Source organism: Aliivibrio sp. SR45-2, from assembly GCF_963890165.1.
Classification (GTDB): Bacteria; Pseudomonadota; Gammaproteobacteria; order Enterobacterales; family Vibrionaceae; genus Aliivibrio; species Aliivibrio salmonicida.
In genome coordinates, this window is record NZ_CAWPRC010000146.1 from 1 (window position 1) to 57,617 (window position 57,617).

Genomic DNA, 57,617 nt, shown 5'->3' on the forward strand with positions numbered 1-57,617 from the left:
TAATTTAGCGAAGAGTACCCAGTACAAAAATCATCCAGAGAAATACCAAACCCTTGCGCTCGCAATCTTTGTAAAACGGGCGATACGGTGGTGAGATCGTCAATAAATATATTCTCTGTAATTTCTAATGTCACCCTCTTAATATCAATCCCAGAATTATGCACAATCAACATAATTCGCTTTTCAAAATCCATACGAGCCAATTGCTTTGGTGAAATATTAATAGACACCCCAATCGCATTGTTGCCATTTGGCATTAACGCGACTGTGTCACGACACGCCAAATAAAAGACGTAATCCCCAATGTCATGAATAACGCCAATCCGCTCAGCAACCGGAATAAACTCAAGAGGTGACACGGAGCCTAACTCTGAATTATCCCACCGGCAAAGGGCTTCAACCGACTCAATACGCTGTGTTTCAGTATTAATTTGTGGCTGATAAACCACACTGATTTCACTTTTTTGCAATGCTCGATTCAGTTGTTTTTCAAGCAGACTGTTATATTGAACTTGCTCGTTAATGTCTGCGTTGTAAAACATCACCTCGCCTTTGTGTCGCTCTTTTGATTTATATAAAACAATGTCGGCTTTTGAGATAAGATCTTCAGAATTAGAACCATGATCGGGGAATATAGATACACCAATAGAACATTTTACTGTCACTGCCACACCGCTTAATAAAAAAGGCTGTAAAAATAACGCTTGAATGATTCGAACTTTAGACTCTGCAACGGCAATATTATCAAGCAAAGAAAAACAAAAGATAAACTCATCACCACCAAAGCGAGAAACACAATCCCCTTCTTCTAAAATATGCTCGAAACGTCGGCCAATTTGTTGTAATAATTGATCACCCGAGGTGTGCCCGTATTGATCATTAATGTATTTAAAATCGTCTAAATCAACAAACACCACCGCCGCTTTCTTATTCTCTAATTTTGATAACGCGATCAAGTTTTCAATATTTTCGGTCAATTGCATTCGATTAGGCAAATCCGTCAATTGATCGTATTTCGCCATGTAACGCATTTCATTTCGACTTAATTTCAACCGTTCAAAGTCATCAATAACCTGACCTTCTAACATCACAAAGTGTCGGTACACTCGACGACCAACGATCACAGTTAAGAGCGTTAAAATGAGACTAAAAGGCAATGTTAATCCAAGCAGTTTTAATAAATCATCATCCCCTTGCGCCACTAGAATTTTTTCTTTTTCTTTAATGAATGTTAAGACACGGTTGGTATGAAAACCGGTTCCAATGACCCAATCCCAGCCATCGATAACTCGGAAATAACTGATTTTAGGCCCGAGTAAATTCGCGCCTTCAACTAATTTATTGTTATAAAGCAGGAAACCTTTTTTATCAGTCGCATTAAATAACAGCTTACCAAGTTCATCATTTACTTTAAAAACATCGATAGAATGGTCTGTAATTACTTTTTGATTAATTAGCTTTGCATCACCTTCTAAATCAAACACAAAGACATAACCATCATCGTCCATATTGATACTAGAGAGCATTGCTAATACTTGCTGCTGAATACTTTCTTCAATATCTAGAACATATTCACCAGAGCCGATATACCAATTAAATGCGCCTAACTTACGATCAAAGCTAACCTTAGCAAACTCCTCTTCTCCCTTGTCTGGTTTGATATACCAATAATGACTAAACGCTTCACCTTTATTATTTAATTCTTCTTTTTTGTGTTGAATATAATAATTACCACGAGAATCTATACGATTAAGTATCGAGGTATTTTCTAAATCGGAAGTGATAGGATGCATCACACTCATCCCATCTAATGTCGAAATGTAAAAGTATCCACGTCCATCATCAAAGCGAATAGGGCGTAATGCATCAATGATAAGTTGTTTCACTTCTTCCATCGGTTTATCTTGGTTTTCAAGCAGCAATCCATTGGCGATGCTAATTGCGGTATCAACACGAAAGCGAAGTTTTTCTCTAGCAACTTGCTCTACCAACTTCTTTTCATGATTTATTTGTTGGTATAACTGCTCAATGTTCGATTTTATTTTTTGTTTTTGAGTACCAATCACATCTGCCCGTACCGACTCCACCAAAATATCTACTTTGATATTGTTATCTTTCACAATAAAAAAGTTCAGCACTACGGTAAATACAAGAATGATCGCAATAGGGAGATATTGCAGCACTCTTAATAATTTTCGGTCACTCAATAATCTCATGGCAGAAAAACTCAATATGGATAAAAAAACATCAAGATTCTGCCTTAAAAATTACAGAACATCAAACCGTAAATTAAAATGACGATGCTTTTACCTACAAAGAGTTAAATAAACTGGCTATCAAGGTCTCTTGTAAGATCATTTTATTTACTGATTACCCTTTCATTGATCTACATTAAGTCTTTAATGATGTGTTTTTAACATCACCTGATACTCTAGCTTCTCAGCTTTCTATTGGTGTATCACGATGAACCCTTCTATCGAAAAAGTCTTATTGCAAATCGCATTGGATCTTAGCTCTAACTTATCCAGTGATCTGCACTACCAACGCTTAATCTCTTCGATTCATCAAGTGTTTCCTTGTGATGCCAGTGCTTTGTTTGTATTAGACCATGATGGCTGCTTAAAACCTGTCGCCGTTCAAGGGCTGTCCACCGCCGTATTAGGTCGCTGTTTCCCACCCAAAGTGCATCCCCGGTTACAAGCCATTTTAGAGAGCAAACACCCTGTTCGCTTTGAATCTAATTCGGACTTACCAGACCCTTTTGATGGCTTATTGTTGGTGGATGAACACATCAGTATTGAGGTGCATGACTGCTTGGGGTGCAGCTTATATGTGGAAGACACCTTAGTTGGCGTATTAACTTTAGACGCTTTAGAGGTGGGGGCGTTTAAAAAGATAGATAATATCACCATCGAAACCTTTGCCGCCTTGGCCGCCGCCACCTTGCATAATAAGGCACTAATAGAAACGCTAAAAAACAGTAACCAGCAACAGAAATCCATCAATCAAGCGTTAATTCAACAAGCCCGAAATCAAAAAGGTGAATTGATTGGGATTAGCCCACAAATCGACCGATTACGTAATAATATCAAGATGGTAGCCTCTTCTGATTACGCAGTACTCATCAGTGGTGAAACCGGATCAGGCAAAGAGTTGGTCGCTCATTCTGTTCACGAGCAATCTCTGCGTAATGAGCAAGCGATGATCTATGTAAACTGTGCAGCCTTGCCTGAGTCCTTAGCTGAAAGTGAGCTATTTGGTCACGTTAAAGGCGCATTTACTGGCGCAAATAACCATCGAGCCGGTAAGTTTGAATTGGCGGATAACGGCACCATATTTTTGGATGAAATTGGCGAGTTACCGCTACTAATTCAAGCCAAATTATTACGTGTGATTCAACAAGGTGAAGTGCAGCGTGTCGGCTCAGATAAAAACGTCATGGTAAACGTACGCATCATCGCAGCCACCAATCGAAACTTAGCGCACGAAGTAGAAACAGGACGCTTTAGAGCTGACTTATTTCACCGTTTAAATGTATTCCCAATTAACGTTCCCCCACTGCGCGATCGTGAGGGTGATATTTCAGTATTGGCAGGGTATTTATTAGACAAAGTTCGCACTCAATTTAACGTTCCGAATCTTCATATTCATCCACGAACCTTAACGCATTTAGAAAACAGTCCATGGTTAGGAAATGTACGAGAACTTGAACATACGTTAATGCGTGCAGGGCTTCGAGCGATACAAGACAGCGACACGAGCATTACTCTTGCACACTTTCTAGGAGACGTTGAACACACCGACGATGTAAAAATAACAACAGCCTTTCTACCTAAAGAAAGTAAACCTATGCGAGAGCTAGTCGAAAGCTACCAAAAACAATTAATTGAGCACGTTTTATCCGAATCGAATGGAACATGGTCACAAGCTGCTGAATTTTTGCAAATGGACAGAGGAAATTTGTACCGCATGGGTAAGAAATTTGGTTTATAAAACAACCTTATTTAACCTGATGATGTATTTATCACAACAAGCACGATGTAATAAACACATCAAAACGTAAAGAAAAGAAAATAAAAACACTGTAAATCAACAACTTAAACATGGCACGCCCTGTGCAATAGAGAACCCATCAATGTAGAGTCAAGTCTCGATTAGTTCAGCAATTTGCTCAAGGTAGCAAAACGCACTGACCTAACAGGATTTGAACAATATGTATTCAATGACTGGAGTTCCAACTATGTTCTGTATCCAATGTGAGCAAACAATTCAAACACCAACAACGAAAGGCTGTTCTTTTGCACAAGGTATGTGTGGTAAAACAGCAGAAGTATCTGACTTACAAGATATTCTAGTTTACACACTACAAGGTGTTTCTTTCTGGGCAGAACAAGGTCGTAAAGTAAATGTAGTGATTGATGAGATCGATCATTGGGCACCAAAAGCCTTCTTCGCAACACTAACAAACGTTAACTTTGATCCAGAGCGTGTTATCGAATTCGCACTGCAAGCACACGCTTACAAAAAACAACTTGAAGAACAAGTTCGTGCAGCGGCATTGCTATCAAACACTGAATTATCTGAGCTTTCTCCTGCAGCACTATTTGATTTACCAACCAACGTAGAAGAATTAATCGCATTGGCTCCACAAGCAGCCGTTAACCGTGGTCACGATTCAGAACATGAAGATGTGATTGGTCTACGTCTACTTTGTCTTTACGGCTTAAAAGGCGCAGCCGCTTACATGGAGCACGCACGTGTTCTTGGTCAAACTGATGACGCTGTTTTTGCTGAATACCACCAAATTATGGCATGGTTAGGTACTGACCCGACTGAATTAAACGCATTACTAGACTGCTCTATGCAAATCGGTTTAATGAACTACCGCATCATGGAAATGCTAGATTTAGGCGAGACGGATACCTTTGGTCACCCAGAGCCATCACAAGTAAATGTTAAAACCATCGAAGGTAAATGTATTCTTGTTTCTGGTCACGATTTACATGACTTAGAAAAAATCCTTCAACAAACCGAAGGTAAAGGCATCAACGTTTACACGAACGGTGAAATGCTGCCTGCTCACTCTTACCCTGAGCTAAAAAAATACCCTCACCTAGTGGGTAACTACGGCAGTGCATGGCAGAACCAGCAAAAAGAATTTGCTAACTTCCCTGGCGCAATCGTAATGACGTCTAACTGCCTATTAAACCCAAATGTGGGTCTATACGCCGATCGCCTATTCACACGTAGCATTGTTGGCTGGCCTGGCGTTGCTCACCTAGAAGGTGACGATTTCACCGCCGTTGTTGATTGTGCATTAGCGCAAGAAGGCTTCAAACATAACGAGATCGAACAAATGATCACTGTTGGGTTTGGTCGTAACGCATTAATGGCAGCAGCACCTGCCGTTATTGAGCAAGTAAAAGAAGGCAACATCAGTCACTTCTTCCTTGTTGGCGGTTGTGATGGTGACAAAGCGGAACGTAGCTACTTCACAGACTTTACCGCTCAAGCACCTGAAGATTCAGTTATCTTGACGCTTGCTTGTGGTAAATACCGTTTCAACAAAAACCAATTCGGCGATATTAATGGTATTCCGCGCTTATTGGATGTTGGTCAATGTAATGATGCTTACTCAGCGATTCAACTCGCACTTGCACTAGCAAAAGAGTTTGATTGTGGCATTAACGAACTTCCATTAACGCTGGTACTTTCTTGGTTCGAACAAAAAGCGATTGTTATTCTATTAACTCTATTCGCTCTTGGCGTAAAAGGCATTTACACAGGCCCGACAGCCCCTGCGTTCTTAACCGATAACCTACTTGCTATCATGCAAGAGAAATTCGACATGCGTAGCATTAGCAACGTAGAAGACGATTTAAAAACGATTTTAGCTGCATAATCGCTGCTTTTCGCACTTAATGAATGTATGCCTCAGTTATCTGGGGCATTTTTCGCTAATACAAATCTTAGCAATAAACTGAATAGAGAAAACCATGACACAATTTATTTGGCCGACAACCGCCGCTCAACTTCGCTGTGATAAAAAATGGCTAGAGACCGATGATACTATCAGCCTTCAACTTTCTTCAGACAATAACAACACGTTTGATTTTAAGCCGGGGCAATTCATTAGCGTTGGCGTTGAATTAAACGGTAAAATGGAATACCGCGCTTATTCTATTAGCTCTGTTCCACAACAAGACTTTCTACAACTCACGATTAAACGAGTTGAAGGCGGCAAAGTGTCTAATTACCTGATTGATGAATTTAATGAAGGTGATAGCCTCTCTGTATTAGCACCGACAGGACCATTCAATTCTGTTGATTGTTCCGCTAAACCTAAAATTGCATTATTGAGTGCAGGTTGTGGTATTACTCCAGTCATGTCGATGGCACGAACTTGGTTAGCAAATAAAACCAACGTAGACATCACGTTTATTCATATGGCGAGATCACCAGAACACACGATTTATTTTGATGAATTGCAATATCTAAACCAACACCATGACAATTTTTCTCTACAACTTCTTTTGAAAGAGCCCCAATACACCGATTTCCCTCAAGGCCGATTAGATCAAAAATGGTTAACCACACTGTGCCCAGACCTAACAGAAAGAACCGTCTTTTTGTGTGGCCCAATGAATTTTATGCAAGACATGAAAACCTATGTTGAAGCGATTGGATTGGACATGGCGCATTTCTTTCAAGAAAGCTTTACGCCTATAGAACCAGAAACCAACGACAGTGCCGATGCATCAGGCGTGGTTCAGTTTGAAGTACCCGCTTTTGGCGTTTCAAAAGAAATCGATAAAGGCGCAACACTAGCAGACGTATTAGAAGACAGTGGCGTACCTATTATTATTGCGTGTCGTAGCGGCATCTGTGGTTCATGCAAGTGTAAAGTCACAAAAGGCGAAGTAAGCCGAACCAGTACAGAAACGCTAACCGAAGAAGAACTAGCACAAGGCTATACACTCGCTTGCTCAAGCCAAGTGCAATCGGATGTTGAAGTCAGTTTAGTGTAAGTTACTCGATCTACAACAAATCTAAAAAAGCCGATGAATAACTACTTTTATAAGGTAAATCAATCATCGGCTTTTTGTTTACTTGTTTCTTATTCTGAGAGTAGACAACACTAATCAAAATCACCATATAACGTTAACGGATCAATTGGCATTGCTATTGGCTGCCAACGATCCGTAAAGGTGTATTTCGCGTAAAACAATAGATGGTTTGGTTCATAAAAATCGGAACGCTGAACATCAACTGAAGCCCCTAAATACCAACGTTTACTGATACGCTGCTCTGCGGCGGCTTGTAAGGAAAATCCAAAACCACCACCTTGAGTTGAATCAGCCGTTGATAATCCGTATGGCGCATCTTCTGTTGTCCAAGAATTAGACACTGAACCACTGACGAGATACGAGAACCCATCATTTAAACGCTCATAATAGTTCACCGGAATTGAGGCTGAGAAGTATTGTTGCGGACTATAGTAACCTCCGTTTCCATAAGCATATTCACTCAGGTTCTTATCATAATTCAGATACATTAAGTTCAAACCAAGACTTAATCGTCGATTCTCTTCATTAATAATTTTCCAATAAGTCCCTCCCAGTAAACCGACACGAGTGTTGTCTTCAACCCCATCTCCCGTCATTTTATGCAATTGTGCACTTGCCCAATAACCAACAGAACCCCCGAGATCGTAACTTCCACCAAGGTTAATACCGGTTTTCATCACACCACCCCATTCTTTACCCTGAGGATCGTTCACTCCATTAGGCACTGTCATTCCGGCATAAGAAAGGGTACTGCTGGTTTCTGCACGTCGAGATAACGTTGCTTTCCAACCCACATCACCAAGATCACCAGATAAATTGAGACCGCCAACGATATTTTTCTGATCAAATCCGATAGGTGTGGTTCCAATATCCGCACTCCACGAATCGGCAAGCCAACCAATGCCAAAAGCGGTCCCCGTTGCTTTATCATCCATTGTTGCCGTGGCGTCATAATAATCAATATCCCCAGAATCAAGATGCACAACATCAGCGCGAAGTTGCAAATGCCCATCGTATTCAGGCATTGGGATAATCGCTTCAATCGGCACTTGTACTGATTTATTTTGACCATCTCGCGCACTGTAATCGACGCCAAAAGACACGTAGCCTTGATCACGTCCATAGACACGATCAAGATCAGATTTTACGTTTCGAGTAAGCCAGTTATCATCTGCATTATAATATAGCTCACGCAAGCTCTCTTCTTTCGGAGCCTCGTTTGGTTTCGGTTCAATACCCAGTGCATCGTCGTCTGTAAATTCAGCGATGGTTGAATCATTTTGAGGATTAATCGCGTCTTCAATTAACGCATAATGCGCCATGTGTTTAGCAAGCGTCCAATTCTTCTCTTTCATCGCTATCGCCATGCCATCGCGATAATCAATGGCATCACTGTCTTGTTTTTCTTTCAGATCATTAACCAAGATAATCGATTCAGATTCGTAACCGTACTCCGTTAATATAACCGCTAACTCCATGCTTTGTCGGCTGCTAAGCTCTTGCTTTTCAGTGAATAAATACAACGCCAACTGTTGGGCTTGTTTGTCTTTACCCAGCGCTTGTTGTGTTCTTAACAAACCAAGTAACGCACCGTATTGATATTGTGTATTTAACTGACTTGCCGATGAGTAATACGCTTCTGCCTCTTCATACTCTTCACTTCTAAACGCATATTCAGCAAACAACACATCACGACGAATCTTTTGATCAATGGAGAGACCCGTATTCGCGTGCTTCTCTTCTAAATGCGATTTCCACTCTTTAAACTGTTCATTTTCTTCAAGCTCAAACAACAATCCGCCATAGCGTAATTGTGTCTCCATATTCCATTCTTCTGTTGGCGTAATGTGCTGTAATTCAGCTCTGGCGTGATCAATAAATCCAAGTTGAAATTGAACGTCAATGAGTGACAGCATCGCATCAGGGTTTGAAGCGTATTTGGTTTTTAAACGATCAATCTCTTTTTCTGCGGCAATAGGATCACGCTTCGCAAGAATATACAGCGCACCAAATGTTTGGTTTTGCTCTAATCTATTCAGGTTTGAAACCATGGCATCACTGCGGTTACTTTCCGATATTGCAGTTAACTGCGCAATCGCGTCTGATGTTTTGCCATATCGAGCCAAATATAACGCATACGCGAATGACATCTCTGCCGTCGCCTCTTTTGACCACGTTAGCATCTGCTTATCTGCACGTTCTGTTTGCCCAGTTAAGCGTAAAGAATCCGCCACTTCACTTCGCTGCCAAGGTGATGCTGGAGGATCAGACACTAGCTGTTCTAAAATCACGTTTGCTTGATCAATATCACCGTTATTCATTGCGATGGTTAATGTTGACATTAGCAATGAGATTTCAATTTCATGAAAGCGTTCAGCAAGTACTCTCTGAGCACCAGAAGATAATTGATGCCCTTTCTCTACTGCTTTTTCTTCTCCATAGGACGATATTTGCAGGTTAAACCACCCTCTTAATGCCGTTTCATCTACTCTATTTTTACTCAGTGCGATGTTGTAATAACGTAATGCTTGCGTTTCATCTTTTTGAACCAAAGCCAATTCCGCCAAATAATTGTACGCATACGGATCATCTGGTTCATGCTTTATGGCTTGATGGTACTTTCGGTTTGCCCCATCAAAATCGCCTCTTTTCATCATCTTCTCACCGCGATCTAAATAAGACCAATAGCTTGAGGAGTTAATGTAGCCATTCCATTTATCGACATTTCGCAGATCTCTGTCGTATTTTTTTGCTTTTTTAAAATACGATAACGCGACTTCTTGTTGCCCTAATCGTAAATACACCAAGCCTAATCCACCAAGAATTTCAGGATCATTAGGACGTGCTTTTAATGCGATAAGTAATTGTTGTTGAGCCGTAAGAATATGACCAGATTCGAATTCTTTTAACCCGTTCAACTTAGCGAGGTATTTAGGATCTTTTCGTAGTTCTTGTTCTTTCTCAAAACGTTTATTTGCATCTAATAACGCTTTTCGATATGTCATGTTTGATGGGTAATAACTCGAAAGCACCGCGTATTGCTGTACAACGTTTTTAGTTATATACGTCTCATTTAAACGAGAAAGCCACAATGACGCTGCACTGCCACTCACTGATGGCTCTAAAGAAAGACGTTGTAATAATCGCATTGCCGTTGGGTTGGATGGATCGCCTTTTGAAATATGCTCTGCATAAGCCAATTGGAAATCAGGCACGCCAGGATGCTCAGCATTCAGTTTTTTGAGTCCAATCAATACTCGTCTTTCATGCCCTTTAACGCCAGATTCGATATTTAAATACGTAAGCTGTAGCTCTGGGGTTGGCATTCCATTGGGGAACAATTTTTTGAACGCTTGTAAGGCTTCTTTATTACGACCAGAACGGGATAACAAAATAATTTTCTGGTAGGCCGCTTTATTTTCACCATAAACAGACAATGCGCCTTTAAGCTGCTTTGTTGTTTTAGAATTAGGCTGGGTAGTTTCTAGTTGTTTCAAAATTCCCATCGCTTGGTCAACTTGCCCTAACTTCGCTAGGTACTGAGCTTGAAAACTCAATCCTTCGGCATTGTTTGGATCAACGGCAAACAAACGCTTTAACGTGGTTTCAGTAATATCAGGACGATGAAGTAACTGTGCATACGTAAGTTGCTTTACTAGCCACTCGGTAGATTGCACATTTGATACATCACGCTGAAACACCATTGGTTTAATGATGTCCAATTCTGATTTTGGGCTAGCGGCAATCACTGTCGATGAAAAAAAAGCCCCCATTATCGCAATGGGGAGTAAACGAGTTACCTTATTAAAAGAAAAGCGTTCTATTGACATACGTGAGTCCAGCTAGGCGTAACACTGCCATCAGTATCAAATTGATAAAGCCCTTCATACCAACCTAATCCAAATAAGGTCAACACACTGTTGTAATAACTGTCACTCTCAATGCTTGGTAGAGATGCTTCAATATCTTCAGCGTATTCGTCAGCGGTTTTAATGGAATCCACCGCACTCAATAATGGAAGAATCGCGGCATTAATGCCTATACCGCCACGATTTTTCGCTCTCCCTGTGCGTGTATTTATCATTTCAGGCATCCCTTTGCCTTTTTCTAACTCAAGCACAACGGGCTGCATTTTATTTAAAATAGTCGCTTTATTTTCATCACTGTTTGGCAGCATCCCAGCCCATAGATAGGTACGAATGGCGTTATAGCTTCCCATTGCTTTTGTTTGCTTGTCGTTTTGAAATGTAGTCTTGTTCCATTCAACCCAATCAGGGCTAGAGCCTTTAGGCATCGTGTCTTTAATCACTCGCGCACTTGATTGATACAGTTCTTCCCACTGGTATTCAGGGAATAACGTATCCATACGAGTAAGCAGCTGTAATGGAACATAACTTGGGTTCAAACGGACATGATTGTCACCTAAAACAAACCCCTGCTTACCCGGAAGCAACACAGTACCAAGCCCTGATACTGTAATGGTTTCTTCGCGAAGAATGCGGCTCGCAAGTAAGTGTCCTAACGACTGATAATAGAAATTGTCCCATAATCGGCCCGCTTCCATTAAGCTATAAGCTATCCACAGATCAGAATCCGAGGCAGAGTTTGAATCCAATATCCCTTGATTCCCGTTAGGCAGCGTTCCCCATAACCACGCAGGAAGTTGACCCGTCAGATCCCCATCCGCTAAGTTCTTTTCTGTCCAATGCAATAACGCGTTAAACGTCGGTTCATCGTTCGCAATTAAAGCAAAAAATAACCCATAAGATTGGCCTTCTGATGTTGTGATTGAGCGAGGATCGCTATTATCAATCACTCTGCCATTCTTAATGTAATTCTGTTTAAAACTCTGCCACATTGGCCATTGGCACTGGTTATGTTTTGTCATCACGACTTGAGAAGCCACACGAGGCGATATATTCACCTTTTGAGCCATAACGGCTGAAGAACACAACAATGAACCAACCAATATACTGACTAACGTTAGTTGCGTTTTCATAGGTCATCCTCTTCTGGGTTTAAACGGCGCTGTGCAATATGACGAAGCACTCGGAATAAAATAATTGTCATCATTACCACGAGTAACGTAGCAAAAAAGGCAATAAGCAGTGGGTATTTAGAGAAGTGATACCAAATCAATTGCGATATCGGTAACTCTCCCACGTAGTAATGCTTACCGACATTAAAGCTCGCCACTTCACCATCACGTAGCGTAATCACTGAGCCAAACATAGCAGACACTTTACCGCTGTCATTTAAGGCTTTATTAATTAACGCGAACGACTCTGGGGTTTCAGCCAATAAGCTCACCATGGTGCGTTGTGAAGAATAAGGCGATTCAACACTGGTGATGGCGGCAAAATCCCCCGTTGTACTAATACTGATAGCGTCGGCAACGTTTTGGTTATCACTGCCCGGGTCAACCCAATTTTTTCCGCGTTGCGCTTCGTTTTTACTTGGTAAATTAAGCACACGATCAGACGACATTAATTGGATATGCTCGATGTCTTTCTTATCGACAGAAGCCAACTCTGGCATCACACCAATGGTAAGAATGTCTTTATCTTCCAGTGTTTCTTTGTCCCACTCGTCCGTTAACGTAACATTCAATACTGGGTAACCCGAGTTCGCACCAAACACTCCCATCATGTTAACGAAGGTTTGGATCTCTTCATTTGATGGATCCGTCGGAATAACCACCACCGTCTCAGATAAATCGGCCATTCTTGTGAATGGGTAACCTGAGTTAGCAAACGCACGCATGTTTGGCATTTCAATGTAATGAGAAAAACCTGAGAAATCGATGGTCGAGTTCTCACCAATCACCGCGTAGTTTTTACTTGGTTGCATGGTTTGGCATTGGTCTTTTCCACCAACTGATGACGCAAAACCAAACTCAAATTTGACTTCATTATTACTGCCCACTTGGAAAGCAGGAATACGAACCACATCGCCGCCGCCCAGTAAGTCATCATCTAATAATGGCAAGCGCAGACGCGTATTGTTATTCGACTCACCAGTGGTGTTTAAATTGAACGCTTTGACGAATTGGTTGTTCACGCTCAAGCTCATGCGAGAGCCAGAGTTATCCATCAACGGTGGCGTATAACGATAATTCAAATCAAATGGAATACCGCGACTTTGCCAAGTAAACAAATCAGGTGGCAAACGGAAGTGCACAGAAATCGGCGGTGGATTCTGTCCCTCTACTTGCAACGACGCGCCTTCCTTCAACAAATCAGATAAAGCGACAGCTCTGTCTGTGTTTATCCAGTTTGGTGCATCATAAGGTTTGCGAGGAACAAGTTGCTCGGCGTTATTGATTTTGGCTGATGGTCCCGTAAATAAGTGTTGCCCTAACGACAATCCTTTTACTGCGGTCACAAGATCGTTACTATCACGACCAATCACAAGCAACAGTTTTACGTACGGATCCGTTGGGTGAGAGATCATTTGAATGCGAGGTCCATCGGCATCCGGGAAATCACGCAGAAAATCAGGTTTGCTGTCGTTCGTAATAAAGACAATGGCATCACGAGTAGGCAGTTGATTATCAACAACCGGAAAGTTTGAACCACGCCATTCTGACAATGCACCAAAATACGATGAGGCAATACCTGCGGCTTTTATTTCATTGATATCGAGATCATCACCAAAGACCATTGGTAATGTTAAATCACTCATGTCTCTTGAATCAAAAAACGGCGCGGGTAATAAACTTAAATCATTATTGATCTTCGTTTTTTGTGTCGACATCGTAATCGAACTTTGTGAGCTAATTTCTGCCCAAATACTGCTGTCATTAGGGTTGCTGCATGACATCGATGCATTACCCACTAACTCAAATTTAAGTTGGTTATAATCGGTAAATAAACGAGGGTCTAAGTTCAAATCAATCGCTGACGATTTTCCCTGCATCCCATTATTGATGGCAACAACACCAGCCAGCTCGTTGTTAAAATACACCTTAATATGAGAAACCAACGACAATAATGCCGGCGATGGGGTTAATTCAAAATGCAGTGATGCCTGTGAAACCACTTCATCTAAACGAGAACCAAAGCCAATATAAGCGGTACTTTCGCTGCCTTGTAATTGAATCGATTGCCCATAACCAAGATCGCTAAAACTGAATGTCTTCTTGGTAATGGTTGGCGATACCATTGCGGTCACCATTTCGCCATTCATTGCTTGTGCCGAACGGTTCTCGTTTGCCATAGAAGGCGTCGCCGCACTCGTATTCAAACTGACCAAGCCTATCGCCATTGCTATGACGTTTATTTTAGTTTTCATCCACATAACTTTGCACTCTGAAGGTTGACTTTTTTTGGTTTAAACGTGAGCAAAAACTCACTTATTATTGTTATAAATTGAGCGATAACTCTCACCCCTTTTGGGCTGTAAGCGATTGTATTTCTGTAGCCTTTTGCACCAATTTTAAATACGCTAAGCATACTCATTAAAGGCTTGTCGCTTTGGTAACTGTTTTGCCATTTCGTCCATACATCGGCACGTGCAAACGTACATTGCACGTAGTCAATATTCTGTTGTTTTGTAAATGGTTCGAGTTGCAAACCTAATGCCTTACCTCTGCTGTAAGTCACTTTTGCAGGGAAAACAAAATGATGTTCTCCTCGTTGTAAAATAATGTCTAACTTGTGCCCATAGAACAGCTCAACGGACGTTGGCAACTCCACTCTTAAACCACCCAATGAGAAATCTTTAATATCACAACGTACTTTGTGTCCTGACGGTAAATGAATCGACATGGGTATGTTCACCACCACACGATGATCCTTTCTCACTTGTTTTGATTCTTCAGCCACCGCGACCGCACCGCCAAGAATAAGTAAGTTGTAAAATACCCACAGTAAATTCACGACCACACTGCCGAGTTCATCGTCTGGCCCCCATCCTAAACGGTACAAACCAAAACCAATGCCAAGAACATTGAGAATAACCAATAGCCAATAAGGCTTAGAGATCGTCCAATCGTAATGAGTATCTTCAATTAGTCCCCCTTTTGCAGTCACGTTAAATGTCCCTTTATGAGGAGCAAATAAAGCCACCGTAGTGGGTCTTGCGATATACCAAGACAATACGGTTTCATACACTTCGCCCCAGAATGAATAACGATATTCTCCCTGCATACGGGAGTTCGTCATACTGGCGTGAACCATGTGGGGCAATACATACAAAATAATCGCAAGGGCAGGCGCATAGATGATGTAAGTATGTAAAAGCAAAAATACGAGAGGAGAAAGCAAGAAGATGATCCGAGGGATCCCCGATAAAAAGTGCAACATCGCATTGGCATAACATAAGCGTTGTTGCCATTTTAACCCTTTACCTAATAATGGATTATCCACACGAAATATTTGAGCCATGCCTCGGGCCCAACGAATACGTTGACCGATATGAGCCGATAACGTTTCGGTTGCAAGCCCCGCAGACAATGGCTTTCTTAAATACGCAGAACGATAACCTAAACGGTGCATTCTTAACGACGTATGTGCATCTTCTGTTACCGTTTCAACCGCGATACCACCGACTTCTTCTAATGGTTCACGACGTAATACGGCACACGACCCACAGAAAAATGACGCATCCCATAAATCATTACCGTCTTGAATTAAGCCATAAAACAAACTGCCTTCATTCGGTACATCCCCAAAATTAGATAAGTTTCTCTCAAATGGATCCGGAGAGAAAAAGTGGTGAGGCGTTTGAATTAACCCCAATTTTTCATCGTTTAAAAACCAGCCCATCGTCATTTGGAAAAAAGCACGAGTTGGTATGTGGTCACAATCAAAAATGGCAACGTATTCACTTGAAGTCTGTTTTAATGCGTAATTAATATTACCGGCTTTCGCGTGTTCATTGGTTGGTCGACGGATATACCCCACCCCAATTTCTTCAGCAAATTCTTTAAATGACTCTCTTTTACCATCATCTAAAATGAAGATATTCAGTTTTTCTTTCGGCCAATCAATGCCTAATGCCGAATAAACCGTGGCTCTAACCACATCAAGGTCTTCGTTATATGTTGGGATCATCATATCAATCGTTGGCCACGTTGATTGGTCCGTAGGCAATGACACTGGCTGACGATTTAACGGCCAAATATTTTGAAAATACCCAAGAATAAGAACGATCCACGCGTAGGTTTCAGCCATTAACAGCACACAGCCTAAAAACAGAGCAAAGGGATCATCCCAGTTTAAAGAAGACGTATAGCGCCACCATATATAACGACAAGACACGGTTACCGATAAGGTAATTAATAAGATGGTAGGAAAACGACCTGGCATGCGTCTAAACATCATACCCAGTGACCATAAGGCAACCAGAAAGAACGCTTGAGCCGTTAAGCTAAAAGGAATGGTGAAACACAATATCGCAAGAACACAAACAACAAAACCAATAGCGACATTTAAAACACGAGTTGATAACGACGGCTTTTTTAATCTCTTTTCTTTAGAGACAATCGCATGGCGGCTTGAATAACTCTCTAACCAACTCACAACAAACGTCAATCCTTTGAGCGGTAAATAGAAGAGACGTCCTATTTGTTTCCACACCATACCGATCCCTTGTGTAAGAGAAATGGTTCCCGTCAATTTTTTAGGTTGTACGATTAAAAACCACACCGTCTGAATCGACATACGCAAAGGATCAAAAAGTTTGATGTGTGAAAAATCAATTTGCGGGTATAAAAAGTGAGGTAGCTTCCAGCTGTCTATTCCTGCTATTTTCGATTTTAAAAAGCAAAAACACACAACAAACCACACAGACAGAATAAACTGACTCGCATAAGAAGGCGCTTTATCTTGAGTATAGAAATGCAACTGTTTACGAAATTGAATCATAAATATAGGTTGGAAAAACAGAGATAGCCAGCCAAACATAGTGTTATATACCTTCCATGGTTTTCGCGGAAAAATGAGTTAGAAGCCAAAACGCAAGTTCATTAAACCCCTGAGATATCTGACTGTGTGGCGCATAATCAATCACATTACTTAATTGCGAACAGGCATCTGGAATGGATGTATCGTGATGCAATAACATGGGTAAACACTGCTCAGCAAGTTCTTGTTTAAATACTAAAGAAAGATCAACACTGTTCTCACTAAGCGGCTGATAACCATTAATTAAGAAGTAAGGGTGATGACGTTGATTGAAGCATTGGAAAAAAGCACTTTGCTGAGAGTAAGTATAATTTTGAATATCGGCATTAATCACACACAGCACCATATCGGCACTATCAAGCAACGCGGTATAGCGATGGTGAAGCTCATTAACACTTGGCAATAAAATCAATTGCCATTCATCCGCAACCTCTGGTTGACTCGGAAAAACATCAAGCAAGCCATGAGGTAACTCAGTCAATCTTTGTGTCACGCTATCAATTTCATCCACCGTTAATGCCCCATAAGGAACAAAAGGCAGTTCACCACGACTTATATAAGCCGCATTTTTCCATGACTCTCCAGAAAGCCATCTCTTCGCCCATCCATCAGTGGTCGATAAATCTAACGCAAAATGCAGACGCATTAAATTTTCAGGACGCATATCAATCACATGAGCACATTGTTCAAGTGCCACTACCGATTGAATTAAATTTGCCGCGACGGTTGTTGCACCAACACCACCACGTAGACCCGTGATAATTATTCTTTTCATTACGCTGACACTTTGTTATGAATAGAATTATCATTAAAATCGGGGGTTAAATAATTTTTATTGTTTTGAATTTTATTATTTTTTCCAATATGACTCTTGGACAGTAACTCTAATGCATTCCATGATTTTTTTATTTCTCTATAACGTTCTTCTTCACTTAACTCATTGTATGAACGCTCTTTTGTATCAAAGGCTGAAAATAAAACCGTTATATCCTGACTAAAGGGCTTAGCCATAAAGTAGTATCCTTGATTAGTGATGTAATAGCATTTAACGAACAATTAATTCTATTACATTAACGTACGAATATAATACTCACTAAACGTCTCGTATATGAGATTTGAATATAAATAGATAGACTTATAAATTTAAGATTAAATACATATTAAAAAAAAGAATATAAACTAATTTTCTCAACACAAGATATGACATTATATTAGTACAATATTGTATTTATTTTGTTATAAAATCATCTTAACGGTATATTATACTACGATTGTAATCTGAGTGAGAAATCATGATAACAAACAGCTATCCACTTGAAAATAAAGATAAAAAACTAAAATCAAGTGTCTATACAACTACATTTAGCACTAGGGCTCCTATCTTAAATCATGTATCAACGTTAATAAAAAAAGAAAATACTCATACGTTTATATGTGCATCCTCACTCAATTCATTCACTAGCTCATTAAAAGAGTCTGACGTATTCACTTTTAAACATAATTTAAATACAGATTGTAAAAACATATTTTTCAATAAGAATAAAGGCTCTAATTCACTGAATCATGTATATAACGATATAAAAGAATTACATATAAAAAAGAACACATCAGTAATAATCATTATCCCTGATAGCATGTTGGCAACAAATTTGAAACATAAGGCCGTTGTATTTTTTGAACAACTGAAACAATTCGCTATAGACAACAAGCTCACTATCAATTTATTAATATATGGCCGAGACATTCATTTAATAAAAAAACTACTCAGTCAACGCCCTGATTTATGTGTCGGTTATTCAACCTTACAAAACATAGATAAAAACACCTATTTGTATCACGTTTATTATTGGGGATTGGACTCCGGAATGAAAAGCGAGAGTGAAACTTACCTTACCCTCAGTAATGAAAATTCACTCGTTGTACAGTCAAAAATAAATACAGATCAACCAACAACACTTCTTAATATAGATGATGAGAGTGCCATTTATATTTCAAAAACAGCCATTGAGAACAATCAAAAAATAGTCGACACCATGATATGTTCTCCAACAAATGAAGAGTTGGATCGACACTTAAGTGGCGTGTCTCGAGCAACCATCGTATTTAGCTGCTCAAAACAAGACGAAGTTCGCCAGTTAGGTGTCAGGATCTATCTGTTACGTAAACGCTTTGGCCAAAATATAAAAATTATCGTAAGAGAAATGCATTCCTGCTTACGCTATTCCGATGAGATGTACTTACTGCAATCTGGCATCAACCTTATTGTTCACTTTGGGACTCGATTCTCAAGCATGCTTAGCTCCATTGAGATCTTACGCGGCCAAGTATTGACTCGCCCACTTCCAAGTACCACAGAAGAGCTGCTTAATTTCAGTTTTCAAACCACAGAAATAAAAGGCTACATTAACAATGACGCTTTTATAAACTATACCAGAGAGCTTCTTAAGCACTTCGATGTGGCTCAAACTGAATTTGCATTGATTAAATTAGAGATCCTTCCCAATATTAAACCTCACTCTTATTTGAGCATGTGCAACATACAAAGAGAGGGAGATGTAATGACCTTATGCCACGATGCCATTTATCTTTTCTTGCAAGGGGTGCGCATGAGTGATCTCCCTATCGCATTGCATAATATTTTTACATTGCCAATTCGAGATATTTTCTCAAGCCAAACCAGTTTTACCACATCAGGAAGAGTGGAGCATGAATTGCCGAATATACTTGAACACCGCGTCAGTATTGATGATGAGTTAACTCCCACCGATAACGCCCCTTACACCTCGTCGGCTTCATCAGCACAACTTATTCTTGCGCAGCATAAACCGTTGGAGTTTTAACACGATGAATATTGAAGACTTTATACTCACCGCTCTGTTCAGCGGTCTTTCTGGTTTACTTATTGGCTATTTTTTACGAGATATCGCGACAGCAGTATGGCGCTTATATACCACGTACATCCGAAAGCCAAAACACTTAGTTAAATATCACTTTGAAGATAATGGAAGTTCAGATAAATGAAAACAAACGCATCGCAACACCCTCTTTATGGCCTTGGCTGGTGGAATATTTATTTCATCATTAAGATAGGCTTGTTTTCACAAGACATTATCAGCTTTCACCCGCTAGAGAACTTCGCACTCGTTGCCTTTTTACTTATTCCATTAACCCCTAAAGCACTAAAGGTAATGCGCCAATGCATCGCGATTCCTGCTGGATTATGGTTACTGCACTTTGACTCTTTTCTCCCCCCTTTAGACCGCTTATGGAGCCAGATGGGGCAGCTATTGCAGTTTAACCTTAGCTATCTTATCGAGTTATCAGGTCGTTTTATCTCTACACAGGCATTACTTGGTTTCTTTGTATTACTCTTTGCGTACTACTTTTTAAATCAAGTGTTCCGCATCTCTGTCTTTGTGGTTCTTGCTCTAATTTATATGAGTCTGCCTCAACATTTTTTTGCTGATCAACAAGAAATCCCCCTTGCCGCCCAGCAACCGGTCATTACACAAGTAACGACACCTTCGCTATCCAACAACGATGAAAGTGGTCCTGTGAATGACGCCGTATTAAACCAAGCCAAAGAGCGGTTCTTTAAAAATGAAGCACAACGTAAAGTGACGTTTCCAACCACTGCACCCTCCGCTAAGTTTGATCTTCTTTTCTTAAGTATTTGTTCTGTCGCTTGGGATGACATTGAAATTGCCGGATTAGAGAATCACCCTTTGTTTAAAGAGTTTGATGTGATGTTTGATAATTTCAGTGCTGCAACCTCTTACAGTGGCCCTGCCGTTATTCGTTTATTGAGAGCCAGTTGTGGACAAGAAACACACCAAGAGCTATTTTCTCCGCCATCCTCTAAACAATGTTTCTTATTTGATGATCTTGCAAAACTAGGTTACCAAGAAAACCTATTGTTAAACCACGATGGTAAATTTGATGACTTCTTAGGGTTGCTTGAAGAAGATGGCGATTTAAAAGCCCCATTAATGTCACAAGCAGGATTAGTTCAATATCAATCCGCGTTCGATGGCTCACCAATATACCGAGACAAAGATGTCCTTAATCGCTGGTTAGGAGAACGAGAAAACGCAGAAGGTGGATCGACTGTCGCGCTTTATAACACCATTTCATTGCATGATGGCAATCGTATTATTAAGGCAAGTGGCAAAGTTGGATTAGTGAGCTACAAACTTCGATTGAAAAACCTACTTGATGATTTATACGGTTTCTTCCAAACACTTAAAGCCTCAAAACGAAATGTAGTTGTTATGCTTGTACCAGAACATGGCGCAGGGATGCGTGGTGATAAAATGCAAATAGCGGGTATGCGTGAAATTCCATCATCAACGATTGTTCACACCCCAGTAGGAATGAAGATCTTTGGCGAGAACATTACTCGCACAGGAGAGACGGTTCACATTAATGCCACATCGAGTTATCTCGCCGTATCAACATTGGTGAGTCGAATTTTAGAGCAGGATATTTACAGCAAGACAACGTTTGATCCAAAAGCCTTAACTCAGGGGCTACCAAAAACAAAAATGGTGGCACAGAACTCTGGCACAACAGTAATGGAATACAACAACAAACCTTACGTGTCTCTTGATGGCACAACATGGTCTGAATACCCAACAAGGTAAACCATTAAAAAGCCCATGCTCTCAATACTTTTCAGTGGAGACATGGGCTTTTTTTATTGATGTTTTTTAATGTTATTAATTACACCAACAGCGCGCTATTTACTTTAATGATCAGCTTCTTCACTGCCGCTGGCTTATCGTCAACCGCGACTAATGGGCGATGTGGTTGTTTAGGGTTAAAGATAATAAACTCTCCCGCCTCTAACGTTACAAATTGCTCATCTTTCACATCATTACTAAAAGCAATATCTTTCTCTTTTAAGAAGTCATCTTCAATCGACAATAATGGATGTTCGCTGTAGCCAAAGGTTTCAGATCCTTCCAATATCAACTGCACATCAAGGTACTTATGGTGGATTTCTGATCGACGATTTTCTTTCAGCTCTGTTTTATCATTCACAATAAAATACACAGATTCATCATAAGGCAATGGATAATTACCTGTTTCAACCTTCTCTGCCGTCTTCGCTTTCACGTATTGAATAATTTCAATAATAACAGGATGCAACGCTGTACCTTGAATATCGTCATTCCACTTTCCTTTAAACACGGTAACCCCTTAATATACTGAAAAATAAATAATTTATCTGCCTCAATGTTGTCTACATTTTGCTACTCTCTTCCTTTAATGTCTATGATCTATTCCATTTATCCCTCACTTACCTACCCATAATTTCTCATCTCACACGGCATTCTTACCCTTGATTAATATTAAGATGCCCATTCATCACCAATCCATTTGTTATACATTCACCATTAAGAAATAAACGCAAGATAACATTAATTATTCATATGGATGTGTTTAGCTGATAAAAGGGTTAACCATGAAATCAAGCAAACTGACATTCTTAGATAGAAAAATAATTACGTTACTTCAGGCAAGGGGTTTTATTAAAAACGAAGCGCTCAATTTATTGTCTTGTGAAGTCTATAATTTAAGCTACCGAGATCGCTCACAGATCCGAGAAGAACGTAAGCATTTTGGCGAGAAACACATGGATAAAACCATCCACAATATCATTGATATAAAAAGAGAAAATTACCTTTTAGCCTTGCTGAAACAAACCAATAATGTCATTGCAGGACAAACAGTAAATGAATGGCTTGCTTGTTAATTCATTTACTCCAAGAATTTAGGGTATTAATTAATTTTTAATAACTACTCAACTAGCCCAAGATGAGCCCTAAATATTAGGCCTATTTTTAATTAAATAGGCTTTTTTCATAGTAAAAAAAGAGAACCCCCTTCTAAATCAGTCTTTGATCATTCATCAACTCCAATCCCCTCTAGTTTCAAGCTTAATCCTTCTTTATAATCCTCTTTATTTGTTCGAGAAATAAGACAGTTATGGCAAAACAAAACGCAATTTACCTCGTTCGAGTGCATACAGCAAAAATGCTGATTGACCACGCGATGAAGCATTATGGCTTAGCCGTCACTGATTTTAATATGCCACCGAGTTTATTTAACTACGAACTGAAATTAATGCCACTTCGAGATCTTGAAACCTTACTGTGTAAGATAGAAAATTTAACTCAAGATCCGACCTACACCGCTAAATTAACTCAGTCAAACAGCCTGAAACAGTTTGGTCCTTTTGTGCAATTATTAGCAAGCTCAACCAATTTAGGTATGGCAATAAAACGCATGAACACCATTCATAATGCACTGCAATCGGGAGTTCAAGTAAACATGCTGTTGAGCGGTTCGATCGTTAAATGGCGAATATTAACACCGACTCTTCTCCCTCAAGCTCGCATCCATGAAAGCATTTTGGCGGCAGGCTCTTTCTTACGTTTACTCAAACTGTTTCATGGAGACGATTACCAACCTATTGCTATTCATCTAGCAGGAACCCCAATAGGAAAACACGGTGAAATTGAAGCCATTTTTAATTGCCCTATCACATGGAACAGCCCAAATACTCAAGTTTGGTTTCCAGTAAAAGACATTACTTGTCCACGACGTTTCACACTACCAACACCACAAGTAAAAGCCTTTACGGTAGAACAAGCAATGAGTTATATGCTTATTCCTCAACCTCAAGACCTTATAAAAGTGGTTTTTGAGCTCACAAAATACGCTCTTTTCTTTGGTTACCCAACACTTGAGTTCGTTGCCGATAAAGTCGGTATGAAACCACTCACTCTACAACGTCGATTACAAGAGCAAAGCATTTCGTTTACCAATGTTGTTCAGCACAGCGTATGCGATGAAGCCATTACATTAATGACCTCGCCACTTAGCATGGAAGAAATATCACAACGGGTTGGTTATAAAAATGTTGCTTCATTTTCAGTCGCGTTTAAACGACTCTATGGAGTCACTCCTCAGCATTACCGCAAAGAAAACCTTTAACGGTTAAGTTCAATAAAAATTTCAATACATCATTTATAATCAATTATTGATATAAACAAACACAAACCATCGTGTCTTCACATAATAAAACACATGCTGTGCGTTCATTATTATTTGAGGTTAGTCATTTATGAGTTTAGTCAGTATGCCTTTTGTTGGATCAGGTCAGGATCTGGGGCTACATGTTATTGCAAGCGTCGTCATGCTAGGAAGCATCATCGCTCTCGCTTATGGTTTCTGGAAACTTCATGAATTACCAATCAATAAAGCACACAGTAAACAACATCAACAAATAGGGTTAATTACCGCTCTCACCTGGATAGGTTTTGTCTGGCATTGGGTCTGGGTATTAGCCGTAATTTGTGCGTTTGTTGATGCAGAAAAAGCCTTAATCAAAATCCGAGATATTTGGCGTCAACCAACAACACCCGCGACTAAAAATGCCGAGACTCAACCTACTCAAGAGGAGAGCCATAATGCTTGAGGGATTAGCCGTATGGGCACTGTTTATTTATTTGCTTCGAATGATAGGTATGCCTTGGAATAAATTTACTCAAAGTTTTGCTTATATTGGTGGCGGCTCATGGTTGTTATTTGTATGGGCTGGTTTATTAAACTATACACCAATGGATTTATCTGGTGGTTCCGTCGTCCAATCTCCTCACATTCAATTACGACCGGCAAGTACCCAGATTAAAGGCACAGTCAAAACCATTTATATCAAACCAAATCAAGAAGTAAAGAAAGGCCAATTGGTGTATGAACTGGATGACAAGCTTTATCAAATTGCGCTTAATAAGGCGAATGTGTCACAAGAAGCGAGTGAAGTCGGTCTTGATGTCGCCAAACAAAATGTAAAACTCGCACACCAAGCAATTTCAGCATCTGAGAGTGACATTGTCGTAAGTCAAAAACAAATCGAATCTAAAAACCAAGATTTAAAATACAAACAAATCACGCTAAAACGCTACGTAGACCAAAATCGTAAAGTAAAAAATACGATTACACAAAGCGCATTAGATGAACAAGGCACGTTAGTTTCTATCGGTGAAATCGATGTTGCCAGTGCCGTTGCTCAATTAGACAAAGCAAAATTAGCAAACGAAAAAGCGATTTTGGATTTAGACAATGCAAAATTCGGTGTAAAAGCCAAAGAAAGTGAATTGGCTAATGCGAAAGAAAACGTCACTCAAGCACAATGGAATTTAGACAATACGAAGATCTACGCGCCTGCTGATGGCTATGTGACCAACTTCATTCTTCGTGAAGGTCAATATGTCGGCACTGTGCCTCGTATGCAAATGTACACCAATGAAAAATATGTATTAATGCGAGTTAACCACCAAGCTATTCGTAATGTCAAAGTGGGTCGCCCTGCTGAATTTTCAAGTGCGGTTTACCCTGGTAAAGTATTCATCGCGGAAGTAGAAGGTATTGTCGAAGCGACAGGAGAAGCACAAGCAAACCTGTTAGGTAGAGAAACCAATGTTCGTCAAACCACAGGATTAAACGTCAATAACAAGCACCATTTTGTTCGTTTGAAACTTGAAGAAGGCGAAGGTTATGATATTCCTGTTGGATCGGTTGGCTTAGCGTGGATCTCTGGAGAGAAGCCCGTTGGATTTATGGCTTTCTTAGATGTTATTCGAGGCATTATTATTCGAATGAAATCACAAATTTACTTCTTTTATTCATTGTAGACTTCTCCCCTTTATGCCTTGTGGTTTATCTCTCTAAAATCACGAGGCTTTTTATTCTTAATAAAAGGCCAACCGGCTAAAAATGACGGTTGGCCTTTTTTATTTTATGTCACTAATTAACCGTTGTTGTGACTGGTTCTTCAATCTTATCGTCCACCGCTTTCACAAGCAGTAAGCCAACAGAGAAGACAATTAAACCACAGAATACAAACACCATACGGCCCCATAGTGGGTTTGGTAATGTAAACATAGCCATCACCCCCACACCAGCGACTGCGATTAATGAACCAAGCATGCGACGTTGTTTATTATCTAATATTTTCTGCTCTGCACTCTCTGAAACCAATGGTGTAGCTAGGTTTTCAAAGAACTTATCTACGTCTTTTTCGCGATGAGCCGCTAACGGCTTATAGAACAGTGTTGATAGTAAGAAGAACCCACCAGTAAATATCATATGAGCAATAAGACCGATTGCCACTTTAAGATCCGCCCACTCACGGCTAGTCAATTCGTTTAATCCAAACCAATTCTGTATCATATCTGCGGTAATAACAAAACCAACAAAGTACGATACAAAAGCACCAACGACTAATGTTCCCCAACCAGCCCAATCAGGCGTTTTGCGGATAAAGAAGCCAAGGAAAGCAGGAATGGTCATAGGGAAACCAATCAATGCACCTACATACATCATCGTATCAAACAAACTTAGCTCTTTTAATGAGTTAATAAATAACGCAACTAGAATAATCACTAAGCCAAATACAGTTGATGATATTTTTGAAACTAATACCAACTCCTTCTCAGACGCTTGAGGTCTAAGAATGATTTCATAAAAGTTCTTAACAAAAATGCCAGAGTTACGATTAAGACCTGAATCCATTGATGACATCGTTGCCGCAAACATCGCTGCAATAAGTAACCCAACCATACCAACAGGCATGTATTTCTCAACAAAGTAAAGGTAAGCAAAATCAGCCGCTTTACTTCCAGCCTCCGGATACTGTGCAGCAAGGTCAACGCCCTGACCGGCAATAAACCAACTAGGCATGAACCAAATAACGGGTCCAATAGACATTAATATACAAGCAAGTAACGCCGCTTTACGAGCATTATTAGAGTCTTTAGCTGCAAGATAACGGTACGAATTCAACATGTTATTGTTGATACTAAACTGCTTCAAGAAAATGAATACCGCCCAAATACCAAAGATACTCAGATAATTTAAGTTACCACCAGTAATAAACGAATCCGTTGGAAAGTTATGAACAATATTAGTTACACCGCCACCGTGATAAACAGCGACTACCGCACAAGTTACTGTGACTGCCATGATAATAACCATCTGCATAAAATCAGAGGCGATTACAGCCCATGACCCCCCAGTTACTGACATAACCAATACAACCAACCCTGTTAGGATAATTGTTGTTGTCATATCGAAACCAAAAATTCCAGAAGCAATAATAGCAAGTCCATTCAACCATATTCCTGCCGAGATCAGGCTGTTTGGCATCCCAGACCAAGTAAACACTTGCTCGTTTACTTTACCAAAACGCATACGAATCGCTTCTATAACCGTAACAACACGAAGTTGACGGAACTTAGGCGCAAAGTATAAGTAATTCATCAAGTAACCGAAGGCGTTAGCAATAAAAATAATTGCTACCGCAAAACCATCAGTAAACGCTTTACCTGCCGCTCCGGTAAATGTCCAAGCGCTGAATTGCGTCATAAACGCCGTTGCACCAACCATCCACCACAGCATGTTGCCGCCCCCGCGGAAGTAATCACTTGTTGTACTTGTAAATTTTCTGAACATCCAACCTATTGCTATTAAGAATAAGAAATAGACACCTACGATAAGAGTATTAAGTTCCATCTTTTTGACCTTTTTGTAATTATGTTTTTATTGACGCTGATTATAATTACCAACAAAAACATTTGTACTACAATAATTCAAAATGGTGATAGGAATTGCTAATTTAATATTTATATAATCAGCCAAGTGATGCGATTCACAAAATCATAAACAAGCGTAATGACAAAATTAAAAAAAGGAGTAGATTACGGCAAAAAAACCATAAGAAACTGAAAGGAAAGTAAAAATAAAACACACCAATAAAAGATAAAAATAGGGATAAAATACAATAGAAGGAGAGTTTATCGCTTGCAAGCGAAGAGAAAACAGCAGAGACAGTAGAAAATAAATTATTTTGTAGGACAAATAAGCCCGGAAATTATAAGGATTGAGATATTAATCTTTAACGGCTTAATTGCCACTCAGACAACAAGATGAGTCATACCAAGCCTAAACAATGGACAATAAAAAGCCAAGCGCACACACTGCACGATTGGCTTTTGTATTTACATTTGATTAAAAATAAAGGTTATTCTGTAATAACTTGTTGTTCTACTTTGTCATCAACAGCTTTAACTAATAAAACCCCCACGCCACCGACAATCACGCCACATAAGATAAAGACTAAACGTCCCCACATCGGATTAGTCAGTAATGCCATAAGCATGATACCCACACCAGCAACTGCAATTAATTTACCCAACATTTGACGCTGTTTATTATCCAATATCTTTTGCTCTACTGACTCGGCGACAAGTGGAGTCGATAAGTTACCAAAGAACTTGTCTACATCTGCTTGACGCTTTTCTGTTAGCGGTTTATAGAACAATGTTGATAGCATAAAGAAGCCACCAGTTAGTGTGATATGCGCAATTAGACCAATTGCTACCTTAACATCAGACCATTCACGGCTTGTTATATCTTGCAGACCAAAGGCCGTTGATACCATCTCTGGGGTGATAATAAAACCAACCACATAAGAAACGAAACCACCAACAACAAGCGTCCCCCAACCAGCCCAATCCGGTGTTTTCTTAATAAAAAAGCCAAGGAAAGCAGGAATGGTCATTGGGAAACCAATTAAGGCACCTACGTACATCATCGTATCAAACAAGCTTAATCCTTTAAGTGAGTTGATGAATTGTGCGATTAGGATAATAGCAAAACCAAATACAGCAGAAGAGATCTTCGATACCGTCACGAGCTCTTTCTCGGATGCTTGACCCTTACGAATAATTGGCTCATAAAAGTTTTTAACGAAAATACCCGAGTTACGGTTTAAACCTGAATCCATTGAAGACATGGTTGCCGCAAACATTGCCGCCACTAAAAGACCAACCATACCAGCTGGCATGTACTTTTCTACAAAGTATAAGTAAGCGAAATCTGCCGCTTTTTTACCGGCTTCTGGGTAAGCAGCTGCCAGATCAACACCTTGACCAGCAATGAACCAAGAAGGCATAAACCAAATGAACACACCACCCATCATTAGCACACAAGCAAGCAATGCCGCTTTTTTAGCATTCTTTGAATCTTTTGCTGCAAGGTAACGATATGAATTAAGCATGTTGTTCGTAATAGAGAATTGCTTAACAAAAATGAAAAATGCCCAAATAGTAAAGATACTTAGGTAGTTGATGTTGTTACCCCAAAGGAACGAACCGCCTTCTTGTACAGGGAAGTTATTTATAATTTCACCAACACCACCGGCTTGAACGACAGCAACAACAGCACATGTTACGGTTACCGCCATGATGATAACCATCTGCATAAAATCAGACGCAATTACCGCCCAAGAGCCCCCAGTTACCGACATGGCTAACACCACTAGACCAGTAACCCAAATCGTCATATTCATGTCGAAACCAAAAATACCCGACGCGATAATAGCCAATGCATTTAGCCAGACACCAGCAGATACAACACTGTTAGGCATTGAAGACCAAGTGAATACTTGCTCATTAGTTGCACCAAAACGCATACGAATCGCTTCAATAACCGTTACAACACGAAGTTGACGGAATTTAGGTGCAAAGTACGCATAGTTCATGAAGTAACCGAAAGCATTAGCAATAAAGATGACTGCAACGGCAAAACCATCGTTATACGCTTTACCTGCTGCTCCAGTAAATGTCCATGCACTAAATTGGGTCATAAATGCCGTTGCACCTACCATCCACCAAAGCATGTTACCGCCACCGCGAAAATAATCACTTGTTGTGCTTGTAAACTTTCTGAACATCCAACCGATTGCGATTAGAAATAAGAAATAGATACCTACGATAAGAGTATTGAGTTCCATCTTTTGCCCTTTTTATAATTATGTATTTTGTTACAAAACAGTATAATCAGGATAGAACACATTTGTAGTACAATACCTCAAAATAGTGATCAGTATTAATAAAATTGTAATTATATAATCGTACAAGTGATCGAGTTCATAAAATCACCACATTATTTTATTTCTCCTATCTTTCTCAAAAAACACCTAAAAAACCCTAACTACATAAATAAATTCCTTATAACTCATCGACCATAGCCAGCAGTTAATTGACCGTCCATTATAAATGTTGATATTATTCGTATCTTACCTTAAGTTTAAACAGCTATTTTGTATGATTATTTATTATTAAAAATACGGTAGTTACCAAATTTCAGGCAAAAAAATACGCTCATACCGCCTGTTCAGCATGAGCGTAAAGGCAGTGCAAACAACTGCCGCCTTCTATCTTCTGGGAAGAGCATAGAAGGTATCATTAGAATTTTTAGATTTAAAAATTAAAATACGGGACTAAGTACTTTAATCATATTTTCTTTACTCGTTTCGTCTTAACTTATACGGTTATCTTTTACTTGATTCATAGTAACCAACAAATTATGTCTTCTTTATTTATCAGAAAATAAAAACATCATCTGAATTCTCGCACTATGCCCCTCTTCTTACTTATTTTTTTCATTTCAGATCATTCTTTCAATCGTTATACCGCTCTGTTTTATTTGCATCCACCGTCACTCTTGTGCCAGTACTATTTTAATAATAGACAGATCGTTAAATTTTTCACATTGAGTAATGACACCTATTCGGATAATAAAAATAACTAACAGTCATATCAACACCATAAAAACATACTAATGTATTACAAATAAAATAACAATGTGAGATTCCAATTTTATGTTACAGAGCACATTTTTGATCAATTCTACATAATCAAAATAGTTGGCATGAGAAATAAAAAATATAAATATCAATCAATTAACAAGAAAAGCTGATGTAAATCACTTTAGGGTACGTAAGGTTTATATCGACAAGTGGATCTAATTCACAGAACAACCAAATCAAAATCGCTACCATATTTGTATTATTTTAACTCAAAATAAAAGGCGATAACATGAAAGCCCCTAAACTCTTACCTCTTGCCGCTTGCATCGGCGCTATCACTTTTGGAGCACAGGCTTTTGCGACTAATTTTGTTTTTCTAGAAGAAGCAACATTAGAAGCAAACCGAACTTTACTCCATTCTGGCAACGCATCAGACTCAATGAAAGACACCTATTCCAAGCTAATTGAAGAAGCTGAATTAGCAATGAAAGACGGACCTTTTACGGTAACGGCAAAAGGCATGACTCCACCAAGTGGCGATAAAAATGATTATTTAAGTATTAGTCCTTATTGGTGGCCAGATGAGAGTAAAACTGATGGGCTTCCATGGATACGTCATGACGGAAAAACAAACCCTGCCTCAAAAACTGATGAAACAGACTCAAAACGTATTGGACATTTCACTCGTTCGGTTCGAGCTCTCGCTATTGCGTATTATTTCAGTGAAGACGAGAAATACGCACAGCAAGGCATTGAATACGTAAGAACTTGGTTCATTGATGAAGATACAAAAATGAACCCAAATGTGAATTTCGCTCAAGGGGTGCCAGGTCGAGCTGACGGTCGTCGCAGCGGTATTATTGATACCCGAACTCTGGCTGATCGTATGCTTGATTCTTTCGCAATGCTGTCTAAATCGCCAAGTTGGACAGATACGGACGAACAGAAAATAACGCAATGGTATACCAATTATTTGGATTGGATGATTGTTGACGACCTTTCAGGTGGACCTAAAGGTGAGGCTTACTCTGTCAATAACCACGGCACATGGTACGACTACCAAATGGCTGGGATCTCTTATTTCTTAGGTAACGATGCTCTTGCTAAACAAATGGTTCAGAAAGGCAAGATGCGCGTTGATACACAATTCGAAAAAGACGGTTCACAACCGCACGAAATAGAGCGAACACGAGCTTATCACTACCACTATTTTAGCTTAGATCCTCTTGTTGGGATGGCACAAATTGGCGACAAAGTTGGCGTTGATCTTTGGAACTACACCAATAAGAAAGGTGGTTCATTAACCACTGGTATTCAATTAATGGCCATTTATCAAGATTTGAATAAAACATGGCCCTATTCACAAAAAGACAAACGTCGCCGCATTGAACGCATGACCCCAATTTATCTAAAAGCAGGGGTTGCTATGGATAAACCAGAATGGATAAACCTTGCGACAGACACCGATTTTAGCCAATTCACGGTGAAGAAAAACTTAGCCGAAGTATGGGCGCAACGAGATATCGAACTCCTTTACCTAAAACAAAAATAACCTCTTAAACCAATAATAATTATTAAACTGTGGAAGAAAATAATGAATAAATACAGCAAAGTAACCCTAGCAATCGCATCAACTCTGTTTGTTGGCAGTTTATCCGCTGCCTCATTAGATGTTCGTCAAGAATACAAACATGACAGTGAAAGCTATGCAAGTCGTATAAAAATTGGTGGTTCTACTGGTAATCATTATTTTGGCCTCGAAGCAAAACAAAAAGGCCAACCCTTTTCTGAATGGGAATCTGCCGATAATGAATTTGAATACGGATATAAGTTTCAAGTAACTGATCATTGGTTAATTCAACCGAGTATGCCAATCACATTTAGCAGTGATAAAGTAACGTACAAACCTCAAGTTCGCGTTCAATACGCCTTTGATTCTGGTGTAAAAGCCAAACTTCGTTATCGTCATGAGTTCCGTGACTATACGGATGAGAGCGGTGAAAGCTCAGAGCAAAAAAGCAAAGTCACCGGTAACTTAGAGTATAACTACGAAAATCTGCAACTTGGGTTTGAAGCAAACTACGAGAAAGGCTTAGATGACCAAGTCTATTTCAATAATAAAGACATGAATTGGGATATGAACTTAAAGATCGGCTATAAAGAAGCCGATTGGGCATGGCGTCCATACGTTGAGTTTGGTAACGTGTCGGTATCTTCAACGTCTGATGACCGTCAGTTACGAAGCCGTGTAGGTGTGACTTACAGCTTCTAGTTTCAGCGTTCAATCTACATAAAAAACCAGCGATTATGCTGGTTTTTTATTGGGTGTAAAAATAAAATTACAGACTTAATTTATACATAACACCAATGGTGACATTAGCATTTCTCGTGACTCTTTTTTGTTGAGCCAACAATAACTCTGCGGTAGAGACCGCATCCGCTAAAGCATTGTGGGCGTTATATTCTGGTAATCCATATCGCTTACGAGTACCTGATAACGTTAAATCAATATCATCATGATGACTTATCGCATTTTCTAATTTCTTTTCAATGCACAAGGTATCTAACCAAAGTAAAGGTAGCTCTCGTAAACCATAACTGCGAGATAAGTAATGATTAATAAAATTACTTTCTACCACACAAGCATGAGCCACAATAACCTTGCCTTTAGCCGCTTCAAAAAATGTTAGCATCGCATCATGAATCGACACGCCCTGTTCAAGCATTTGCGGAGTGATATGGTTAATCACTGCCGTTTCAGGCTTAATCTGAGAATCATTCGTCAGATATAAGTGTTGAGCAGAGGCTAAATCAATCTTGCTGTTCACCACATCAACCCAGCCCATTGATAGAATTAAATCACCTTCGCTGTCTAATCCTGTGGTTTCTAAATCAAGTACAATGTAATCACTGTTTTTTGCTAAATCAGAAATATTAGGGCAAGGCTGCTCAATTAAATCATGCAGTACTTTAGGTAACTTAACCGTATTGATGTACTCTTTTCGTTTTCTTTTTATTCGCTCTAAAGGGTGTAAATACGTCAGTAATGCTTTCATTATCGACTCCCAAACCGTACTTTTGCGCCTTCTTGTAAATCTGCAATAATTCTAAATGCATCTTTTAAATGTTTTCTCTCAAAGCTGCCAAAGCTGTTTGGATCAATATTATTGTTCGGTTCTTCACCTCTTTTGAGCGCTTCTAATTGGTGACTAAAACGATAAGAAAGAATGAATTCATACGCCCCTAAAATATTTTTAAACGCATCATCACTCAGCATACCCTTCTCGTTCGCCGCTGCAAAACGTTCATCCGTAGCAGACAGATCACACTCCACCGCTAATCCGTAAATTCGAGCAAGATCAATGACCAAATTAATCGCGTATTTTTTTACGTTCAGCGTTTTCTTGTTCTCGCCTGATTTCTCTAACACCAAGCTATTGAAGATACCTAATGGCGGATTCGTATTAATGGCATCTCTGACTAAGGTACTCAAAAATTCACGATTATTACGGATGTTACGGTGCAGCTCATCCCTTAATATCGATTCAAATTCACTGTTGCCATAAACAGTGCGGATCTCTAAAAATACACTGATGTTCAACAATCGCTCGTATTCTGGATTCGCGACCCATTTTTTATAATAGTGTTTCCATACATTCAGTGGCTGACACCATTTTGGTGTAGCGGCCATGAATTTTCCCGGACACAATGGGTAATCACAACTGTCTAGCCCATTCGTCACAATCATCGCTAAATGCTTAAAGTAAATTCGGTCATTTTCTGTCGCATCATCGGCAAGCACAATCGCACTGTCTTGATCCGACAACATATGCACTTCATTTCGAGCGTGAGAACCTGCAACGATCCATGAAAAATCACACGGCGGAGGGCCTAATTTATCCATCGCTATTTGAATAATTCGACGAGTATATGCATCCATAATCATCGTCATTACTTTACCAATGATTTCTGGAGACACTTTACCTTCTACTAACGCTTCAAAAATCGCTTGGCGCTCAGGCGTAAAACTCGCCAATGATTTTATGCTGCCTGCGTATTTTATTTTTTCGATTAAGAAAATAGCCTGAACACGGTGATTTTGAACCAGATGAGAGGTGGTTAACAGCCCCACCACTTTATTGTCTTTTACTACGGGTAAGTTACGTATATTAAATTGCATCATTGCCGATGCCGCATGCAGAACCAAATCATCAGGCTTAATGGTTAATGGCGAATGCGTCATCACATCACGTATTGGACGATCGTACGCCACACCATGAGCTATCACTCTTTTGGTCATGTCTCTGTCCGTAATTAAGCCAATGATCTTGTCATCTTCATAAATAACGGCACACGGCGTTCGATGTACAATCCGCATTTCATGGGCAACTTGCTGAATACTTTGATCTGATGTAACGACCGCAACTCGACCACTCGCAATATCTTCCACCTTACGAATAAACAACCCTTTCTCTTTGTTTGACCAGACCACATCAAGTGCCGATTTCAGACGAACTTGCGCTTGGGACGCAAAATGCTCGGCACAAGCAGGGTAAGTTTTAAACAACACTTGCAGTGCTGAATGAGGAATAATGTACAACAGCGTATTATCTATTGCAGTGGCTTTATACCCTTGCTCGTTATCCATATCAGAATTAAGGAAAGTAAAACCAAACAAATCTTCCGATCCTAATCTGGCTCGTAAAACTCCATCCGATTTTCTCTGCTCCATAGAACCGGTTCGAATGATATAAAGCGATTTTTCTTTCCCAATTTCACACATCTCAACCACTTCCCCCTTACTTAAGTAAGTGATTTGAATATGTGACGCCAATTCTCGCAATGCGTCTTTTGGAATTTTGTCAAAAGGGTCTATTTGACCAATAAATTGGATGATATTTGGCAAAAGGGATTGGGGCATACTAATACTCTCCATAGCTTAATTAGTATTATTATATAACTTATAATCGGCAACACAATTTATTCAGACATAAAAAAAGCACACCTAAGTATGCTTTTTAAGAAATAATGGTCTATTTATGTCTTTTATGCCAAACGGTGCTTAGATTCTTGCAAATGATTCGCTGATGCTTGACGGGCTTTATCGCTGTTTCCTGCCATGATTGCTTCATAAATCTGGCGATGTTCATTAATACACGTGCTGCCTTCTTCCGAAGAATGAACAATAAAGTTAACAAACATTGTTGTTAAAATATTACCGAAAGGCAAATAGAAATCATTGCCGGTCGCGTTAAAAATTAGACTATGGAATCGAGTATCTATTGTCGTCCAATCTTCTTGAACAAATTCGTCGGCTTCTGATACTTCGACCATTCTTTGAAACGTTTCAGACAACTCAATGCGTTGTTCTGCCGTTGCAAATTTCGCGGCTAGTGCACATGCTTCTGGCTCAATCGCTCGTCGTAGACCTAAGAATTGAGAACAAAATTGATCAACATCTGTTAATCCATCCATCCACTCAATCAATTGTGGATCAAGAAAGTTCCAATAAGCACGGTCTACAACTCGAGTTCCAATTTTAGGACGAGATTCTAACAACCCTTTTGATGTAAGAAGTTTTACTGCTTCTCTTAATGCCGTACGACTGACACCAAATTGTTCACATAACGCCATTTCACCCGGGATAATTGAACCTTGTGGTAACTGACCAGATAAAATACCACGCGCGATTTCACGGGCAACTTGTACGTGTAGACTGCGTTTTGAGCCTGAGATTACATTAAAAGGACCTGACATATTTTCACTTCAATTCATTAATATGTATTATTTAACAGCACTATAGCACTGAATTTATAATGCGCCAAATAAGAGCAATGATAACGTGAACTCCCTTATACTCTGGGCTTTGACGTATTCACGGTATTTATTTATTAATACAAATAATCGAAAATCTAATCCTATTTTCATGCGTAAAATCACAGAATGAACCTTAACCTACCCATTTATCACTATTGTCATCCATTTTTAGTTTTATCTTCTTTGAATACATCAAGTGTTATTGTATTATTAATTAATCTTTCTTATTCTTAATATTTCAACCTTAGGTGATTCCCATGTCAATATTTTCACTAGTGGCAGATTCAAGCCGCTGCATTCATGTTCAGGTTGCTAGACAACTTGCTCGTAAAATATTGTCTGGCGAAATCAAGGAAAATGAAAAATTACCCAGTGAAATGGAACTATGCAAAGTCTTTGGCGTGAGTCGAACTGCACTTCGTGAATCAACAAAGTTACTTTCCGCTAAAGGGTTAATCGAATCGAAACCTAAAGTGGGAACTCGAATTAAACCACGCTCACAGTGGCACTTCTTAGATCCACAACTACTCGATTGGATACAAGACTTAGAAGATACAAAACCGTTTTTATCACAATTTCTCGGGCTACGTAAAGCCATTGAACCTGAAGCATGTGCATTAGCCGCAACTAACGCCACCGTTGAACAACGTAAAACACTTTCCGTCTTGTTTCAAAAGATGTCACTCGCTGCCAACAGCTTCGATTACGATGATTGGACTATCAACGATCATCTGTTTCATCAAACTGTCTTTCTCTCAACGGGGAATCAATTTTATGTCCCGTTTGGGAATATTTTATCTACTATTTTCAAACAATTTATCGATCACTCAGCTGAAGGCGGCCGCTTCTGTTTAGAAGAGCACAAAGCGATTTACGACGCCATAATGTCTGGCAACGCCAATCAAGCGCGAATTTCTTCACGTATATTATTAGATGATGAAAACCAAAAACTAGCTCAACCAGAGTTAGCCATCGCTTAGATCTCTACTCCCCTTATGGTTGGGGCTTAACACTGATTATTAGAAGGTATTATTGTGTCGTCCCAATCGTATGCTAGGAAAAACTTTTCACTCGCATGGCCCTTAGCCCTCAATGCTTTATTAATGCAATCCATGCTGATGATCGACACGCTATTAGTGTCTCCTTTGGGGGAAATCCCTCTTGCTGCAATGGGGATTGCCACTACCATTATCGCGTTCATCCTTGGTATTCAGATGGCCTTAGCAAACGGGACGCAATTGGTACTAAGTCGAGCGGTTGGGTCGGGAATGACAACGTCACTCTCTAAAGCGTTTTGGGCTGGTTTAGCTATAAATACAACGGTTGCGTTATTGTTTTTACTCTTGCTCGTTTACTTTGAACAGCCTCTAATTCAAGCTCTAACTAAAAACGAATCGCTTCATGTACAGATCAGCAGCTATCTTAATATTTCAAAATATCTCGTTATCTTTACGGCGCTCACCCAAGTCATTATTGCTTTATTTAATGGATTAGGAAGAACTCACGTTCCTTTTAAGGGCTACTTAATTGAACTGCCGATTAATGCAATTTTATCTTATGCGTTAATTCACGGCTTTTCATCATTTGAAGGCATAGGGGTTGAAGGTGCAGCATTAGGCAGTATCGTTGCGATCTCAATTCGACTTCTTTATCTCGTACTGTGCGTACATTATGACTCTAATATTTCAATAAAACTCAATACAACAAGAAGAACCTTCATTACCAACACACAAAAACACTTTCTCGAGATTTTTCCTGTGGCTGCAAACGTAACAATGCTATCGATAGGCGCGACGATTTATCAACTTCTCTACTCTCAACTCAATATCAATGCCTATGTAGCGATTACGTTGGTCATGCCGTGGATACGTGCCGGTACCCAGTTTATCACCGCATGGGCTCATTCGTCCGCTATTACGATTAGCCAGGCTATTGGATCAAAAAAGATGGATGATCTGACTAAAAACGTAAATACCAGTATTGATGTCGCGGTCGGAATTTCATTCATATGTGCTTTATTTTTTGCCGGACTCAGTCTAGTCATTAATGACATTTATCCTGATTTAGATGCCTCGACTTATCAAGCACTTGTCGTTATCGCCCCTCTTTATATTTTCTTACCCATAGCACGTGGCTACAACACCGTTCATGGGCATATATTAAGAGCATTAGGAAAGACAACCGATGTATTTAAAATCAACTTCACAGGGCAATGGATTCTCTCGATTCCATTATGTACGCTGATTATTGTCGGCTTAGATGGTTCTATATTTTGGGCGTTCGCCGTACAACCTTTTGAAGAAATCGTTAAGGCCTACCCATTTAGGCACCTTGCTAGAAAGTCATTAAAAGAATTTGATTTGCAAAAAGCCAGTAAGCTCATGTACGACTAATCACTCTTTATTTACTCTGTCTCTCTAACATAAAAAGACCGCTGATTACTTAGCGGTCTTCTTCATTAGTCTAGTTTTTCTTTAACTTACTTATTCAAGTCAATTTGGCTAAACGTAACACTGCTGTAATTGCCTGCTTTTTTGTCGGTTGCAAAATCACCAGTTCCGGCACAGCCTGTACCCCAAACTGCATGAGATTCACTCACACTACATTGACCATAAGCGCCTGCTTTAAAGTAGAAATCATCTTCTGCGTAACCTGTCGGTGAATCTAGCTTATCGATACCTTTACTAAGATCAATTTCATAAGTGACCTTATCATGGCGTGCGGTTTCAAAAGTCAGGTACATCATGGTCTCTTTTACTTCAACGCGGTAGCTGAACTCTTCACCTAGTGCAATGCCTGCTTTACCCGGCTCTGCTGAGTTATCCCAAGTGTTCCCCCAAACAGGGTAAGCGATATCTGCACGATTAGGATCATTCTTCTCTAAATTACGTTCATAGTTCCAAAACACCGAGCCCATTTCTTGTCCTGGGAACTTCTTATAGAAAATTTTCAATGGCTCGTTACCGTAACCATAGCCAGTACCTGCTTTAATAAGCTCATCGTGTTTCTTCGCATGGATCTGACCAACAACAACGGAATATGCAGGGTATTTATCAGGAAACTTAGCGTTGACCGGAACATGGTTTACTTTTAACGTTGCCTCTAACGTACCGCCAATTGCACTGTATGCGCTCGCGCTAGGATGACTTGATAGCGCCCATTGGTTTTCCTTATCGGCAGTATCAATCGAGAAATCAGCACCGCGTGGCATCTCACGAAGCTCTGATCGTGCATTTTTTGAGTTTTTGGTTGTGATCGCTTGGTTTTGAACCTCAAATACAAGATTGCCTTCTTTATCTAAATGGAAGAAATCCTTATGTGAGTAGCTCATCATCGCTACTCCTTCTATTTCATCAACTCTTCCATCTTCATTAATGTCTGATGGAATGGTTATCTTCCAATTACGCATATCAAAATTATCAGCGGGAACTGGTTCTACAACACCATTATTCGCAAAAGTGACCATTGGCACAACAGCCAATAATGCGGCGGTTAGCCTATTTTTCTTTAACATTATTCAATCCTTTATTGGTAATGAGTACTGAGTTATACCTCAGTGGAAAGAGAGTTATACCTCAGTGGAAAGAGAGTTATCCAACGTCTTTATTTGTATTATTTTAACACATATATAAAGATGGAAATTAGGAGGGTGTAGATATGAGAAGTTAATCATGATTGATCTTAAAAATAGAGATAAAACTTAGATATTGATAACATTTACAATTATAAATAAGAAAACTTCCGTTTTTAACATCGATATTTTGGATATTGAAAATGTTAAAAACCACAAGATTAATCATACATTTCGTTTAAGAACATGACGATAAATCAATATAATGGCAAAAATAAAGTTTGAAGGGTAAGCAATAAGATAATGAGGTGCTATCGAAGATAATTAACAAGCCTAACGCGAAGAATAGATTTATGAAAAAAGTGAGAAAGCAGATAAAAAATTAGCCCTACTAAAGCACTCTAAGACTTGGTTGCCTTGAATGCGCTAGTAAGGCTATGTGTGATTATTTCTCTAGTTTAGTGAAGTAATCAAAGATAACTGGTACGTCGTTTTGACCTAGGCCAGCATCAACAGCGGCTTGTAGGTTTGCCGCTGTACCTTGAGCGATTAGAGATTCTGTACCTAACTCTTCACAAAGCGCAAGGAAGTAACCAAGATCTTTATTTGCGTTTGCAACAGAGAAGCCTAACTTCTCTTCGCCATCTACTGCGTAGAACTTACAGAACTGCATAAACGGAGAGTTAGATGGACCTGCAGACATGATATCAAACAGTTGTTGCCCATCAACACCAGCAAGCTTAGCAACAGCAAACGCTTGAGACATTGTCGCAACAGTCGTCATACCCATAAAGTTATTTACAAGCTTAGTCACGTGACCAGAACCTAGAGCACCTAGGTGGAATACGTTTTCACCTTGCTCTTCAAGGAGTGGTTTAACTTTATTGAACGTATCCATATCGCCAGCTGCCATGATGTTTAAAAGACCATCTTTAGCGTGTGCAGGTGTACGACCTAAAGGAGCATCGATCATGCCTGCGCCTTTTTCTGCAAGTGCAGCGCCAATTTTCTTAGTAGACGCAGGAATAGAAGTACCGAAGTCAATTAATACTGAACCTTCTTTGATACCTGCAAGAACACCATCTTCACCGTAAACAATTTTTTCAACAACAGCTGAAGTAGTAAGACAAAACTCAACGATGTCACTTGCTGCTGCTAATTCTTTTGCAGAAGTAAACGCTGTAGCATTACCACGAGCTGTAACGCGTGCCATCGCTTCTTCGCTAAGATCCATTACGTTTACGTGGTAGCCGCGTGTTTGTAGGTTTTCTACCATGTTGCCGCCCATAAGACCTAGGCCGATGAAACCAATTACAGGTTTAGTCATGCTGAACTCCAAATATGTTATTGTATGATTATATGCTCATTATAATAACGGGACATTCCGTTTTTATCAATAGTTTTTAAACGATCATTGAACTGTTAATGGTGAAGTGTGATGTAGCCCTATAATTTATCACTCGCACCAATAAAGCTAAGGCATTCACAACCCAAAAAGTGCCTATTTATAAGGTGTTAAACCTATTAAATAGTTACAATGCACATATATAAATTTTATCTCTATCGTTTATTTTTTCAGTAAATCAATCTAATTACGAAAGTAATAACAAACTCATTAGTAACCATAACAACAAAAAACACGCACAATTGTATTACTTATTAACGTAGGAATATGAAAACTGTGTCATCCATAAAAAAACCGGATACTCTATGCAAAAGTATCCGGTTTGGTCTTATTTCCCAATCTGTAAATTAAATCATTCGTTTAGATTAAAGCTGTGCGAACGATCCCGTCCATGTGTATGTATTTCCACTAAATTCAACCGTGTGCAGCGCTTTCTGTGCATCTTCAGCTTGGTTTGAAATACCGTAATGGTAAGTATTACCAGACGTTGTTTCAATGCGAACAACAGTCCCAATACTGTTATGGCCCACCACTGAAACCGCTTTTACCAACCCACGAGCACCAACAGACGCTTCAATTGATTCGTTAAAATAACCGTGTGTTTCTAATACTGATGCAAACACGTGGTCTTGACCTGATTGGCGTAAAATCAGTGCAGGTTCACTCTTCAGGTTAAAGCCTGGATCATTTGCGCCAGTGCGAGCAAAAATCACCTCGCTCCCCTCTACCGCACTTGTTACTAAGCTGTAGTAGCTGCTGTCGTGTAACCAACTCACTAATGAACTGCCTTCAACTTTACCTGAACCGATATTCCATAGATGCTGATAACCGTTATCTTCACCCAAAGGTTTCAGTGTGCTTTCAACTTGGTAATCGAAATCAGTACGGATGATTTGGCCTGAATGGTGCACTGGCAAATCATATTCATGCTCTGCATCTGCTTCAATGCGGTACACATCAATCACCAATGGCTTTTCAAACTCAGGGAGATCCGCAAGGATGATACTGCGCTGCATATCTACGCCAGTGTAGTAATCAGAAATCGTGCCGCTCATGCCTTGCAGCGATTGATCGTCTGCAACAAAGAAGTGCTTCTGACCAAACTTAGATTCTGCCAATGCCGTATCAAAATTGTTCTGTGTTTTCTGATCCACAGTTACGGTGTTGTGAGCAACTGTCTGCTTACAATAGGTTTTGTTTTCTGGAATATAACGGCCACCAAATTTAGGCTCTACGTTTACCCAACGACCAAAGCCGTAATCGTGCAAGACTTCATGACCACGGTTAAACACACTTAGGTGTAAACCATCATAGTGACCGTGATCTAATGCTGAATGGTATTGATGATCAGAACCGTGCTGACCAAACCAAATTAACGCCATGGTATCGTCGTCTTTTTCATCACGGTGACGAAGAATGCTTACGCCGCCTTTTTCGCCTTCTGGGCCATCAGTAACAAATAAGCTGCCCCAGTTAAATGGTTTGATTTCATCAGCCTGTTCAACCGCATTTGATAATGTTTGGCCTGAGCTATGAACCCAAACATCTTGTTGGTGATCTGCCATACCAAGTAACGTTTCTGTTTGCTCATAACGGTGGTAACACACAGATGTTGCCATGATAACGCCTTCATCGTTGATAGAAATCGTTTTCGATGAATCATTCAGTGCTGGTAATGTGCCATCAGGGAAAGCCGTTTTAAATACTGAATACGATGTTGTCTTAATTACTGAATCATTAAATTCATAGATACCCAATTCTGGTTGGCGACGCTCAATTGCTTCAGCAAATAAATAAATTGGACGCAATGAGAAACGATGGTAATAAGGACCTTCCATATAGTAACCATCAGGCGAAAACAGTTGGTCAAGTTGTGCTAAGAAACCACCACTCACTTTGTCCATTTTTAAACCATATAATGCTTTATCTACTGATTCTTGATCATTGATTGCGTAACCACAAATACCAACAGCAGCAACCGCCCATAGACCATGGTTGTGTACGATATCGAAATCGTGCGCGTAAGTTACCACGAACATTTCAATCATTTGCTTTAGAAGATCATCTTCGATTAAGCGCTTTTGCTCTTCTGAAATCGTGTGGTAAATACAGCTGTACGCACAAGAAGCATAAAGCATCCACATATTTTCATTCAATGTCTGGTGAAACAGTTTACCCGGAGGATTAGAATCAAGGCTAACATTGCTTTCAAGCGTTGGGTACACCGTTGCATACGCCGTTAGCATATCAACAATGTAATCACGATATTTATTTTCTTCTGTAATCAAAAACAGACGGCCAGCAAGATCCATATGGATGTAGTTTTGCTTATGACGGTTATGTTCGTAACCGCCACCTTCGCCGTGACCCGGAACTTCAATACCGACTTCTGCCATGTAAGCATCTGTTTGTTTCATATCACGAGTAAGGGCTTTTCCTAACAGGCTATCCTTGCCAAGTTCTTTACGAAGCTCAGCGGCTTCTTCAAAATTCAGTAAAAGTGGTTGATAGCTCATTATTATTTCTCCTGCTTAATCGTATTTTTTTCTAATGAAGACGTTTCTAGCGAATAGAAGCCTGTCCAACTGTATGATTTACCATTTAATTCTACGGTGTGCGCGGTACTTTCTGTTGCACCAAACTGATTACTTATCATCACGGTTACATTAGAGTGTTCTGTCTGAATTTCAACAACCGACCCTACTACTGTGTGACCGATAACCTGAATATTTTTTACCACGCCGCGAGCGTTAACCGATTGCTCAAATTCTTCGTTGAAATAACCGTGTGTTTCTAGCACTGATGCAAATAACGTTGATGGTCCTTTGCTACGAAGAATAAACGCGGGTTCACTACGCAAATTGAAGCTTGGATCATTCGCACCAGTACGAGTGAAAATTACTTCATTGTTAGTGTTAGTGCTTGTGCCTAACCATGTGTAATAAGTATTATTTTGTAGCCAACTCACCAGTGCCGTATCGCTTACTGCACCGCTTGCCACATTCCACAAGTGTTGGTAACCAAAATCACTGCCTAACGTATTCAGCTCTTTGTTCGCTTGGTACTCAAAGTTAGTACGTACTATCTGACCTTCATATTGGTGAGAGTAATCGTATTGATGCTCTCCTTCACCGACTACACGATAAAGATCAAGCAACAATGGGGATTCAAGTTCATCAAGCTTCAGCATAAAGACGCTGCGTTGCATATCAAGACCATCGTAGTGATCACTCGCAAATGCGCTCATACCATTAATGCTTGGATCTTCTACTTTAAAGAAGTGAGGTAAGCCATGCACTTTATCTGCACGTTCAACATCAAAGTTATTCTGACATGTCTCATCAATCGTGACTGCATTATGAGCAATGGTTTGACGAGCATACGATTTGTTTTCATCAAGGTAACGACCACCAAATTTTGGTTCAACGTTTACCCAACGACAGAAACCATATTCGCGCAACACTTCGTGACCGCGATTAAAGAAGGTAATACCCAACGTATCAAAATTACCATGCCCCATACCGTGCTGGCCGTAGTTCATAACAAGTTGAGAGACATCGCCTTTTTTATCCTGCATACGGATAAAGCCTTGTGCGCCAAAGTGGCCATCTGGACCTTCATTTAGCTCAACACTCGGCCAAAAAGGCATATTGATTTCATGCTTTTCTGATGCTTCTTCGTATGCTTTTGATAATTCTAAACCACAAGAATGCATCCAAACACGGTCTTGTATTTTCGCCATGCCTAAGATGTTGTCATCAAGTTCGTAGTGTTTACTGTAAACACTCACTGCAACCTGAACCCCCATATCCGTAATGCCCATAGTACGAGATGAGTCATTTAATGCAGGAAATTCACCATTTGGGTATGCGGTTGAAAGCATGGCTTGTACTGTGTTACCAATCACTTGCCCTTTGAAGTTATAAATATCCACTTCTGGCATGTGGCGGTGAATAACTTCAGCAAACACACACGTTGGACGAATCGCGTAACGGTGATAATAAGGCCCTTCCATGTAATAACCAGAAGGTGCAAACAATTCAGAGATTTGAGCTAAGAAACCGCCTGTTTCATTACGATCAATACCATAAACAGACATCTCTAAATAGTCACGTTTACCAATAGCTAAACCACAGATACCGACAGCAGCCACAGCCCAAATACCGTGGTTGTGAATACGGTCAAAGTCGTGTGCATATTTAACGGTAAACATATCAAGCATTGGCTCAAAGATACGCTCAACAACCGTGCTTCGCTCTTCTTCTGTCATCGTTGATGCAACACAAGAATAAGCAAGACTCGTAAATAGTAACCAACAATGTTCATTTAAGATCTGGTGAAACAAACGACCTGTTGGGTTTGTGTTTTTTTGTACATGGAAGTCAAATGTTAGATATTTATCCGCGTAGATTGCGAGTAACTCTTTCACAAAGTTCGCGTATTTCTCTTCTTTAGTAACCAGAAATAAGCGACCAGCAAGATTCATGTACGTGTAGTTTTGTTTGTGGCGATTATGTTCATAACCACCCGCTTCTCCGTGACCAGGAACATCTAACGGAAGCTGCATAAATGCATCGACGTCTTTTTTATGTGCTTCAATGGTTTTACCCATTAAAGTAGAACGCCCAACCTCTAGGTGAAGTTGTTCTATTTCAGCATCCGTAAGTAAAATTGGTTGTGTCGTCATATTCTTTTTCACCCTCAATCTCAATAAAGAGTATCTAATCTCTAAACGCTAACTAAATTATCAAACTGCATATAAAGTAATACAATATTAGCTTTAGTAACACCCTAGTGTTATCAAACAATGATGACAATCACACAAAACAATTCAACTAATTGATTTTAAATAATATAGATTTTGTAACAGGTCGTTAAACATTCGATAAAGTAGAGACGAAAGAAATTGTTATTTGATTCACATCACACAAAATAAACTATATTGTATTACAAATTAAAATATTAGCTTATAGTTATTCCCATCGAAACATTAAATTTAGTTGATACCTTTATTAGGAGAAGCATTATGAATAATTTTTTTAAATTACAAGAAAACCCTTGGGAAGAACTAGGTGGCGGCATCAAGCGTAAAATCGTTGGTTACACAGATGAACTAATGGCTGTCCACCTATGTTTTGACAAAGGCGCAATTGGTGCTCCTCACTCTCACGAGATTCATGACCAAATTGGTTATGTTGTTAGTGGTAGTTTTGAAGCCGAAGTCGATGGTGTAAAACAAGTATTAACCGCTGGCGATGCTTATATTGCTCCTAAACATTTTATTCACGGAGCCGTCGCTCTTGAGCAAGACAGTATTTTACTTGATATGTTTTCACCTGCACGACAAGATTTCTTAAAATAATAATTAGCGCAACCTCAGTTGCTAAGGTAAGCATATGAAATCAGTAAACATCGCGGTCATTGGCGAGTGCATGGTTGAGCTACAGAAAAAAGAAAGTGAGCTTAAACAAACATTCGGTGGCGACACATTAAATACCGCGCTTTATTTATCGCGTTTAACGCAAGAGAAAGGCATTAACGTCAGCTATGTTACGGCGTTAGGTAATGATCCTTTTAGTATTGATATGTTAGAAAAGTGGCAAGCAGAAGGCATCAATACCGATCTTGTTACTCAATTTGATGATAAACAACCTGGCTTGTACTACATTGAAACCGATGATATCGGTGAGCGCAGCTTCTATTATTGGCGTAGCGATGCCGCAGCAAAATATCTGTTCGACCAAGAAAATACAGCACCGATTTTAGATCGCCTGTTTTCTTTTGATGCAATTTATCTCAGTGGGATCTCTATTGCTATCCTCACTGATAACGGTCGTCACGTATTATTGTCATTTTTAGAGCAATACAAAGTCCAAGGTGGAAAAATTCTTTTTGATAATAATTACCGCCCTAAACTTTGGAATCAGCAATCTGAAGCCGTATCATGGTACTTAAAAATATTAGCTCTTGCTGATACTGCGTTACTCACTTTTGAAGATGAACAAGCCCTTTACGGTGACGAACACCTTGAACAATGTATCGAGAGAACCTCAAAAGCAGGCGTTAGTGAACTCATTATTAAACGAGGCAGTAAAGATTGTTTGGTCGTACAAAACAATCAAGCAAACTATGTCGCTCCTTACCCCGTAGAAAAAGATAAAATTATCGATACAACAGCCGCGGGGGATTCATTCAGTGCAGGCTTTTTAGCAAAACGTTTCTGTGGTGGCAATGCACTTGAAGCAGCCTATGCCGGGCACGTGGTCGCAGGCACGGTGATCCAGTATAAAGGCGCGATCATTCCAAGTAATGCCATGCCTGATTTATCTTTATAATTTTTAATACGTTACCTAAATAATTAGTCAAATTTAGGTGCGTGTCTTTAATCAAATTCAACATGAGAGTGTAATCATGACAACCTTAAATGAACAACTAGCAAGTCTTAAAGTTATTCCTGTAATTGCAATCAATAAAGCAGAAGACGCGATCCCGCTTGGCCGTGCTTTGGTTGAAAATGGCATGCCATGTGCAGAAATCACATTCAGAACACCGTGTGCAGCAGAAGCCATTCGTGCTATGCGTGATGAGTTCCCTGAAATGCTGATTGGTGCGGGTACGATCTTAACCAATGAACAAGTTGACCAAGCAATTGAAGCTGGTGTTGATTTTATCGTGAGCCCAGGTTTTAACCCACGCACAGTCCAGTATTGTTTAGATAAAAAGATGCCAATCGTACCTGGTGTAAATAACCCAAGCTTGGTTGAACAAGCAATGGACATGGGTTTACGTACACTTAAATTCTTCCCTGCCGAAGCATCGGGTGGTGTGGCTATGCTTAAAGCATTAACCGCCGTTTACCCTGTGCAATTTATGCCTACTGGTGGTGTTAGCTTAAACAACATAGATGATTACCTTTCTATTCCTGCCGTACTTGCGTGTGGCGGAACTTGGATGGTACCAACCAACCTTATTGATGAAGGGAAGTGGGAGGAACTTGGTACTTTAGTTCGTGATGCCGTAAAACGCGTCAGTTAATAAATGCTTACTCTTTATCTAGCGAGCCAATGGCTCGCTTTTTTAATTCTATGATATAAAACAAACTCTGCTTTTTATTTTACTCCATACTGATACCCGTTTTACTTTTCACGTAAAAAAGTGGGAAAACCAAGTATTTCATTTCAAAACACAAATCAATTTGTATTATTATAATAACTAATTGATTTTCAATAACTTAAAAGACAAGCCCATTAAATTAGCGATAATATAAGTAAAAACAAGCATGAAGCACGTAATTAAGATCAAAAAACATGCGAATCAGATCACGATAAAGACATATTGTAGTACAAATAAAAAATAAAAAGGGTAGTCTAGATATCAGTTAATTATGATACTTAAAAGGCTGAAAAAAATGACTATTGATACTCTTGTTGTTCTCGCCTACTTCTTCTTCTTAATCGCAATTGGTTGGATGTTTAGAAAGTTTACAACCTCTACTAGTGATTACTTTAGAGGGGGCGGCAAAATGTTATGGTGGATGGTTGGTGCAACCGCTTTCATGACACAATTCTCAGCATGGACGTTTACTGGAGCTGCAGGACGCGCTTTCTCCGATGGTTTTGTTATTGTAATTCTGTTCTTAGCCAATGCATTTGGTTATTTCATGAACTACATGTACTTCGCTCCAAAGTTCCGTCAACTTCGTGTTGTGACTGCAATTGAAGCAATTAGACAGCGTTTTGGTAAAACTTCAGAGCAATTCTTTACATGGTTCGGCATGCCAGACAGCTTAATATCTGCGGGTATTTGGCTAAATGGTCTCGCAATCTTTGTTGCTGCTGTATTTAACATCCCAATGGAAACAACCATCATCTTTACCGGTGCTGTGTTAGTCATCATGTCGGTAACCGGTGGTTCTTGGGCCGTTGTTGCTTCTGACTTCATGCAAATGTTAGTTATCATGGCAGTTACTATTACCTGTGCTGTTGCTGCTTACTTCCACGGTGGTGGCATCACAAACATTATTGATAACTTCCAGGGTGACTTCATGTTGGGGAATAACCTCAACTACGTAAGTGTATTCGTGCTATGGGTTGTCTTCATCTTTGTAAAACAATTCGGTGTAATGAATAACAGTATCAATGCTTACCGTTACTTATGTGCTAAAGACAGTGAAAATGCTCGTAAAGCCGCTGGTCTTGCTTGTATCCTAATGGTTGTTGGTCCTCTTATCTGGTTCCTTCCACCTTGGTATGTAAGTGCATTTATGCCTGACTTTGCTGCACAATATGCGTCAATGGGTGACAAGGCTGGCGATGCTGCTTACTTAGCATTCGTACAAAACGTTATGCCAGCAGGTATGGTTGGTCTATTAATGTCAGCGATGTTCGCAGCAACGATGTCTTCTATGGACTCAGGTTTAAATCGTAACGCTGGTATTTTCGTAATGAACTTCTACAGCCCTATTCTTCGTAAGAATGCAGAGCAAAAAGAACTCGTTATTGTAAGTAAACTAACTACGATTCTAATGGGTATCATCATTATTGCGATTGGCCTATACATTAACTCGTTACGTCACTTGAGCCTATTTGATATTGTAATGAACGTGGGTGCATTAATTGGTTTCCCTATGCTTATTCCAATCTTCCTCGGTATGATTATTCGTAAAACACCAGATTGGTCAGCTTGGACTACATTGATTGTCGGTGGTTTCGTTTCTTACATCTTTGGTATTTCTCTACAAGCAGAAGATATTGAACACCTATTTGGTCTAGAGCAACATCTAACTGGCCGTGAGTGGGCAGATCTTAAAGTTGGCTTAAGCTTAGCAGCACACGTAGTCTTTACTGGTGGCTTCTTCTTAGCGACGCAGTTCTTCTACAAACCGTTATCATCTGAGCGTGAGAAAGAAGTTGATACACTATTCACAAACTGGAACACTCCGTTAGTTGCTGAAGGTGAAGAACAACAAAACCTAGATACAAAACAACGCTCTATGCTTGGTAAACTTATCAGCACAGCAGGCTTTGGTATCTTAGCGATGGCACTGATTCCAAACGAACCAACAGGTCGACTACTCTTCCTATTATGTGGTTCTATCGTATTAAGTGTCGGTATTCTACTGGTGAACGCATCCAAAAATGGAGCGGCCCCAAAGACAGCTACCGTTAATGACTAACTAACACCTAAATCCCTGTAATTAAAAAGCCTTGCTAGCTCCTAGCAAGGCTTTTTTATGTTTGATTGTCTCGTCCTGAAATGTGTTTACACTTAGGACGTTAGGTATTTAACGACTTACCATTATAAATCTGTCTTTTTACGGTTATTCAATGACCACTAGCCTTAGCTAGAAAGGGTTTCTTTGATTTCATCAGAGCTAAAACCATGAGAATAAAGGTAGGCATACGCTTTGCTTTTTTCTTTTGATTTACTTAAATCAAAGCGTTTTTTATCCAATCTTGCTTGGCAGTTCTCGTAGAAATCAATGGTTCCATCCAATTCTAACTTTTCAATTTCTTCATCAAAATTCGATATATCAATCAGTTTTTGTTTTAGCTCTCGTTTGATAATTGACTTACCTTTTAGCTTACGAGCCAGCTTTTCTATTTCTTTTACAATATCAGCTTTATCGGCTTTAATTTGCATTTTAGATGACAACGTTGAAGCCACAGGGTGAGATTTTATCGCTTCTCGAACGTCTGCTGATTTAAACCCATATTTAGTTAAGGTTGCGTACAATTTATCACTAGAGAGTGACTCTAAATTCATGTCCGCTAATCGATTATTAAGTAAAGTAACTTCGCAAATTTCATCGCGATTAGTCACATAAAAAATCGCCTCGTTAACAATCGATTCATTGATCCCTTTTTCTCTCAACTTAGACAAAATGAACTGACTGCCTTTTTCAGAACTAAAAGCCATCTCAACAAATTTAATGGCAAAATCGTTATCTGGTTTTAAATAACCGCGTTCAACTAAGTCATTCAGAACCGTATCAATCCATTCTTGATTGTCCGTTTTCGCAATCAATTTCTTTCGTAATTCGTTTATGGTTCGATCTTTAGCTTCAAGGTGATAAAAGGCACTGCCATAGACATTATCAATGGTTTTAGCTGGCTTAACGGGACGTTGACTGAACATGGTAACCTCTGACTTTGGTGAGCTAATGAGATCCGAATCTAACGTATCTCAATCTAAGATACCATCTATTACGCTAATTACGTCATAGATGATGGTTAAAGGGATTTATTTACAGTGTTCCGCAATAATTCTAGCCAATGTCTTTATCCCGTTGTTCCATTTTTCATTATCGCGATAAGAGGCAAAGCTAATACGGATGCAATGCTTAAATTGATCTTGAGTACAGAACATGGTTCCCGGTAGTACACTGATTTTTTCACCCAACGCTTGTTGGTAAATCTCCGTACCATCCGTTCCAAGCGGCAAGGTTAACCAACATAAAAAGCCCCCCTCTGGCTGAGAAAGGTAATAATGCTGCTTTACGTTCGCATAGCTATCCAGAGCTTCTGTTAATTGTTGATACACTCGCTTCTGATTACTTTTATAGCTGCGCTGTGCTCTATGGATATGCTGCTTATATTTGCCTTTTTTCAAGAAATCACTCACCGCAGATTGAATCAGATTTACACTGCCCATATTTTCAGACATCAATCGCTTTTCTACTTTGGCTTGATACTTCCCAGCGAGGATCCACCCGATCCGTAACCGTGAATCGAGAGTTTTAGATAATGAATTACAATAAATCACTCGATCTTCGGTATCCAATTCTTTGAACGTTTTTACCGTCCCTTCATAAGATAACCCCCCAAACACATCTTCTTCGATAAAAGGAATGCCCGTTGTCGCTTTTAATAATGCTTTGCGAGCAGATTCAGATTGCGTATAACCCGTAGGATTATTATACGTAGGGTTGATTAAAATCGCCTTCACATCCCACGTTTTTATCGCTTGTTCTACTGCCTCAATATCTAACCCATAATTAAAATGGTTTGGGATCTCTATCACTTTTAATCCCAATGATTCAAGCAATAACAATGAACCGAAATAGCAGGGAGAATCAACAAGAACAATGTCTCCAGGCTTTGTTAGCGCTTGCAAACTTAAACTGATGGCTTGCTGAGCACCGTGCGTAATCAACACGTCACGAGTCGATACAGAAATGCCTAAATCCTGAGTAATGTTCGCAATGTATTTAAGTAAAGAGGCATTACCCGGAGGCATTTGATAGCAACTTGGAATATTCGCTTGTTGACGGCTGTGACGGCTAATCTCTGCGTATAAAGTTCGTATCGCAGGGAAATCAATATCAGGATGAGCAGAGCCCATTGATAATAAATTATGTTCATTCGGTTGACTTAAAATGGCCTTGCTAAGAGATAATAAATCAATGTCAGACGGCGCATTTAACGTCTTTGCTTGAAATTCTCGATGAAAATTAATAGTTGCCACGGTATAGCCAGAGCGATCACGAGCTACCAACACCTGCTTTGCTTCAAGCTCTTCATAGGCTCGAATAACCGTGTTTTTTCCTACCGACAACGTTTCACTTAACTCTCGAATGGAGGGCAGTTTATCTCCTGAAAGATACAATCCTTTTTCAATACCTTGTTGAATATGCGCTTTCACTTGCTGGTATTTTTTCATCGTCCCTGCCTGATCCCCAATATAACCCACCATCTGTACCCAATAAAATAAAGGAAACTGTCTCTTACCTCAATAGCTGTGCCTAGTTAAAGTACGCAAAAGACAACAATGAACAGGAATCCTCATGCTAACTAAATACGTCCCTTTTATCTTCGTCGCCTTATGGAGCACTGGTTTTATCGGTGCTCAATATGGACTACAGTTTGCAGAGCCTGCAACTTTCCTTCTTCTTAGAATGATCGCGAATATCATCATTTTCATTGCTCTGTTATTCATATTCAAATCTCACCTTCCAAGAGGAAAAGAAGCCATTCACTCTTTGATTGCTGGCGTATTAATTCATGGGTTCTATTTGGGTGGCACCTACCAAGCGATTTCTCTTGGTATGTCGGCTGGCTTATGTGCGTTATTAGTGGGTATTCAGCCTATTCTTACCGCTGTATTGTTGGTTAATTTTGGTAAACAACGTTTACTTCCCCTGCAATGGGTCGGTCTATTCCTTGGCTTACTGGGGATCACGTTGGTACTGCAAGGTAACATGGAATGGCAAGACACCAGCAATCAATACAGTGCGTATCTTTTTGCCTTCATTGCCTTAATTGGAATTACTTTTGGTACGTTATATCAAAAAAAATACTGCCAGAATTCAGATCTCATTGGCAGTATGGTGTGGCAATACAGCGCTGCCTCATTGGTTTTTTTACCTGTCGCGTTATTAAATGAAACGATGGTAGTGACATGGAATACGCAATTCATTTTTGGATTAATGTGGTTAGTGTTAGTTGTCTCCGTTACGGCTATTCTATTGTTGCTTTATATGATCAAACAAGGTGATTCTTCAAGTGTGGCTTCTACTTTTTATCTCATCCCGCCAATGACGGCATTTCAAGCATGGATAATCTTTGGTGAACACTTTGATACGCAAGGGGCGGTAGGGTTCGCGCTTGCGGCTATTGCGGTCTATTTAGTAATAAGAAAACCCAAAGTACACTTAGTGGAAGCCATTAAATAAATTGGGATTTCTTCGCCGCGTTTGCTTTCTCTAATGAAGACAGCATTTGGTTCAATCGCTGAGGAGAAATCGCCGTTTTATGATAACTAACGGTCACATAATCGTGTTGTTTAAATGGTGTGAAATTTGAATATTCAGTTCGGTGTTCATAATAGCTTTTTACAATGGAATCGAGTGACACATAGCCAAAACGTTGGTAGGTTTTTTGTAGTCGGTCTGCAAACCGTTTGATCTTATAATTATTATTACTCATAAATGAACCGGTCATATTAACGACCAAAGTACTCGTGCTGTTTAACATGTCTCACTACTTTGCCATAAACCGATGAAGTAATGATTAGCACATAGAAACGAGATCCGAAACAAGGATGCTAAATAGAGGTTCTACCCTTTTGAAATACTGATAATTATCATCCATCCCTTTATTTACGGAACTTATCATGGTATTGCTACTCCATAGCAGTAAGCAACTTCAACAATGAAAGGCACAAAATGACTTCTCTTGTTCATGTAAAGCACGTATCTAAACAATATTCTGACTCAAGTCAGCAAGCGATTAATGACATCAGCTTTGATCTTAATGCAGGGCAAGTCTTAGGCTTACTCGGCCACAATGGAGCAGGAAAATCGACACTGATTAATGCCTTGCTCGGCGCACACCGCTATCAAGGTAACATTCGCATTAATGGGTTACACCCCATCAACCAACATGCTGAGTTAATGCAGCATCTTGCCTATATTTCAGATGTAAATGTCTTACCTGAATGGATGAGCGTAAAGCAATTATTAAAATACACTTCTGGTATTCACCCAAGTTTTGATATTGATAAAGCCACCGCCGTCTTATCAAACACCAACATTCAATTAAAAAGCACCATTAAAAGTCTGTCTAAAGGCATGAAAGTACAAGTTCATTTAGCCATCGTGATAGCAACAAACACGAAAGTGCTTATTTTAGATGAACCGACATTAGGCTTGGATTTATTATACCGAGATACCTTTTATCAGCATTTAACATCTTGGTTTAACGCCGGTGAACGCTGTCTGATTATTGCCAGTCATGAAGTGTCTGAAATTGAGCACCTATTAACGGATGTTCTAATATTAAAGCAAGGCCGAATCGTGAAACAAGAAACCATGAATAACATTCCACAAGGCACGTTAGCCGAACTCTTTATCACGCTTCAAAAGGAGTCAATCTAATGCGTCCATCATTGTTTATGCTTGAAAAAGAATTTATTGAACACAAAACCGTTACCCTCGTGCCTTTATTCATTCTGCTTTGTGGTGTCGCTCTTTTCGTCAGTTTGATGATGAACACAAGCCTACAAGATAACTTATTTATCTCAGTTCAAACTCAGGGAGATTTCACGCCCTTTTCAACGGAGTTTTCTGATGACTTAGAAATGATGCTGAGTTTTATGGCTGGTATTTTGTCGTTAGCGTTAACGACAACGTATTTCTCCAAAACACTCCGAAAGGAACGTAAAGAAGGCAGCTCTGCATTCTGGCGCAGTATGCCAATATCAAGCCAGTACACACATGCCGTAAAACTGACGTTTGGTCTGATTGTAATTCCGTTGATTTTCTCTTTACTCGTATTGATTGCAAATCTTTTCTTCTGGATCATTAGTTTATCAAGTGACACGGTTTTAGTGATGCTTCATGAGCACGCGTCCTTCATCTCGATTATTGCTAACTGGCTGCAGTTTATGGGGCGAATGATGTTAGTTAGCCTTGTAATGTTACCGATGGCAGCGTTAATCCTTAGCATTTCACAAGTCAGTAATTCACCATTAATTGTTGTCTTTTTAGGAGGTTATGCACTCAAAGTAATGTCTGCATGGATATTAGGATGGGACGGCATTGCGGTATTCTTAACGCATATTTATAAGATACCAACAACAATTTTACTCTCGAACACACCACTAATGAGCTTTGCGCACGCAGGAATAGGCTTTCTAACGCTTTATTCATTGCTTGGGGCTATTGCGCTCTTTGTCAGTATTTCATTGTATCGTACGACTGAAATTTCTTGGCAATCACTAAATCCAACTTGGTTATTTAAAAGATAGTTGATTAACTTCTACCAACGCACTCCAACAAAAAGGGAGAGGCTAATTAGTCTCTCCCCTTTCTATTGAGTCACTTTTATCGTTTTACTTTTAAATAAAACTCATTGAGTGGCATCGGTTTAAAGTACAAGAAACCTTGATGCGATGAGATGTTCAAATCATTCAGGATCTTTTTCTGATTCTGATTTTCTACCCCTTCCGCTACCAGGTTTATGTTCAAATTATTCGCCAATAAAATAATGTTCTCTACTATTTTCAGAGACTGTTTGTTTGTTTCAATATCATCAATAAATGATTTATCAATTTTCACAAAATCAAATTGGTAATAATTCAAATACTGCAATGATGAGTAGCCCTTTCCATAATCATCTAACGCAAACTTCACCCCTACCGCTCTGAATTTTTGCATGTATGAGATAATGTTGTGTCTGTCTTCAAACTCAGTCGATTCTGTGAACTCTAATACCAATACAAACTTGTCACACAGTTGTTTACACAAAAGGTATATGCCATCGTCATACAGACAGCTTTCCGTTAAATTAACGCTTATCCTTAACTCACTTTTGGGGCTGTTTTGATAACACTCAATTAATTGACCTAACAACGATTTTGTCATCGCATTCATCAAACCAAATTTTTCAATTTTAGGAATAAACTCAAGTGGCGAGATTATCCCCCTTTTTTCGGTTATCCAACGAGCAAGCACTTCTCCCCCGATAATGTGTTCTTTTTCATTTACGATCGGTTGCACAAATGGCTTTATACTATTGTTTTTTATCGCTTTTCTTAACGTAAAGAACTCTATATTAAACAGCGTATTTTTTACGGACAACGCTTTTAGCAAAGCCATCACGAGCAGTGAAATAACAATAACAAGTCGATTATCTATTAAGTAATTCTTCACTGAAGACGCCGCATCGTATTTAAGTAAAATTAAAAAATCATACTTTGCCGATGGATAATTATCTTCCTCATTGGCTTTGTGTAATCCAAACTGGTTCTCTTTTGATATCGTGTACTCTTGATTAGACAAGATGACGTTTCCCACTCGGTTTTCTTCTAAGTCAAACGGAATACCTTTCATGAAAAATTGAATGCCATTGGCCTCATCATAGCGATGATAATACGAAATTGCAGGTAGACTAGTTAATGTATCTTTTTCTTTTATATTAATTTCTTTTTCTGGAACTGCTTTTTTTGAGATGTTCATACCCACAATTGAACTACAATAATATTGACCATTTCGAATAATAGAAATGCTGTTTATCGTAGGACTTAATGCCACTATCTTTTGCAAAGGTATCATCATCTCTTGGCAATTTTTATCTTTAAACTGATCCAGTTCTTGAACCGTTTCTTTTGCTTTATCCAACTTTATTTCGATTTTTGCTATAGTGCCTTCAACATTAGATTCAACAAATCTCTTGTAGTCGGAAAAAAT

General features: G+C 39.5%; 42 protein-coding genes. 21 read left to right on the forward strand and 21 right to left on the reverse strand.

The window, feature by feature from the left end:
* Positions 1-2,207: bifunctional diguanylate cyclase/phosphodiesterase (locus AACV33_RS07955; RefSeq protein ID WP_182700097.1), on the reverse strand; the 2,207-nt coding region annotated here is incomplete at its 3' end.
* Between the two features lie 256 nt (positions 2,208-2,463).
* Here AACV33_RS07955 and norR point away from each other — a divergent pair.
* The 3 genes from norR to AACV33_RS07970 all read left to right on the forward strand — a co-directional run bounded on the left by norR (position 2,464) and on the right by AACV33_RS07970 (position 7,028).
* Positions 2,464-3,993, forward strand: coding sequence for a nitric oxide reductase transcriptional regulator NorR (gene norR / locus AACV33_RS07960; protein ID WP_182700098.1), 1,530 nt, complete (start codon positions 2,464-2,466; stop codon positions 3,991-3,993).
* A 247-nt stretch (positions 3,994-4,240) separates the two neighbouring features.
* Positions 4,241-5,902 (forward strand): hydroxylamine reductase, encoded by a 1,662-nt coding sequence (gene hcp, locus AACV33_RS07965; protein WP_017021965.1) that lies wholly within the window; start codon positions 4,241-4,243, stop codon positions 5,900-5,902.
* A gap of 94 nt (positions 5,903-5,996) precedes the next feature.
* Positions 5,997-7,028, forward strand: coding sequence for a hybrid-cluster NAD(P)-dependent oxidoreductase (locus AACV33_RS07970; RefSeq protein WP_065609636.1), 1,032 nt, complete (start codon positions 5,997-5,999; stop codon positions 7,026-7,028).
* A gap of 110 nt (positions 7,029-7,138) precedes the next feature.
* Here AACV33_RS07970 and AACV33_RS07975 read toward each other — a convergent pair whose 3' ends face one another.
* Genes AACV33_RS07975 through AACV33_RS08000 form a run of 6 tightly spaced genes read right to left on the reverse strand, consistent with a single transcriptional unit; the run spans position 7,139 to position 17,986 of the window.
* Positions 7,139-10,897, reverse strand: a complete 3,759-nt coding sequence (locus AACV33_RS07975) for a cellulose synthase subunit BcsC-related outer membrane protein (RefSeq protein ID WP_182700099.1) — start codon at positions 10,895-10,897, stop codon at positions 7,139-7,141.
* Positions 10,888-12,066 carry a cellulose synthase complex periplasmic endoglucanase BcsZ gene (gene bcsZ / locus AACV33_RS07980; protein ID WP_182700100.1) on the reverse strand — a complete coding sequence of 393 codons (1,179 nt, stop codon included), beginning with the start codon at positions 12,064-12,066 and terminating at the stop codon, positions 10,888-10,890. Before bcsZ ends, AACV33_RS07975 begins: the two co-directional genes overlap by 10 nt.
* Positions 12,063-14,360 (reverse strand): cellulose biosynthesis cyclic di-GMP-binding regulatory protein BcsB, encoded by a 2,298-nt coding sequence (gene bcsB, locus AACV33_RS07985; RefSeq protein ID WP_370527149.1) that lies wholly within the window; start codon positions 14,358-14,360, stop codon positions 12,063-12,065. Before bcsB ends, bcsZ begins: the two co-directional genes overlap by 4 nt.
* Positions 14,357-16,975: a UDP-forming cellulose synthase catalytic subunit gene (bcsA, locus tag AACV33_RS07990; protein WP_023602934.1), complete on the reverse strand. Its 2,619-nt coding sequence runs from the start codon at positions 16,973-16,975 to the stop codon at positions 14,357-14,359. The genes bcsB and bcsA overlap by 4 nt, the downstream gene beginning before the upstream one ends.
* A 4-nt stretch (positions 16,976-16,979) precedes the next feature.
* On the reverse strand, positions 16,980-17,750 hold the full coding sequence (gene bcsQ / locus AACV33_RS07995) for a cellulose biosynthesis protein BcsQ (protein ID WP_017021970.1): 771 nt from the start codon (positions 17,748-17,750) through the stop codon (positions 16,980-16,982).
* Positions 17,750-17,986 (reverse strand): hypothetical protein, encoded by a 237-nt coding sequence (locus AACV33_RS08000; RefSeq protein ID WP_023602933.1) that lies wholly within the window; start codon positions 17,984-17,986, stop codon positions 17,750-17,752. Before AACV33_RS08000 ends, bcsQ begins: the two co-directional genes overlap by 1 nt.
* A gap of 281 nt (positions 17,987-18,267) precedes the next feature.
* On the opposite strand from AACV33_RS08000, the gene bcsE reads away from it, so the two are divergent.
* From bcsE to bcsG, 3 genes are read left to right on the forward strand one after another with little or no spacing between them, the layout of a single operon-like run.
* Positions 18,268-19,815 (forward strand): cellulose biosynthesis protein BcsE, encoded by a 1,548-nt coding sequence (gene bcsE, locus AACV33_RS08005; protein ID WP_182700102.1) that lies wholly within the window; start codon positions 18,268-18,270, stop codon positions 19,813-19,815.
* Positions 19,816-19,819: 4 nt separating this feature from the next.
* Positions 19,820-19,996, forward strand: a complete 177-nt coding sequence (locus tag AACV33_RS08010; RefSeq protein ID WP_012552190.1) for a hypothetical protein — start codon at positions 19,820-19,822, stop codon at positions 19,994-19,996.
* Positions 19,993-21,618, forward strand: coding sequence for a cellulose biosynthesis protein BcsG (gene bcsG / locus AACV33_RS08015; RefSeq protein WP_182700103.1), 1,626 nt, complete (start codon positions 19,993-19,995; stop codon positions 21,616-21,618). Before AACV33_RS08010 ends, bcsG begins: the two co-directional genes overlap by 4 nt.
* A gap of 79 nt (positions 21,619-21,697) precedes the next feature.
* Here the strand turns inward: bcsG and AACV33_RS08020 are convergent, their stop codons facing one another.
* A complete protein-coding gene (locus AACV33_RS08020; RefSeq protein ID WP_065609654.1) occupies positions 21,698-22,168 on the reverse strand; it encodes a YhcH/YjgK/YiaL family protein in 471 nt (156 codons plus the stop codon).
* Positions 22,169-22,442: 274 nt separating this feature from the next.
* On the opposite strand from AACV33_RS08020, the gene AACV33_RS08025 reads away from it, so the two are divergent.
* The 4 genes from AACV33_RS08025 (at position 22,443) to AACV33_RS08040 (ending at position 25,677) form a co-directional block, all read left to right on the forward strand.
* A complete protein-coding gene (locus AACV33_RS08025) occupies positions 22,443-22,733 on the forward strand; it encodes a hypothetical protein (protein ID WP_065609655.1) in 291 nt (96 codons plus the stop codon).
* A gap of 233 nt (positions 22,734-22,966) precedes the next feature.
* Positions 22,967-23,977 carry an AraC family transcriptional regulator gene (locus AACV33_RS08030; protein WP_182700104.1) on the forward strand — a complete coding sequence of 337 codons (1,011 nt, stop codon included), beginning with the start codon at positions 22,967-22,969 and terminating at the stop codon, positions 23,975-23,977.
* Positions 23,978-24,107: 130 nt separating this feature from the next.
* Positions 24,108-24,461, forward strand: a complete 354-nt coding sequence (locus tag AACV33_RS08035; protein WP_182700105.1) for an MFS transporter — start codon at positions 24,108-24,110, stop codon at positions 24,459-24,461.
* Complete coding sequence (locus tag AACV33_RS08040; RefSeq protein WP_182700106.1) at positions 24,454-25,677, forward strand: HlyD family secretion protein; 1,224 nt, start codon at positions 24,454-24,456, stop codon at positions 25,675-25,677. The genes AACV33_RS08035 and AACV33_RS08040 overlap by 8 nt, the downstream gene beginning before the upstream one ends.
* Positions 25,678-25,789: 112 nt before the next feature.
* Here AACV33_RS08040 and AACV33_RS08045 read toward each other — a convergent pair whose 3' ends face one another.
* Both AACV33_RS08045 and AACV33_RS08050 read right to left on the reverse strand, forming a co-directional pair.
* A complete protein-coding gene (locus AACV33_RS08045; protein WP_017021992.1) occupies positions 25,790-27,556 on the reverse strand; it encodes a sodium:solute symporter family transporter in 1,767 nt (588 codons plus the stop codon).
* A gap of 508 nt (positions 27,557-28,064) precedes the next feature.
* A complete protein-coding gene (locus AACV33_RS08050; protein WP_182700107.1) occupies positions 28,065-29,837 on the reverse strand; it encodes a sodium:solute symporter family transporter in 1,773 nt (590 codons plus the stop codon).
* 1,087 nt (positions 29,838-30,924) lie between these two features.
* Here AACV33_RS08050 and AACV33_RS08055 point away from each other — a divergent pair.
* A complete protein-coding gene (locus AACV33_RS08055; RefSeq protein ID WP_017021994.1) occupies positions 30,925-32,187 on the forward strand; it encodes an alginate lyase family protein in 1,263 nt (420 codons plus the stop codon).
* A gap of 42 nt (positions 32,188-32,229) precedes the next feature.
* Positions 32,230-32,907 carry an oligogalacturonate-specific porin KdgM family protein gene (locus AACV33_RS08060; RefSeq protein ID WP_017021995.1) on the forward strand — a complete coding sequence of 226 codons (678 nt, stop codon included), beginning with the start codon at positions 32,230-32,232 and terminating at the stop codon, positions 32,905-32,907.
* 67 nt (positions 32,908-32,974) lie between these two features.
* Here the strand turns inward: AACV33_RS08060 and AACV33_RS08065 are convergent, their stop codons facing one another.
* From AACV33_RS08065 to AACV33_RS08075, 3 genes are all read right to left on the reverse strand, one after another.
* A complete protein-coding gene (locus tag AACV33_RS08065; protein ID WP_065609664.1) occupies positions 32,975-33,691 on the reverse strand; it encodes a 3'-5' exonuclease in 717 nt (238 codons plus the stop codon).
* The gene (locus tag AACV33_RS08070) at positions 33,691-35,556 is read right to left on the reverse strand and encodes a DUF294 nucleotidyltransferase-like domain-containing protein (RefSeq protein WP_065609666.1); all 1,866 of its coding nucleotides are present in this window, start codon (positions 35,554-35,556) and stop codon (positions 33,691-33,693) included. The genes AACV33_RS08065 and AACV33_RS08070 overlap by 1 nt, the downstream gene beginning before the upstream one ends.
* A 125-nt stretch (positions 35,557-35,681) precedes the next feature.
* On the reverse strand, positions 35,682-36,392 hold the full coding sequence (locus AACV33_RS08075; RefSeq protein WP_017021998.1) for a FadR/GntR family transcriptional regulator: 711 nt from the start codon (positions 36,390-36,392) through the stop codon (positions 35,682-35,684).
* 317 nt (positions 36,393-36,709) lie between these two features.
* On the opposite strand from AACV33_RS08075, the gene AACV33_RS08080 reads away from it, so the two are divergent.
* On the forward strand, positions 36,710-37,432 hold the full coding sequence (locus tag AACV33_RS08080; RefSeq protein ID WP_065609668.1) for a FadR/GntR family transcriptional regulator: 723 nt from the start codon (positions 36,710-36,712) through the stop codon (positions 37,430-37,432).
* 123 nt (positions 37,433-37,555) lie between these two features.
* Positions 37,556-38,845, forward strand: coding sequence for an MATE family efflux transporter (locus AACV33_RS08085; RefSeq protein WP_220488642.1), 1,290 nt, complete (start codon positions 37,556-37,558; stop codon positions 38,843-38,845).
* A gap of 86 nt (positions 38,846-38,931) precedes the next feature.
* On the opposite strand, the gene AACV33_RS08090 is transcribed toward AACV33_RS08085, so the two are convergent.
* From AACV33_RS08090 to AACV33_RS08105, 4 genes are all read right to left on the reverse strand, one after another.
* Entirely contained in the window at positions 38,932-39,966 is a 1,035-nt protein-coding gene (locus AACV33_RS08090; RefSeq protein WP_182700109.1) for a polysaccharide lyase family 7 protein, read from the reverse strand.
* Positions 39,967-40,468: 502 nt separating this feature from the next.
* The gene (locus AACV33_RS08095) at positions 40,469-41,350 is read right to left on the reverse strand and encodes an NAD(P)-dependent oxidoreductase (protein ID WP_017019721.1); all 882 of its coding nucleotides are present in this window, start codon (positions 41,348-41,350) and stop codon (positions 40,469-40,471) included.
* A gap of 443 nt (positions 41,351-41,793) precedes the next feature.
* Entirely contained in the window at positions 41,794-43,944 is a 2,151-nt protein-coding gene (locus AACV33_RS08100) for a heparinase II/III domain-containing protein (RefSeq protein WP_182700110.1), read from the reverse strand.
* Positions 43,945-43,946: 2 nt separating this feature from the next.
* Positions 43,947-46,115: a heparinase II/III domain-containing protein gene (locus tag AACV33_RS08105; protein WP_182700111.1), complete on the reverse strand. Its 2,169-nt coding sequence runs from the start codon at positions 46,113-46,115 to the stop codon at positions 43,947-43,949.
* Between the two features lie 339 nt (positions 46,116-46,454).
* On the opposite strand from AACV33_RS08105, the gene AACV33_RS08110 reads away from it, so the two are divergent.
* The 4 genes from AACV33_RS08110 to AACV33_RS08125 all read left to right on the forward strand — a co-directional run bounded on the left by AACV33_RS08110 (position 46,455) and on the right by AACV33_RS08125 (position 50,603).
* On the forward strand, positions 46,455-46,790 hold the full coding sequence (locus AACV33_RS08110; protein WP_065609678.1) for a cupin domain-containing protein: 336 nt from the start codon (positions 46,455-46,457) through the stop codon (positions 46,788-46,790).
* Positions 46,791-46,824: 34 nt separating this feature from the next.
* On the forward strand, positions 46,825-47,763 hold the full coding sequence (locus tag AACV33_RS08115) for a sugar kinase (protein ID WP_065609680.1): 939 nt from the start codon (positions 46,825-46,827) through the stop codon (positions 47,761-47,763).
* 76 nt (positions 47,764-47,839) lie between these two features.
* Positions 47,840-48,463, forward strand: a complete 624-nt coding sequence (locus tag AACV33_RS08120; protein WP_065609682.1) for a bifunctional 4-hydroxy-2-oxoglutarate aldolase/2-dehydro-3-deoxy-phosphogluconate aldolase — start codon at positions 47,840-47,842, stop codon at positions 48,461-48,463.
* Between the two features lie 373 nt (positions 48,464-48,836).
* Positions 48,837-50,603 (forward strand): sodium:solute symporter family transporter, encoded by a 1,767-nt coding sequence (locus AACV33_RS08125; protein ID WP_182700112.1) that lies wholly within the window; start codon positions 48,837-48,839, stop codon positions 50,601-50,603.
* 164 nt (positions 50,604-50,767) lie between these two features.
* On the opposite strand, the gene AACV33_RS08130 is transcribed toward AACV33_RS08125, so the two are convergent.
* Positions 50,768-51,565 carry a RecX family transcriptional regulator gene (locus tag AACV33_RS08130; protein WP_182700113.1) on the reverse strand — a complete coding sequence of 266 codons (798 nt, stop codon included), beginning with the start codon at positions 51,563-51,565 and terminating at the stop codon, positions 50,768-50,770.
* 105 nt (positions 51,566-51,670) lie between these two features.
* The gene (locus tag AACV33_RS08135; protein WP_255458558.1) at positions 51,671-53,089 is read right to left on the reverse strand and encodes an aminotransferase-like domain-containing protein; all 1,419 of its coding nucleotides are present in this window, start codon (positions 53,087-53,089) and stop codon (positions 51,671-51,673) included.
* Positions 53,090-53,213: 124 nt separating this feature from the next.
* Between AACV33_RS08135 and AACV33_RS08140 the strand changes: the two genes are divergently transcribed.
* The gene (locus AACV33_RS08140) at positions 53,214-54,101 is read left to right on the forward strand and encodes a DMT family transporter (RefSeq protein WP_182700115.1); all 888 of its coding nucleotides are present in this window, start codon (positions 53,214-53,216) and stop codon (positions 54,099-54,101) included.
* On the opposite strand, the gene AACV33_RS08145 is transcribed toward AACV33_RS08140, so the two are convergent.
* Complete coding sequence (locus AACV33_RS08145; protein ID WP_017021718.1) at positions 54,094-54,402, reverse strand: hypothetical protein; 309 nt, start codon at positions 54,400-54,402, stop codon at positions 54,094-54,096. The genes AACV33_RS08140 and AACV33_RS08145 overlap by 8 nt on opposite strands.
* 191 nt (positions 54,403-54,593) lie before the next feature.
* Between AACV33_RS08145 and AACV33_RS08150 the strand changes: the two genes are divergently transcribed.
* Together AACV33_RS08150 and AACV33_RS08155 are read left to right on the forward strand one after the other, a co-directional pair.
* A complete protein-coding gene (locus AACV33_RS08150; protein WP_182700116.1) occupies positions 54,594-55,304 on the forward strand; it encodes an ABC transporter ATP-binding protein in 711 nt (236 codons plus the stop codon).
* Positions 55,304-56,176, forward strand: a complete 873-nt coding sequence (locus tag AACV33_RS08155) for a hypothetical protein (protein ID WP_182700117.1) — start codon at positions 55,304-55,306, stop codon at positions 56,174-56,176. The genes AACV33_RS08150 and AACV33_RS08155 overlap by 1 nt, the downstream gene beginning before the upstream one ends.
* A gap of 76 nt (positions 56,177-56,252) precedes the next feature.
* Here AACV33_RS08155 and AACV33_RS08160 read toward each other — a convergent pair.
* The coding region (locus tag AACV33_RS08160; protein WP_182700118.1) for a cyclic diguanylate phosphodiesterase at positions 56,253-57,617 on the reverse strand (1,365 nt) is incomplete at its 5' end.

Coding starts and splice junctions, on each gene's coding strand:
- norR (WP_182700098.1), top strand. CDS start 2,464: ATGAACCCTTCTATCGAAAAAGTCTTATTGCAAATCGCATTGGATCTT.
- hcp (WP_017021965.1), top strand. CDS start 4,241: ATGTTCTGTATCCAATGTGAGCAAACAATTCAAACACCAACAACGAAA.
- AACV33_RS07970 (WP_065609636.1), top strand. CDS start 5,997: ATGACACAATTTATTTGGCCGACAACCGCCGCTCAACTTCGCTGTGAT.
- AACV33_RS07975 (WP_182700099.1), bottom strand. CDS start 10,897: ATGTCAATAGAACGCTTTTCTTTTAATAAGGTAACTCGTTTACTCCCC.
- bcsZ (WP_182700100.1), bottom strand. CDS start 12,066: ATGAAAACGCAACTAACGTTAGTCAGTATATTGGTTGGTTCATTGTTG.
- bcsB (WP_370527149.1), bottom strand. CDS start 14,360: ATGAAAACTAAAATAAACGTCATAGCAATGGCGATAGGCTTGGTCAGT.
- bcsA (WP_023602934.1), bottom strand. CDS start 16,975: ATGTTTGGCTGGCTATCTCTGTTTTTCCAACCTATATTTATGATTCAA.
- bcsQ (WP_017021970.1), bottom strand. CDS start 17,750: ATGAAAAGAATAATTATCACGGGTCTACGTGGTGGTGTTGGTGCAACA.
- AACV33_RS08000 (WP_023602933.1), bottom strand. CDS start 17,986: ATGGCTAAGCCCTTTAGTCAGGATATAACGGTTTTATTTTCAGCCTTT.
- bcsE (WP_182700102.1), top strand. CDS start 18,268: ATGATAACAAACAGCTATCCACTTGAAAATAAAGATAAAAAACTAAAA.
- AACV33_RS08010 (WP_012552190.1), top strand. CDS start 19,820: ATGAATATTGAAGACTTTATACTCACCGCTCTGTTCAGCGGTCTTTCT.
- bcsG (WP_182700103.1), top strand. CDS start 19,993: ATGAAAACAAACGCATCGCAACACCCTCTTTATGGCCTTGGCTGGTGG.
- AACV33_RS08025 (WP_065609655.1), top strand. CDS start 22,443: ATGAAATCAAGCAAACTGACATTCTTAGATAGAAAAATAATTACGTTA.
- AACV33_RS08030 (WP_182700104.1), top strand. CDS start 22,967: ATGGCAAAACAAAACGCAATTTACCTCGTTCGAGTGCATACAGCAAAA.
- AACV33_RS08035 (WP_182700105.1), top strand. CDS start 24,108: ATGAGTTTAGTCAGTATGCCTTTTGTTGGATCAGGTCAGGATCTGGGG.
- AACV33_RS08040 (WP_182700106.1), top strand. CDS start 24,454: ATGCTTGAGGGATTAGCCGTATGGGCACTGTTTATTTATTTGCTTCGA.
- AACV33_RS08045 (WP_017021992.1), bottom strand. CDS start 27,556: ATGGAACTTAATACTCTTATCGTAGGTGTCTATTTCTTATTCTTAATA.
- AACV33_RS08050 (WP_182700107.1), bottom strand. CDS start 29,837: ATGGAACTCAATACTCTTATCGTAGGTATCTATTTCTTATTTCTAATC.
- AACV33_RS08055 (WP_017021994.1), top strand. CDS start 30,925: ATGAAAGCCCCTAAACTCTTACCTCTTGCCGCTTGCATCGGCGCTATC.
- AACV33_RS08060 (WP_017021995.1), top strand. CDS start 32,230: ATGAATAAATACAGCAAAGTAACCCTAGCAATCGCATCAACTCTGTTT.
- AACV33_RS08065 (WP_065609664.1), bottom strand. CDS start 33,691: ATGAAAGCATTACTGACGTATTTACACCCTTTAGAGCGAATAAAAAGA.
- AACV33_RS08070 (WP_065609666.1), bottom strand. CDS start 35,556: ATGCCCCAATCCCTTTTGCCAAATATCATCCAATTTATTGGTCAAATA.
- AACV33_RS08075 (WP_017021998.1), bottom strand. CDS start 36,392: ATGTCAGGTCCTTTTAATGTAATCTCAGGCTCAAAACGCAGTCTACAC.
- AACV33_RS08080 (WP_065609668.1), top strand. CDS start 36,710: ATGTCAATATTTTCACTAGTGGCAGATTCAAGCCGCTGCATTCATGTT.
- AACV33_RS08085 (WP_220488642.1), top strand. CDS start 37,556: ATGCAATCCATGCTGATGATCGACACGCTATTAGTGTCTCCTTTGGGG.
- AACV33_RS08090 (WP_182700109.1), bottom strand. CDS start 39,966: ATGTTAAAGAAAAATAGGCTAACCGCCGCATTATTGGCTGTTGTGCCA.
- AACV33_RS08095 (WP_017019721.1), bottom strand. CDS start 41,350: ATGACTAAACCTGTAATTGGTTTCATCGGCCTAGGTCTTATGGGCGGC.
- AACV33_RS08100 (WP_182700110.1), bottom strand. CDS start 43,944: ATGAGCTATCAACCACTTTTACTGAATTTTGAAGAAGCCGCTGAGCTT.
- AACV33_RS08105 (WP_182700111.1), bottom strand. CDS start 46,115: ATGACGACACAACCAATTTTACTTACGGATGCTGAAATAGAACAACTT.
- AACV33_RS08110 (WP_065609678.1), top strand. CDS start 46,455: ATGAATAATTTTTTTAAATTACAAGAAAACCCTTGGGAAGAACTAGGT.
- AACV33_RS08115 (WP_065609680.1), top strand. CDS start 46,825: ATGAAATCAGTAAACATCGCGGTCATTGGCGAGTGCATGGTTGAGCTA.
- AACV33_RS08120 (WP_065609682.1), top strand. CDS start 47,840: ATGACAACCTTAAATGAACAACTAGCAAGTCTTAAAGTTATTCCTGTA.
- AACV33_RS08125 (WP_182700112.1), top strand. CDS start 48,837: ATGACTATTGATACTCTTGTTGTTCTCGCCTACTTCTTCTTCTTAATC.
- AACV33_RS08130 (WP_182700113.1), bottom strand. CDS start 51,565: ATGTTCAGTCAACGTCCCGTTAAGCCAGCTAAAACCATTGATAATGTC.
- AACV33_RS08135 (WP_255458558.1), bottom strand. CDS start 53,089: ATGAAAAAATACCAGCAAGTGAAAGCGCATATTCAACAAGGTATTGAA.
- AACV33_RS08140 (WP_182700115.1), top strand. CDS start 53,214: ATGCTAACTAAATACGTCCCTTTTATCTTCGTCGCCTTATGGAGCACT.
- AACV33_RS08145 (WP_017021718.1), bottom strand. CDS start 54,402: ATGTTAAACAGCACGAGTACTTTGGTCGTTAATATGACCGGTTCATTT.
- AACV33_RS08150 (WP_182700116.1), top strand. CDS start 54,594: ATGACTTCTCTTGTTCATGTAAAGCACGTATCTAAACAATATTCTGAC.
- AACV33_RS08155 (WP_182700117.1), top strand. CDS start 55,304: ATGCGTCCATCATTGTTTATGCTTGAAAAAGAATTTATTGAACACAAA.